55 protein-coding genes and 1 riboswitch (1 of these 56 cut by a window edge) are annotated in these 55,795 nt (G+C 73.5%); of the genes, 15 read left to right on the top strand and 40 right to left on the bottom strand.

From position 1 onward, the window contains the following. The 13 genes from FHS22_RS19675 to FHS22_RS19615 all read right to left on the bottom strand — a co-directional run. Positions 1-335 carry the 5' end (the start) of an MCE family protein gene (locus tag FHS22_RS19675; protein WP_221473845.1) on the bottom strand. 691 nt of this gene lie to the left of the window's left edge, so 335 of the gene's 1,026 nt are visible here — the first part of the coding sequence; its start codon is at positions 333-335; the stop codon falls past the left edge of the window. A 156-nt stretch (positions 336-491) separates the two neighbouring features. Beyond that, the gene (locus tag FHS22_RS19670) at positions 492-1,562 is read right to left on the bottom strand and encodes an MCE family protein (protein WP_184943690.1); all 1,071 of its coding nucleotides are present in this window, start codon (positions 1,560-1,562) and stop codon (positions 492-494) included. Continuing rightward, complete coding sequence (locus tag FHS22_RS19665; protein WP_184943689.1) at positions 1,559-2,584, bottom strand: MlaD family protein; 1,026 nt, start codon at positions 2,582-2,584, stop codon at positions 1,559-1,561. The genes FHS22_RS19670 and FHS22_RS19665 overlap by 4 nt, the downstream gene beginning before the upstream one ends. After that, entirely contained in the window at positions 2,584-3,642 is a 1,059-nt protein-coding gene (locus FHS22_RS19660) for an MCE family protein (RefSeq protein WP_184943688.1), read from the bottom strand. Before FHS22_RS19660 ends, FHS22_RS19665 begins: the two co-directional genes overlap by 1 nt. Positions 3,643-3,646: 4 nt before the next feature. Beyond that, positions 3,647-4,672, bottom strand: a complete 1,026-nt coding sequence (locus FHS22_RS19655) for an MCE family protein (RefSeq protein ID WP_184943687.1) — start codon at positions 4,670-4,672, stop codon at positions 3,647-3,649. A gap of 6 nt (positions 4,673-4,678) precedes the next feature. Beyond that, the gene (locus FHS22_RS19650) at positions 4,679-5,545 is read right to left on the bottom strand and encodes an ABC transporter permease (protein ID WP_184943686.1); all 867 of its coding nucleotides are present in this window, start codon (positions 5,543-5,545) and stop codon (positions 4,679-4,681) included. After that, positions 5,545-6,354, bottom strand: a complete 810-nt coding sequence (locus tag FHS22_RS19645; RefSeq protein WP_184943685.1) for an MlaE family ABC transporter permease — start codon at positions 6,352-6,354, stop codon at positions 5,545-5,547. Before FHS22_RS19645 ends, FHS22_RS19650 begins: the two co-directional genes overlap by 1 nt. Before the next feature lie 188 nt (positions 6,355-6,542). Further along, positions 6,543-7,961 (bottom strand): aminopeptidase P family protein, encoded by a 1,419-nt coding sequence (locus FHS22_RS19640; RefSeq protein ID WP_184943684.1) that lies wholly within the window; start codon positions 7,959-7,961, stop codon positions 6,543-6,545. Between the two features lie 129 nt (positions 7,962-8,090). Then, positions 8,091-9,365, bottom strand: coding sequence for an ABC transporter substrate-binding protein (locus FHS22_RS19635; RefSeq protein ID WP_184943683.1), 1,275 nt, complete (start codon positions 9,363-9,365; stop codon positions 8,091-8,093). A 1-nt stretch (position 9,366) separates the two neighbouring features. Then, positions 9,367-10,485: a branched-chain amino acid ABC transporter permease gene (locus FHS22_RS19630; protein WP_338047832.1), complete on the bottom strand. Its 1,119-nt coding sequence runs from the start codon at positions 10,483-10,485 to the stop codon at positions 9,367-9,369. Further along, complete coding sequence (locus FHS22_RS19625; RefSeq protein WP_184943682.1) at positions 10,478-11,368, bottom strand: branched-chain amino acid ABC transporter permease; 891 nt, start codon at positions 11,366-11,368, stop codon at positions 10,478-10,480. The genes FHS22_RS19630 and FHS22_RS19625 overlap by 8 nt, the downstream gene beginning before the upstream one ends. After that, positions 11,365-12,159, bottom strand: a complete 795-nt coding sequence (locus FHS22_RS19620) for an ABC transporter ATP-binding protein (protein WP_184943681.1) — start codon at positions 12,157-12,159, stop codon at positions 11,365-11,367. The genes FHS22_RS19625 and FHS22_RS19620 overlap by 4 nt, the downstream gene beginning before the upstream one ends. Before the next feature lie 94 nt (positions 12,160-12,253). Continuing rightward, complete coding sequence (locus FHS22_RS19615) at positions 12,254-13,078, bottom strand: ABC transporter ATP-binding protein (RefSeq protein ID WP_184943680.1); 825 nt, start codon at positions 13,076-13,078, stop codon at positions 12,254-12,256. 183 nt (positions 13,079-13,261) lie between these two features. Here FHS22_RS19615 and FHS22_RS19610 point away from each other — a divergent pair, with 183 nt between their 5' ends. Beyond that, on the top strand, positions 13,262-14,461 hold the full coding sequence (locus FHS22_RS19610) for a PucR family transcriptional regulator (RefSeq protein WP_184943679.1): 1,200 nt from the start codon (positions 13,262-13,264) through the stop codon (positions 14,459-14,461). An 85-nt stretch (positions 14,462-14,546) separates the two neighbouring features. Continuing rightward, the gene (locus FHS22_RS19605; protein ID WP_184943678.1) at positions 14,547-14,975 is read left to right on the top strand and encodes a CBS domain-containing protein; all 429 of its coding nucleotides are present in this window, start codon (positions 14,547-14,549) and stop codon (positions 14,973-14,975) included. A 91-nt stretch (positions 14,976-15,066) separates the two neighbouring features. Here the strand turns inward: FHS22_RS19605 and FHS22_RS38980 are convergent, their stop codons facing one another. From FHS22_RS38980 to FHS22_RS19575, 6 genes are all read right to left on the bottom strand, one after another. Continuing rightward, positions 15,067-18,387 carry a S8 family serine peptidase gene (locus tag FHS22_RS38980; protein WP_338047831.1) on the bottom strand — a complete coding sequence of 1,107 codons (3,321 nt, stop codon included), beginning with the start codon at positions 18,385-18,387 and terminating at the stop codon, positions 15,067-15,069. Positions 18,388-18,725: 338 nt separating this feature from the next. Next, positions 18,726-19,367 (bottom strand): ABC transporter ATP-binding protein, encoded by a 642-nt coding sequence (locus tag FHS22_RS19595; protein WP_184943677.1) that lies wholly within the window; start codon positions 19,365-19,367, stop codon positions 18,726-18,728. Beyond that, a complete protein-coding gene (locus FHS22_RS19590) occupies positions 19,360-20,412 on the bottom strand; it encodes an ABC transporter ATP-binding protein (RefSeq protein WP_184943676.1) in 1,053 nt (350 codons plus the stop codon). Before FHS22_RS19590 ends, FHS22_RS19595 begins: the two co-directional genes overlap by 8 nt. Next, entirely contained in the window at positions 20,409-21,302 is an 894-nt protein-coding gene (locus FHS22_RS19585; RefSeq protein WP_260408101.1) for an ABC transporter permease, read from the bottom strand. Before FHS22_RS19585 ends, FHS22_RS19590 begins: the two co-directional genes overlap by 4 nt. Before the next feature lie 54 nt (positions 21,303-21,356). After that, on the bottom strand, positions 21,357-22,319 hold the full coding sequence (locus tag FHS22_RS19580) for an ABC transporter permease (protein WP_184943675.1): 963 nt from the start codon (positions 22,317-22,319) through the stop codon (positions 21,357-21,359). 143 nt (positions 22,320-22,462) lie between these two features. Then, on the bottom strand, positions 22,463-24,022 hold the full coding sequence (locus FHS22_RS19575) for an ABC transporter substrate-binding protein (RefSeq protein WP_184943674.1): 1,560 nt from the start codon (positions 24,020-24,022) through the stop codon (positions 22,463-22,465). A gap of 135 nt (positions 24,023-24,157) precedes the next feature. Then, a riboswitch (SAM riboswitch) is annotated at positions 24,158-24,247 on the top strand. 6 nt (positions 24,248-24,253) lie between these two features. Here FHS22_RS19575 and FHS22_RS19570 point away from each other — a divergent pair. From FHS22_RS19570 to FHS22_RS19560, 3 genes are read left to right on the top strand one after another with little or no spacing between them, the layout of a single operon-like run. Next, positions 24,254-24,574 carry a GNAT family N-acetyltransferase gene (locus FHS22_RS19570; protein WP_184943673.1) on the top strand — a complete coding sequence of 107 codons (321 nt, stop codon included), beginning with the start codon at positions 24,254-24,256 and terminating at the stop codon, positions 24,572-24,574. Between the two features lie 39 nt (positions 24,575-24,613). After that, a complete protein-coding gene (locus tag FHS22_RS19565) occupies positions 24,614-24,868 on the top strand; it encodes a Smr/MutS family protein (protein ID WP_184943672.1) in 255 nt (84 codons plus the stop codon). Between the two features lie 30 nt (positions 24,869-24,898). Next, a complete protein-coding gene (locus FHS22_RS19560; RefSeq protein WP_184943671.1) occupies positions 24,899-25,315 on the top strand; it encodes a VOC family protein in 417 nt (138 codons plus the stop codon). Positions 25,316-25,396: 81 nt separating this feature from the next. Here FHS22_RS19560 and FHS22_RS19555 read toward each other — a convergent pair whose 3' ends face one another. From FHS22_RS19555 to FHS22_RS19540, 4 genes are read right to left on the bottom strand one after another with little or no spacing between them, the layout of a single operon-like run. Next, on the bottom strand, positions 25,397-25,816 hold the full coding sequence (locus tag FHS22_RS19555; protein ID WP_338047830.1) for a PTS sugar transporter subunit IIA domain-containing protein: 420 nt from the start codon (positions 25,814-25,816) through the stop codon (positions 25,397-25,399). Then, positions 25,813-26,502, bottom strand: coding sequence for a dihydroxyacetone kinase subunit DhaL (dhaL, locus tag FHS22_RS19550; RefSeq protein ID WP_184943670.1), 690 nt, complete (start codon positions 26,500-26,502; stop codon positions 25,813-25,815). Before dhaL ends, FHS22_RS19555 begins: the two co-directional genes overlap by 4 nt. 1 nt (position 26,503) lies before the next feature. Further along, positions 26,504-27,496: a dihydroxyacetone kinase subunit DhaK gene (gene dhaK, locus FHS22_RS19545; protein WP_184943669.1), complete on the bottom strand. Its 993-nt coding sequence runs from the start codon at positions 27,494-27,496 to the stop codon at positions 26,504-26,506. After that, positions 27,493-27,942 carry an STAS domain-containing protein gene (locus tag FHS22_RS19540; RefSeq protein WP_260408100.1) on the bottom strand — a complete coding sequence of 150 codons (450 nt, stop codon included), beginning with the start codon at positions 27,940-27,942 and terminating at the stop codon, positions 27,493-27,495. The genes dhaK and FHS22_RS19540 overlap by 4 nt, the downstream gene beginning before the upstream one ends. 816 nt (positions 27,943-28,758) lie before the next feature. On the opposite strand from FHS22_RS19540, the gene FHS22_RS19535 reads away from it, so the two are divergent. The 4 genes from FHS22_RS19535 to FHS22_RS19520 all read left to right on the top strand — a co-directional run bounded on the left by FHS22_RS19535 (position 28,759) and on the right by FHS22_RS19520 (position 31,597). Continuing rightward, positions 28,759-29,508, top strand: coding sequence for a GAF and ANTAR domain-containing protein (locus FHS22_RS19535; RefSeq protein ID WP_184943667.1), 750 nt, complete (start codon positions 28,759-28,761; stop codon positions 29,506-29,508). A 98-nt stretch (positions 29,509-29,606) separates the two neighbouring features. After that, the gene (locus tag FHS22_RS19530; protein WP_184943666.1) at positions 29,607-30,188 is read left to right on the top strand and encodes an STAS domain-containing protein; all 582 of its coding nucleotides are present in this window, start codon (positions 29,607-29,609) and stop codon (positions 30,186-30,188) included. 14 nt (positions 30,189-30,202) lie between these two features. Then, positions 30,203-30,946 (top strand): lysophospholipid acyltransferase family protein, encoded by a 744-nt coding sequence (locus tag FHS22_RS19525; RefSeq protein ID WP_184943665.1) that lies wholly within the window; start codon positions 30,203-30,205, stop codon positions 30,944-30,946. A 99-nt stretch (positions 30,947-31,045) separates the two neighbouring features. Beyond that, positions 31,046-31,597, top strand: coding sequence for a hypothetical protein (locus FHS22_RS19520; RefSeq protein WP_184943664.1), 552 nt, complete (start codon positions 31,046-31,048; stop codon positions 31,595-31,597). 3 nt (positions 31,598-31,600) lie between these two features. Here FHS22_RS19520 and FHS22_RS19515 read toward each other — a convergent pair whose 3' ends face one another. From FHS22_RS19515 to FHS22_RS19485, 7 genes are all read right to left on the bottom strand, one after another. Next, positions 31,601-32,539, bottom strand: a complete 939-nt coding sequence (locus FHS22_RS19515) for a glutamate ABC transporter substrate-binding protein (protein WP_260408099.1) — start codon at positions 32,537-32,539, stop codon at positions 31,601-31,603. An 11-nt stretch (positions 32,540-32,550) separates the two neighbouring features. After that, a complete protein-coding gene (locus FHS22_RS19510; RefSeq protein WP_260408098.1) occupies positions 32,551-34,086 on the bottom strand; it encodes a hypothetical protein in 1,536 nt (511 codons plus the stop codon). Next, entirely contained in the window at positions 34,083-34,442 is a 360-nt protein-coding gene (locus FHS22_RS37380) for an FHA domain-containing protein (protein WP_221473844.1), read from the bottom strand. Before FHS22_RS37380 ends, FHS22_RS19510 begins: the two co-directional genes overlap by 4 nt. 592 nt (positions 34,443-35,034) lie before the next feature. Then, entirely contained in the window at positions 35,035-36,354 is a 1,320-nt protein-coding gene (locus FHS22_RS19500; protein WP_184943663.1) for a vWA domain-containing protein, read from the bottom strand. A 31-nt stretch (positions 36,355-36,385) separates the two neighbouring features. Beyond that, positions 36,386-37,504 (bottom strand): PP2C family protein-serine/threonine phosphatase, encoded by a 1,119-nt coding sequence (locus tag FHS22_RS19495; RefSeq protein WP_184943661.1) that lies wholly within the window; start codon positions 37,502-37,504, stop codon positions 36,386-36,388. After that, positions 37,501-39,885, bottom strand: a complete 2,385-nt coding sequence (locus tag FHS22_RS19490; protein ID WP_184943660.1) for a serine/threonine-protein kinase — start codon at positions 39,883-39,885, stop codon at positions 37,501-37,503. Before FHS22_RS19490 ends, FHS22_RS19495 begins: the two co-directional genes overlap by 4 nt. Further along, complete coding sequence (locus FHS22_RS19485) at positions 39,882-41,087, bottom strand: hypothetical protein (RefSeq protein ID WP_184943658.1); 1,206 nt, start codon at positions 41,085-41,087, stop codon at positions 39,882-39,884. Before FHS22_RS19485 ends, FHS22_RS19490 begins: the two co-directional genes overlap by 4 nt. Positions 41,088-41,350: 263 nt before the next feature. On the opposite strand from FHS22_RS19485, the gene FHS22_RS19480 reads away from it, so the two are divergent. Continuing rightward, positions 41,351-42,346, top strand: a complete 996-nt coding sequence (locus FHS22_RS19480) for a serine hydrolase domain-containing protein (protein WP_184943656.1) — start codon at positions 41,351-41,353, stop codon at positions 42,344-42,346. 57 nt (positions 42,347-42,403) lie between these two features. On the opposite strand, the gene FHS22_RS19475 is transcribed toward FHS22_RS19480, so the two are convergent. The 4 genes from FHS22_RS19475 to FHS22_RS37370 form a co-directional block, all read right to left on the bottom strand. Further along, the gene (locus tag FHS22_RS19475) at positions 42,404-43,000 is read right to left on the bottom strand and encodes a DinB family protein (RefSeq protein ID WP_184943654.1); all 597 of its coding nucleotides are present in this window, start codon (positions 42,998-43,000) and stop codon (positions 42,404-42,406) included. Positions 43,001-43,208: 208 nt separating this feature from the next. Beyond that, positions 43,209-43,463, bottom strand: coding sequence for a hypothetical protein (locus FHS22_RS19470; RefSeq protein WP_184943652.1), 255 nt, complete (start codon positions 43,461-43,463; stop codon positions 43,209-43,211). A 194-nt stretch (positions 43,464-43,657) separates the two neighbouring features. Then, complete coding sequence (locus tag FHS22_RS37375) at positions 43,658-44,326, bottom strand: response regulator (protein WP_338047829.1); 669 nt, start codon at positions 44,324-44,326, stop codon at positions 43,658-43,660. Then, on the bottom strand, positions 44,323-45,567 hold the full coding sequence (locus tag FHS22_RS37370; RefSeq protein WP_221473843.1) for a sensor histidine kinase: 1,245 nt from the start codon (positions 45,565-45,567) through the stop codon (positions 44,323-44,325). The genes FHS22_RS37375 and FHS22_RS37370 overlap by 4 nt, the downstream gene beginning before the upstream one ends. 159 nt (positions 45,568-45,726) lie before the next feature. On the opposite strand from FHS22_RS37370, the gene FHS22_RS19460 reads away from it, so the two are divergent. Next, on the top strand, positions 45,727-46,431 hold the full coding sequence (locus FHS22_RS19460; RefSeq protein ID WP_184943651.1) for a DUF4386 domain-containing protein: 705 nt from the start codon (positions 45,727-45,729) through the stop codon (positions 46,429-46,431). A 97-nt stretch (positions 46,432-46,528) separates the two neighbouring features. Here the strand turns inward: FHS22_RS19460 and FHS22_RS19455 are convergent, their stop codons facing one another. The 4 genes from FHS22_RS19455 to FHS22_RS19440 form a co-directional block, all read right to left on the bottom strand. Further along, entirely contained in the window at positions 46,529-47,233 is a 705-nt protein-coding gene (locus tag FHS22_RS19455; protein WP_184943648.1) for a Clp protease N-terminal domain-containing protein, read from the bottom strand. Then, positions 47,233-47,445, bottom strand: a complete 213-nt coding sequence (locus FHS22_RS19450; RefSeq protein WP_184943647.1) for a helix-turn-helix domain-containing protein — start codon at positions 47,443-47,445, stop codon at positions 47,233-47,235. Before FHS22_RS19450 ends, FHS22_RS19455 begins: the two co-directional genes overlap by 1 nt. 192 nt (positions 47,446-47,637) lie before the next feature. Beyond that, entirely contained in the window at positions 47,638-49,263 is a 1,626-nt protein-coding gene (pruA, locus tag FHS22_RS19445) for an L-glutamate gamma-semialdehyde dehydrogenase (protein ID WP_184943645.1), read from the bottom strand. A gap of 2 nt (positions 49,264-49,265) precedes the next feature. Further along, positions 49,266-50,210, bottom strand: a complete 945-nt coding sequence (locus FHS22_RS19440; RefSeq protein ID WP_184943643.1) for a proline dehydrogenase family protein — start codon at positions 50,208-50,210, stop codon at positions 49,266-49,268. Positions 50,211-50,287: 77 nt separating this feature from the next. Between FHS22_RS19440 and FHS22_RS19435 the strand changes: the two genes are divergently transcribed. Beyond that, positions 50,288-51,400 carry a PucR family transcriptional regulator gene (locus FHS22_RS19435; RefSeq protein WP_184943641.1) on the top strand — a complete coding sequence of 371 codons (1,113 nt, stop codon included), beginning with the start codon at positions 50,288-50,290 and terminating at the stop codon, positions 51,398-51,400. Here FHS22_RS19435 and FHS22_RS19430 read toward each other — a convergent pair. After that, positions 51,381-52,370: a LacI family DNA-binding transcriptional regulator gene (locus tag FHS22_RS19430; protein ID WP_184943639.1), complete on the bottom strand. Its 990-nt coding sequence runs from the start codon at positions 52,368-52,370 to the stop codon at positions 51,381-51,383. The two genes, FHS22_RS19435 and FHS22_RS19430, sit on opposite strands and share 20 nt — an antisense overlap. A 511-nt stretch (positions 52,371-52,881) precedes the next feature. Here FHS22_RS19430 and FHS22_RS19425 point away from each other — a divergent pair. Both FHS22_RS19425 and FHS22_RS19420 read left to right on the top strand, forming a co-directional pair. Beyond that, a complete protein-coding gene (locus FHS22_RS19425) occupies positions 52,882-53,199 on the top strand; it encodes an L-rhamnose mutarotase (protein WP_184943637.1) in 318 nt (105 codons plus the stop codon). 277 nt (positions 53,200-53,476) lie between these two features. After that, on the top strand, positions 53,477-54,379 hold the full coding sequence (locus FHS22_RS19420; protein ID WP_184943635.1) for a DMT family transporter: 903 nt from the start codon (positions 53,477-53,479) through the stop codon (positions 54,377-54,379). 77 nt (positions 54,380-54,456) lie between these two features. Here FHS22_RS19420 and FHS22_RS19415 read toward each other — a convergent pair whose 3' ends face one another. Next, positions 54,457-55,404 (bottom strand): glycoside hydrolase family 16 protein, encoded by a 948-nt coding sequence (locus FHS22_RS19415; RefSeq protein WP_184943633.1) that lies wholly within the window; start codon positions 55,402-55,404, stop codon positions 54,457-54,459. Positions 55,405-55,643: 239 nt separating this feature from the next. Here FHS22_RS19415 and FHS22_RS19410 point away from each other — a divergent pair. Then, positions 55,644-55,795, top strand: a 152-nt coding sequence (locus FHS22_RS19410) for a helix-turn-helix domain-containing protein (protein WP_184943631.1), incomplete at its 3' end; no start/stop codon positions are given.

Below are 55,795 nucleotides of genomic sequence, written 5' to 3'. Positions count from 1 at the left end.
CTGCCCTCCGGCAGGTCCAGCTCGACGTAGTTCTCACCCAGGATCGAGGTCTTGGCGATGACCGCGGTGGTGCCCTCGGGCACCCGGTGCCCGTCCTCGATGGACATGGTGACCCTGGCCCGGTAGCCCTCCAGCCGGATGCCGGTCACGCTGCCGATCCGCACGTCGGAGACCTGGACGCTGTGCCCGGTCACCAGACTCTGCACGTCGTCGAAGGTCGCGTGGAGGGTGAGCTCGCCCGACGGCGCACCGGCGGTCTGCAGGGTGCACGCCGCCGCCACCGAGAGCACCGCCAGCCCCGCGGTCACCCTCCCCCACCGCGCCACCGCATCCATGCCGCTCACCTCCTTCCCGGCCCATGGGTCATCCGGCGAGCTCCGTCCGCTCCGCGGGCGGCTTGCTGCGCTGCGCCGACCACTCCGCGCACTCCGCTCACCTCCTTCCCGGCCCATGGGTCATCCGGCGAGCTCCGTCCGCTCCGCGCACTCCGCTCACCTCCTTCCCTGCCACGGGCAGTTGCTCAGCTCGCCCGGGAGGCAGGGCACCTTGCCCAGGCCGAGCGCGTCGAAGAGCGGGGTGAGCCAGGCGCGGGTCATCGCGTTGAGCACGAGGCGGAACTTGAGCACGTGGTGCTCCTTGTCCCAGGACATGACCATGTTGTCGACGAACCTGCGGGTCCCCGAGATCGCCTTGGCCGCCGACTCGCTGTTCACCTTCAGGGTGATCACCAGTTCGGCGAGGTTGGTCACCCCGCGGGGCAGTCTCACCTGGTAGGCCTCGACCAGCGCGTCGCCCCGCTGCACGAACTCGGCCAGGCCGGTGACGAAGCGCCGCATGCGCTCGCGCTCGTCGGCCAGGGTGGCGCTGGCCTCGGCGAAGGCGTCGATGGTCGTCTTCACCTGGCCCTCCCGCCTGTTGAGGCTGGCGGCGAGCTCGTTCAGGCCGTCGGCCAGCTCGATCAGCTGCTCGTCCTGCCCTGCGAGGGTACGGGTCAGCGCGGCCGCGTCGTCCAGGGCCCGGTTGATCTGCTCGCCCCGGCCCCGGACGCTGTCGGCCAGATTCCCGGCGACGTCGCCCATCTTGTCGGTGTCGAGGGCGTCGGTGAGCTTGGTGAACGCCTCCAGAGCGTCGTCGATCTCCACCGGCAGGTCGGTGCGCTCCAGGGGGATCACCGAGCCCGGCGCGAGCCGCGGCATGCCCGGCTTCCACGGCGGGTGGAGCACCACGTTCCGCTCGCCCAGCGTGTTCTGCGGGGCGACTACCGCCATGACGTCGGCGGGCAGCGGGATCCGCCCGTCGACGAGCAGGTCCGCGCGGACCCTGTTCCCCTCGACGGTGAGCTTCTCCACCGTGCCCGCGTCCAGGCCCATCACCTTCACCTTGGCCTGCTCGTACAGGGAGGGCGCCGCGCTGAAATAGGCGGTCAGCCGGTACGGCCCCGCCCCGCCGGGCAGCAGCGAGCAGCCTCCCGCCGAGACCAGCAGCACCGCGGCGAGCAGGGCCGCGAGCAGCCCGCGCCGCCCGCGCCGGATCAGGCGGGCCAGGTCCGTCAGGCGTGTCACCGGTCACTCCTGTCCTTGCGGATGGCGCCGAGCACCTCGGGGTTGATCGGGCCGAGGCCGACGGCGATGGCGTCCACCCACGGGTTGCGCCCGCCGGTGGTGGCCAGCCCCGAGAAGGTGGGCCCGACCCAGGCGAGGACCGAGTTGAGGTTCTTGCCGCTGGTGGAGTCGAGGCGGTTGCTGATCGCGGTCACGTCGTCCATGATCTTGATCAGGTTCTTCTCGTGCCGGCTGACCAGGTCGCTGATGCTGTTGACCAGGTCGCTGCCCTCACCGAGGAAGGACTTCAGCTCGTCGCGGCGGAGCCGCAGCTCGTCGAGCATGATCTCGATCGAGTCGATCAGGCGGCCGAGCTGCTCGTCCTTGGACTCCAGGACCTCCATGATCTTGTTCCCGTTGTCCAGCAGCTTCTGCAGCTCGGGCTCGCTCTCGCTGATGATCTCCGACAGCTCGCCGATGTTGTCCAGCAGCTTGCTGACCCGGCCCTGGGGAGCGGGCTCCAGCTCCGCCAGCTCCGACAGGAGCTTGTCGACCGAGTCGGTGTCGAGCCTGTCCAGCAGCCGGGTGGCGTCCTTGAGCGCGTCGGTGATCAGCGTCGGGGTGCTGGTCCGCTCCATCGGGATCAGCCGTCTCTCCTCGGGCAGCTCGTCCATGTAGGGGCGGGTGACCGGTCCGGTGAGCTTGACGTAGCGCCCGCCCAGCAGGTTGGAGAGGGTGATCTCGGCACGGGTCTGCGGGCCGAGCCGGATGCCGTCGTCCACCTTCCAGGTCACCACCACGTGGCCCTTGCCGTAGTCGGCCCGCACGTCGGTGACCTTGCCGACGGGCACGCCGGCCACCCGCACGTCGTTGCCCGAGCGCAGCCCGGCGGAGTCCGGCAGGATCGCCGACATCGTGTAGCCGCCCTCCAGCAGGCCCAGGTTGCCGACGAGGAAGGTGACGAGCAGCACGGCGCCGAGGACCGCCAGCGAGACCACACCGACGACCGTCTTGTTGCGGTCACGGAACGACTTGATCGCCATCAGGGCCCCACCAGCACTCGCCGCAGGTTCCCCGTGCTGGTGAGCTTGAGACCGCCGCGCAGCGGTGGGGGACTGTTCATCGGATAGGGACAGGGCAGCGGGCCGAGCGCCAGGCAGGGCACCGCCGTGGTGACGAAGTGGCCCCGGCCGGTCACCTGGAACGAGCGCTGCAGCGGCGGGGTGAGTGTGGCCAGCACCCTCTCGATGCTGCTGATGTTGCGCCGGACGCCGCCGGTGAGCCGGGTCATGCTGTCCACCACCCGGCCGAACTCCCGGGAGTTCTCGCCGAGTACCCGGTCGTTGACCCTGACCGTGGTGGACAGCTCCACCAGGGCCTCGTCGATCAGCTTGCGGTTGCGGGCGAACGCGTCGGTGAGCGTGACCAGGTTGTCCACCAGCCGGGAGATCTGCTCGTCCCTGCGGGCGACCACGCCCGTCACCGTGGCGTAGTCCTCCAGCAGTCCTTGGATGATCTTCTTGCGCTCGGCGACGGTGGTGGTCAGGTCGTCCAGGTTCTCCACCAGCTTCGGGATGTTCTTCTGGTTGCCGTCCAGAGCCTGCCCGGCCGCGGTGAGCAGCTGGTTGATCTGCTCGGGGTCGAGACTGCGGGTGAGCGGGCCCAGGTCGCTGACCAGCGCGCCGATGTCCACCACCGAGCTGGTCCGCCTGACCCGCGCGCCGTCGCCCAGCATGTCCTTCGCCGTGCCGGGCTCCAGGTAGACGACCCGCTGGCCGATCGTGTTGCGCCAGCGCACCGCGGCGGAGCTGTCGGAGGGCACCCGCACCGAGGTCTGCACGCTCATGGTGACCTCGGCCCGGCCGTTCACCACCTCGATCGAGTCGACCTGCCCGACCGGCGCGCCGGCGATCTTCACCTGGTCGCCCACGTGGAGTCCGGCGACATCGTCGAAGGTGCCGACGAGACTGTAGGTGTCGCCCACGCCCACCCGGGCGATCTGCGCGCCGATCAGGACGATCAGCGTCACCGTCACGGCGAGGAACAGGGCGAACTTGCCCAGCGTCCAGCGCCGCTGGATCTGCTCTCTGGACCCGGCCATCGGCTCACCTGCCGTTCGTGGAGCCGCAGGCGCCGACGAAGAGCTCGCAGACGTCGGTCGCGACGAAGGCCGCCATCTTGAGCTGGTTGGCGCCGCCCGGCCCCTGGCCCGCGGCCAGGTCGTTCAGCGCGACGAGGACCTGGTTCAGCCCCCGCACGCCGTCGCCCGCCAGGCCGAGCTGCGCGTAGATCAGGGCGGCCGCCCGCTCCCCGGCGTTCACCGCGGCCTTCAGGTCGCCGCGGTGCTTGCGCAGGCCGTACGCGGTCAGGCTGGAGAGCTCGTCGAACTCCCGCAGCAGCGCGCGGATCTTGTCGGCCCGCTCCAGCAGGCCCGGGGTGAGCACGTTGACGTCGGCGGAGATCCCCGTGATCTCGTCGCCCTTGTCGGAGAGGCTGCCGCTCAGCGCCGCGGCGTCGCCGATGAAGCGCCGGAACTCGTCGCGCCGCCGGTGCGCGACCCCGACGACCTCGCCCGCGCCGTCGACGATCTCGCGGAGCTGCGGGCCCTTGCCGTCCAGGCCGCGGCCGAGGGTGTGCACGATGGCGGTGATGTCCTTGGGGTCCACCGCGCCGAGGCCCTCGTAGGCGTCGGCCAGGGAGTCCGAGAGGTCCACCGGAGCCTGGGTCCTGGTGATGACGGCCCCGTCGCCCAGGTAGGGGCCGCCGGTCTCGCCCGCGCCGAGGATCAGGTTGACGAACTTCGGGCCGAAGACCGAGGTCGGCTCGATCGCGGCGGTGACGGTCTCGGGCACCCTGACGCCGGGGTCGACGTGCATCGTGACCACGGCGCGGCCCCCGCCGTCCAGGGTCACCGCGCTGACCCCGCCGATCGTGATGCCGCGGATCTTGACGGGGGAGTTGGGGTCCAGCCCCTGGCCGGCGCGGGTGAACGCGGCCGTCAGCCGCATCCCGCTCCGGTTCGCCGTGCTCTGCACGACGACCACGAGCGTCGCGACGACGGCGACGATCACGACGACCGAGATCGCCAGCCGGACCGGGAGCGGGGTCTCACCACGGGTCGCCGGAGCCATCGCCGCTCACCCCGTCAGCTTCACGCCGCTGCCCTCGCCCCAGAAGAGGTAGGACAGCAGCAGGTTGAGGATGACCACGGTGACGATCGACTGGCGGATCGCCCGCCCGGCCGCGACGCCCACGCCGACCGGGCCGCCGGTGGCGTTGAACCCGTAGTGGCAGTGGATGCTGATCACGGCGAACGCGAAGACGACCACCTTGATCACGCTGAAGACGATGTCCATCACCGGCAGGCCGAGGTAGAAGTAGTAGTCGTAGACGCCCGGCGCCATGCCGAACAGCGCCGTGCACATCAGCCGGGTGGCGAAGAAACTGGCGAACAGCGCGATCATGTAGACCGGGATCAGCGCGATGAGGGCGGCCACCACCCGGGTGCAGATCAGGTAGGTGAAGGCGTTGATGCCCATCACCTCCAGCGCGTCGATCTCCTCCGAGATCCGCATCGCGCCGAGCTCCGCGGTGAAGGACGAGCCGACCTGGGCGGCCAGTGCGACCGCCGCGATGATCGGGGTGATCTCCCGGACGTTGGCGAAACTGCCCACCAGGCCGATGAACGACTCGGCTCCGATCGCCTGCAGGCCCTGGTAGCCCTGGAGACCGACCGTGGCGCCGACCGCGAAGGCCATCGTGAACGCCACGAAGACCATGCCGCCGCCGATGACGGTCGCGCCGACGCCCACCACGACGTCGCTGACCTGGCGGAGCACGACCTTGGTGAACTTGGCCCGCAGGACGATGTCCCGGACCGAGTAGAAGACGACCTTCCACAGGAAGATCGGCCAGTCCGAGAGCGAGGCCAGCCGCTCGGTCCCGTCGCGGAGGGCGCCGTACGCGCGGTGGCCGACGGTGCGGGCTCCCGGGACCGCCGCCATCACAGAGCCCTCGGCGGGTAGGCGAGGAAGTAGATCATCGTGATCACGTAGTTGACGGCGAAGACCAGGATGAAGGTGACGACCGTGGACTGGTTCACCGCGCGGCCCACCCCGACCGGGCTGGTCTGGCAGGTCATCCCGTAGTAGCAGGACATGATCGCCGCGATGAAGCCGAAGATCCACGCCTTCAGCAGGGTGACCAGCAGGTCGCTGGTGACCAGCAGGGAGACCGCCCCGTCGAAGTAGGCGCCGGGGGTGACGCCCTGGATGATGACGTTGAAGAAGTAGCCGCCGGCGGCCCCCGCCACGATGACCAGCGGGACCAGCAGCACCGCCACCGTGCTCGCCGCCCAGAGCCGGGGGGTGACCAGGCGGTGGACGGGGTTGACCGCCATGACCTCCATGGCGGCCAGTTCGTCGCGGATGTTGCGGGCGCCGATGTCGGAGGTCATGGCCGAGCCGCCGGCCCCGGCGATGAGCAGGGCCGAGGCCATCGGGGCGACCTCGCGGACCAGGCCGACGACGACCGCGCCGCCGGTGGCCGAGGAGGCGCCGAGCTGCCAGGCCAGCTCGCCCACCTGGAGCGCGACGGTGGCGCCCAGGGGCAGCGAGACGAGCAGCACGGGGACGCTGGTGACGCGGGCGAGGAACCAGCACTGCTGGACGAACTCCCAGAACCAGGTCCTGACGTCCCAGGTACGGCGGAAGCCCTCCAGGGCGATCACCGACATGTCGCCTACCCGGCCGAGCGCGTCGGTCGTCCGGCGGATGACGTACCCGCTGACCGCGTCACGCCTGCCGTACGCCATCAACCCGCCGTCCGCTGCGCCATGACCACCCCGGAATCCGCGTCTCCGACCATGGATCAGTCACCTTACTGACGGGTAGTCCAGTAAGTCGATGCTTCCTCCGGAATTTGATGAAAAGGTATGAGGCCCAGATCACAACTTGTCAGGGCCTCACACCTTTAGCCGGGAGCCGGGCGCGGGAACCGAGGTCAGGCCCGCAGGGAGGCCATCCAGACCTCGATCTCGTCGGGGCGGCGGGGCAGCCCGGAGGACATCAGGCGGGCCCCGTCCGCGGTGATCACCAGGTCGTCCTCGATCCGCACGCCGATGCCGCGCAGCTCCGGCGGGAGGGTCAGGTCGTCGGGCTGCAGGTAGAGGCCGGGCTCGACGGTGAGCACCTGGCCCTCCTCCAGCACTCCGTCCAGGTAGACCTCCGAGCGGGCCTTCGCGCAGTCGTGCACGTCCATGCCGAGCATGTGGCCGCTGCTGCACAGGGTGTACCGGCGGTACAGGCCGCTGCCGGGCTCCATCGCCTCGTCCGCGCTGATCTTCAGCACGCCCCAGTCGTGCAGGCCCTCGGCGATGACCCGCATGGCGGCCCGGTGGAAGTCGCGGAAGCGCGCCCCGGGCCGCAGGGCGGCGATCGCCGCCTCCTGGGCGTCGAGCACGAGCTGGTAGACCTGGCGCTGGACCGGGCTGAAGCGGCCGGAGAGCGGGAGGGTCCGGGTGACGTCGGCGGTGTAGAGGCCGTCGGTCTCCACGCCCGCGTCGAGCAGGAGCAGGTCCTCCTCGTGGAGGCGGCCGTCGTTGCGGATCCAGTGCAGCACGCACGCGTTGGCGCCGGAGGCCACGATGCTGTCGTAGCCGCCCCCGTTGCCCTCCAGCCGGGCGCGCAGGCCGAAGACCCCCTCCAGGTAGCGCTCGCCGCGCGGGTGGGCCAGGGCCTGCGGCAGGGCGCGCACCACGTCCTCGAACCCGCGGACGGTGGCGTCCACCGAGAACTGCAGCTCGGCGACCTCCCACTCGTCCTTGACCAGCCGCATCTCCGACAGGAACGTCTCCAGCTCGGCGTCGCCGTCGTGCGGGGCGACCCGGCCGTCCACCGAGGCGTCCACCCCGCGCAGCACCCGCGCGGGGCCACCCAGGGCCTCGCCGAGCCGGTCGATCGGCGCGCAGTCGATCTGGTAGAGCGTCTCGGCCTCGGCGAGGTCGGGGCGGCGGCCCACCCAGAACTCGCCGTAGCGGCGGTCGCGGTAGAACTCCTGCCCGGCCGAGCCCGGCGCCGACCGGGGCGAGCGCGGGCGCAGGAACAGCGTGGCCGCGCCGGAGGGCTCGACGACCAGGACGTCGTCCGGCTCCTGGTCGCCGGTGAGGTAGGCGAAGGCGCTGTGCGCCCGGAAGCGGTAGTCGCTGTCGTTGCTGCGGGCCTTGAGGGTGCCCGACGGGATCACCAGCCGCTCGCCGGGGAAGCGTGCGGCCAGCGCCGCGCGGCGCTTGGCGGTGTAGGCCGCGAGCGGCAGGGCGGCCAGGTCGCCGCGGTGGGTGTCGGCCCACCCGGTCTGCATGAAGGCGGCCAGGGCCTCGGAGACCGGCAGGTCGTGGCTGCCGGTGTTCAGCTTCTCGGTCATCGTGTCCCCGGGGAGCGAAGGTCTGTGGTATTTCACACATTACTCCGGCCCGGAGGTGCGCCCCGTCCCGCGGGGCCGTACGGCCCGCACCCACTGTAGGGGGTGCGGGCCGCAGGAGGAGAGCGGTGATCAGCCGCTCGCGGGGATCTGGTACTCGCCGACGATGTCGGCCGTGAAGGGCTCCTTGACGATGACCGCGCCGCCCAGCGCGTCCTTGTCCGGCTTGACGACGTAGGACCGCAGGGAGGCGGGCTTGTCGAAGGCGGTGAAGTCCATGGTCCCGCCGTACTGCTCGCCCCAGGCGTTCTGGCCGCGGTGCGCGGCGACCACGCCGGCCCGGGTGAGGTCCTTGCTCTCACAGGCCTTCTTGAGCGCGTCGACCACGATGCCGGCGGCCGTGTAGCCGGCGGAGACGCCGCTGTCGACGGCGTCACCGGGGTACTTCGCCTTGTAGTCCTCGCCCAGCTTCTTGATGGCGGGCAGGTCCGAGCTCATCGGGGCGCCCGCCGTCACGTACTCGAAGCTCGCCAGCAGCGCCGGGCCCGCCGGGGTGGGCAGCAGCTGCGGGGAGTAGGCCGAGTTGCTGCCGAGGAACGGCACCTTCATGCCGCCGGCCAGGGCGACGCCGACGAGGGAGGCGGTCTGCCGGGGGCCGACGGAGACGAGGATGGCCTTGACCCCGGCCTTCTTGAAGGCGGCGACCTGGGCGGTCATGTCCTGGTCGGTCGCCTTGATCTTCTGCTCCACGAGCTTCAGGCCGTTCTTCTCGGCGGCGAACTTGGAGCCGTTGAGCGCGGTCTCGCCGTAGTCGCCCTCGAAGTACAGGTGCCCGATGCTGTCGCCGGTCTTGATGCCCTTCTCCTTGACCAGGTAGTCGACACCGTTGATCATGTCGATGTCGTAGGTGGTCCCGGTGACCTGGATCGGCTTGCTGCCGAGCAGGTGCGTGGCCCAGGCCTGCGGGATGGTGAGCATCTGGTCGGCCTCGATGCGCTGCTTGACCGCGTTGACCATGGGGGAGCCGACGACGTGGGCGAGCGCGACCGACTTCGGCCCGATCTCGGTGTAGGCGGCGACGGCCTTCTGCACGTCGTAGCCGTGGTCGCGGACGACAGCCTCCAACTGCCTGCCGCAGATGCCGCCGGCCTGGTTGACCTGCTCGAAGTAGAGCTGCTGCGCGTTGGTCAGGCTCTTGCCGAACGAGGCGTAGGGCCCGGTCAGGTCGGTGATCATGCCGATTGTGATCTTGTCGGCGGTGACGCCGGGGCCGGTCTTCACCCCGTCGCCGCTGGCGGCGGTGCCGGTCGCGCCGCCGGTGGCCTTCTCACTGGCGCAGGCGGTGACGGCCAGTGCCAGGACCGCGACGGCGGCCAGCCCCCGGGCGGAGGTCCGTGAAATCCTCATGTCAGTTCCTTGTTTCGGGAGTGGGGATGAGAGCGTGCTTCGCCGGCGAGGCGGGCGCCGTCCGGCGGGTGAGACGGAGACGTAGGCGGGTGAAGAGCCCGAACAGCCCGCCGGGCAGGAAGAGGACGACGACGACGACGGCCAGGCCGTACAGGATCTGGGCGGCCTCTGCGGCCCCGACCCCCTCCTGCCCCGTGGGGGCGACCAGGGGCAGGGCGTCGCTGTAGCGGGTGAACAGCGAGGGCAGCATCGACACGAAGAACGCGCCGACCACCGCTCCCGCGACCGAGCCGAGCCCGCCGATGATGATCATCGCGAGGTAGGACAGGGCCAGGATGAGGCCGAAGTAGTCCGGCACGGTCTGCCGGAAGACCAGGGCGATCAGCACGCCGGCGAGCCCGCCGTACATCGACGAGAGCACGAACACGCCGGCGCGGTAGCGGGTGACCGGGACGCCCATCACGCCCGCCGCGATCTCGTGGTCGCGGATGGTGTTCATGGCCCGTCCCGGGCGGCCCCGTAGCACGCCGCGGGCGAACAGCCCCGCGCCGACCAGGAGGGCGACGCCGAGGAACCAGAGCCGCTCCAGCGCGCCGAACGGCACCCCGGCGATCACCAGGGGCTCCGGGGTGTCGGTGAAGGCGAACCCGAACAGCTCCATGGGCGGCACCGGGCGGCCGTTGTGGCCGCCCGTCACCGGGGTCGCGTTGGACATCACGAAGTGGCCGATGAAGATCAGCGCCAGCGTGGCGATGCCGAGGTAGGCGCCCTTCAGCCGGCCGGCGATGGGGCTGAAGACGCCTCCCGCCACGCCGGACAGGAGCACCGCCAGGACGGCCGCCAGGGGAGTGGGCAGGCCGAGGCCGCCGAGCCCGTGGCCGCCGTCCTCGGGCACGGAGGCGAAGTAGACGTAGCCGAAGGCGCCGACCGCGAGGAAGAACGCGTGCCCCATGGAGAGCTGGCCGGTGGCGCCGGTCAGCAGGTTGAGTCCGATGGCCCCGATCGCCGCCGCCATCGCGAAGAGCCCGTCCTGCAGCCAGATGCCGTCCAGGTAGAACGGGGCGATGACCACCCCCGCGGCCACCAGGACCCACCAGAGGACGGTGATGATCTTAGACACGGGCCAGCTCCTTTGTCCCGAACAGCCCCGCGGGGCGGATGAGCAGGACGATGACCATCACCAGGAACGGCGCGACGTCGCCGAGCCCCCGGCCGAGGAAGGACAGCTCCTCCTGGTAGCCGCCGACCAGCGCCTCGGTGATCCCGATGATGAACCCGCCGGCGAGCGCCCCGCCGGTGGAGTCGAGGCCGCCGAGGATCGCCGCGGGGAAGGCCTTCATCGCGACGGCCGTCACGTTGCGGTCCAGGCCGGGCGTCGGGAAGACGCACATGAACAGGGCCGCGACGGCGGCGAGCGCCCCGGCGACCGCCCAGGCCCCCATCGAGACCCGGCCGCGCCGCACGCCCATCAGGGCGGCGGTCTCGGAGTCCTCCGCGCTGGCGCGCATGGCCACGCCCCAGCTGGTGTACTTGAACGCCAGCAGGAACGCGGTGATCACGATGGTCGCCGCGATGAGCGCGGCGATCCGGGTCACCGGGATGTTGACCGAGCCGAGCTGCAGGACGTCGCTGCCCCACGGGTCGCCGAGGGCGAGCACCTCGGTGCCGAGCTGCCGGGTCAGCTCGGTGACCAGGATGAGGTCGACGCCGATCGTCACGATCGCCAGCACGCTGTGCACGGCCACGTTCGCCCGGCGGATGACCACGAACTCGATCAGGGCGCCCAGGGCGGCCGCCCCGGCGACGCCGAGGAGCAGGGCGGCCCAGAAGCCGACCACGGGATGCATCTTGGCGATGACGAAGCCGCCGACCAGCAGCAGCGAGGCGTGGGCGAAGTTCACCACCTCGGTCGCCTTGAAGATGACGACGAACCCGAGGGCGACCAGCGCGTACACCGCTCCCGCGGAGATCCCGCCCACCAGTAGTTCGATGAAGGTGTTCACGAAGCGGCCTCCTCGGTCTCGCTCGTCGCGCCCAGGTACGCCCGGATGACCTCGGGGTCGTTCTGGACCTCTTGCGGGGGGCCGTCGGCGATGAGCCTGCCGAAGTCCAGGACCGTCACGGCGTCGGCGAGGCGCATCACCATGCCCATGTCGTGCTCGACGAGCAGGATCGAGATCCCGAGGCTCTCCCGGACGGCCATGATCAGTTCGGCCATGTCGCGCCGCTCGCCGCCGTTCATGCCGGCCACCGGCTCGTCGAGCATCAGCAGCCTGGGCTCCATGCACAGGGCCCGCGCCAGCTCGACCCGCTTCTGCACGCCGTACGGCAGCAGCCCCACGGGCACGTCCAGGCGCTCGGTGAGGCCGACGAACGCGGCGATCTCCTCCGCCCGCGCGTTGTGCCGGGCGGCCTCCCTGCGGGCGGACGGGAGCCGCAGCCCGGCCGCGACGAAGCCGGCGCGGGTCAGGCGGTGCCGGCCGAGCATCATGTTGTCGCGCACCGACAGCAGCGGTGAGAGCGCGATGTTCTGGAAGGTGCGGGCCAGTCCCAGGCCGGCGATGCGGTGGGGCGGCATGGTGGTCAGCTCCGCGTCGCCGAACCGCACGCTGCCCGAGGTGGCCCGGTAGACGCCGGACAGGACGTTGAAGCAGGTGGACTTGCCGGCGCCGTTGGGGCCGATGACCGCGTGGACGCTGCCCGGCTCGATGGTGAAGCTCACCGCGTCGAGCGCGGTGAGGCCGGCGAAGCGCACGGTGACGTCGCGGACCTCCAGCCGGGGGATGGACGTCATACCGTCCGGTTGGTATGTATCGCTCACACGGACCGTCCGAAGGATGCGGAGGAGAGGGGCAGCGGGAAGGAGGGCGGCGGGAAGGAGGGCGGGGTCATGCCGACCACCTGCTCAGGGCGGGGCGCCGGACGGTCACGCCGCCCAGCAGGTCCTCGGTGTCGTCGCCGATCCCCAGGTAGCGGCGGCGCACCTCGTCGCTCGCGGCGAGTTCGTCGGCCGGGCCGGAGAGGGCGATCTCGCCGACCTCCAGCACGTACGCGTGGGAGGCGAGGGAGAGGGCCATGGCCGCGTTCTGCTCCACCAAGAGCACCGTGGTGCCCTGGGCGTTGATCTCGCGGACGGTGTCGGCGATCCGGGCGGCCATCAGCGGCGCCAGGCCGAGGGTCGGCTCGTCGAGCAGGAGCACCCGCGGGCAGGCCATCATCGCGCGGCCCATGGCGAGCATCTGCTGCTCGCCGCCGGACAGCAGGCCCGCGCGCTGCCGGGCCCGCTCGGCGAGGACCGGGAAGAGCTCCAGCACCCGCTCCCTTGCCTCGGCGGCGGACCTGCGGTCCCGCGCTCCGAGCGCGCCGGCCTTGAGGTTCTCCTCCACGGTCATCCGTGTGAAGACCTTGCGGCCCTCGGGCACCTGGACGACGCCGTGCGCGACGACGGCGGAGGTGCTCGCGCCGGACAGCCTCATCCCGTCGAAGCTCACCTCGCCCGAGGTGATCCCGCCCCGCTGGAATCGGAGCGTTCCCGAGATGGCGCGCAGCAGCGTGGACTTGCCGGCGCCGTTCCCGCCGAGCACCGTCACCACGGCTCCGCGCGGCACGTCCAGCGAGATCCCGCGCAGGGCCGTCACGGGACCGTAGTTCACCGCCAGATCCCTGACCGTGAGCCCGGAGGCTCCGGGCGGCCTGGGGTCGTGGACGTTCATGTATGCCTCCTGACAACCGATGAACGCACCCAACCCAGACGGTTCACGTCAGTCCAGAGGCTCGGGTGAAGTCGGGACTGGTGCCCACGGGGGGCCGGTGCCTGTTGTGCGTCAGCACAACCGAGGGTCACGAAAGAGAACAGAACCTTGTTCCGCTCGGGTCGTTCCTGACACCATTGGCCGATGGGGATCCGGACCACCACCGATGACGAGGTGCGCAGGATCATGCGCCTGGCCGCCGGCCGGCTGCTGCAGAGGCTCCCCGAGCTCACCGATGAGCTGGTGGCCAGGACCCGCGACACCGACGAGGCCTACCGCCGGATGGTGCCCACCGACGACCACTGGCAGAGCGTCTACGAGGCCATGCGGGACGGCATCGGCGCGATCCTGGTGCCCCTGGCGGAGCGGCGGGACCTGCAGCAGGCCGAGAAGACCGCGCTGCGCCGCGCCGAGCAGGGGCTGCCGATGGACTCCCTGCTGCGCAGCTACCGCGTCTCCGCCCAGGTGATGTGGGACGGGCTGGTCGGCGTCATCGCCGAGGAGGAGCCGGACAGCCTGCCGGTGCTCATCCGCAGCGCCACCAAGGTCTGGAGCGCCGTCGACCGGCAGGCGGTCGCCGCGGCCGAGGCCTACCGCAGGAGGGAGGCGGAGATGTTCGGCCGCACCGCCGAACGGGTCCAGGCGCTGCTCGACGCGCTCCTGGAGGACCGGGCCGACGCCACCCTGGTCCGCAGCGCCGCGGCCGCCCTGGACCTGCCGGAGCTCGGCCGCTACGCGGTCGTCATCACCCGGCTGCCCGGCCGCGACGGCCACACCGCCGACGGGGCCCGCCCGGCGAGCCTGGGCGCGATGCGGCTGCTGTGGCGGATGCGCCCCGACTACGAGGTGGCGGTCGTCCTGCTGCACGAGGAGGAGATGGACGGGCTGGCCCATGCCCTGCGCCCGCACGTCACCGGGTCCGCCGGGATCAGCCCGGCCGTCGAGGGGCTGGCCGAGCTGGGCCGCGCCCGCAGGCTCGCCGAACTGGCGCTGCGGACCTGCGCCGGGGAGGGGCCCGAGATCGCCCGCCTGGAGGACCGGCTCCCCGCCGCCCTGGTAGTGAGCCAGCCCGAGCTCGCCGGCCACCTCAGCGCCGCCGTGCTCCGGCCGATCCTGGCCCTGGACGCGGCCGACCGCGAGGTGCTGCTGGGCACCCTGGAGGCGTGGCTGCGCTGCGAGGGCTCGGCGATGCGCGCCGCCGGGCAGCTCTACTGCCACCGCAACACCGTCTTCAACCGCATCCGCAGGATCGAGCAGCTGACCGGGCGCTCCCTGGCCCGCCCGCTGGACATCGTGGAACTCTCCCTCGCTCTTGACGCGGTACGGCTGCTCCCGGTCAACTGAGGTTTGCCGCCGAAGGCGCTTAGGCGGAGGCACGGCAGGGCAATGTAGGAATACACCTGAGCCTGGTTGAACCGAGGTGATGTCGATGCTTATCGGGACGATTCTGCAGGGCAAGGGATCGCACGTCGCGACCGTCCGCCCCGATGCGACCGTCACCGAGCTGCTGGCGGTGCTGGCGGAGAACAACATCGGCGCCGTGGTGGTGTCCGAGGACGGCTCGTCGATCGCGGGGATCGTCTCCGAGCGCGACGTGGTGCGGCGCCTGCACGACCGCGGCGCGGACGTGCTGGGCGCCCCGGTCTCCTCCATCATGACGGCCGAGGTCCGGACCTGCCCGCCGGAGGCGAACGTCGACCACCTGCGCCAGGCCATGACCACCCACCGCATCCGGCACGTCCCGGTCGTGTCCGACGGCCGCCTGGTGGGGATCGTCAGCATCGGCGACGTGGTCAAGAGCTCCATCGAGCTCCTGGAGACCGAGAAGGCCTCCCTGGTCGACTACCTGCACCGCTGACCCGGCGGGCGGCCCGGGGTCCGGCGGGTGCCGGGCCCCGGGTGTACGGCGGTGCTCCGGGGGCCGGGACCGTCCCCGGCCCCCGGAGGCACTACTGCACCGTGATCCGGTCGACCTCGATGGTGACGCCCTTGACCTGCGGCGTCGACGTGCTCGTCGTCACCGTCCCGGTCCCCGGGGAGACGCCCCTGACCTTCATCGTGTAGGTCAGGGTGCCGCCGGGCGCGCCGGGCGTGCTGGTCACCCGCAGATCCTGGGTGGGCGGGCCGCCGATCTGCCCGCCGGCGGTGCCCTCGTCGTTCTCGGCGCCGACCGTCAGGCCGTACCCGGACGGCGGCTCACCGGGCAGGTCGCCCGGGTCGTAGGTGTAGGTGATGTCCTCGGTCCCGTTCAGCCCGATCCACTGCTGGAAGACCTTCAGGTCGGTGGTCCCGTAGACGTGGAGCCGCCACTCGACCACCAGCCAGTCGCTGACGCCGTCGGTCAGGGTCGCGACGAACACACCCGGGGCGGCGGTGCCGTCCAGGTCGGTCCAGTAGGGGGCGAGCACCCCGTTCGGCCGGGCCGGGTCGGGCAGGGTCTGCGGCGTGACCTCGATGTCGGCCGAGCCCGTGGTGCCTCCGGCGACCGTGTAGCCGTTGGAGACGATGCCGATCCTCGTGTACGTCTTCCCGGCGAACCTGAACTCGGGAACGGTGAAGTTCAGCGCCTGCTCGTCGCCGATCGGCGTCGGGGCGACCCCGAAGCCGTCGAGCGGGAGGTACGGCGCGGGCCCGGTGCCCGGCGCGATGCCCGGCCGGTCCGGCTGCCTGGCCGCCAGCGTCGTCTTCACGGTGGCGATCTGGGAGCCGATCTGCGTCGCCCCGGTCACGCCGTTCAGCCGCAGCCGCGCGTCGAGCGTGCTGAGCGCCGTCACCTCGGCGTCCTGAAGTGTGGTGTTGTCCACCTTGACCGTGCAGGTCGACTCACCGGTCGTGCGGGCGATGACGGCCGGCTCGCAGGTCTGCTCGACCGGGACCGCGCCCTCCTTGCGGAAGAACGCCACCGGCAGGTGCAGGTGCCGCTTGCCGCCGACCTGCTTGAGGTTCACCCGACCGAAGTACTGCCCGTCGGGCAGCCCGGGGGCGGTGATCGCCACGGTGAGCTTGACGCTCTTGCCCGGCTTCACGGTGAACACCGGCGGCAGCACCGCGATCTTCGCACCGTCCACGGTCGTGCCGGAGGCGGTGTAGGTGAGCGTTCTGTCCGTGACGTTGGTGACCGTCCGCTTGGCGGTGATGAGCCCCGGCATGACGGGGGCGTTCACCGACGGCAGGTTCAGGTCGATGCGGTTCATCGGGTCGGCCGCCGAGGCGGCGAAGTTCGCCGCGGTCTCGTCCAGGGTCAGGCCGGGGTCGCCCGCCTTGGTGAGGTCGATCCGGCCGCCGCCGGTGTCGAACGGGTCGGCGGGGGTCGTCCGGTCCTGCTTGGTGACCGCGGTCTTGGCGGTCGTCTCCAGCGCGGACTTCACCTGGCCCGGCGTCCAGTCCGGATGCAGCGCGAACACCAGCGCCGCGGCGCCCGCGACGTGCGGCGCCGCCATCGAGGTGCCCGCGATGGCCTGGTACAGGTTGCCCGGGGGGCCGCCCGCCGCGTCCTCCAGCGTCGGCGTGTGACCGGCCAGGATGTGCAGGCCGGGCGCGGAGACGTCCGGCTTGAGGAAGTCCCCGCCGGGCCCGCGCGAGGAGAAGGTGGTGATCGCGTCGCCCTGCCAGGTGGTCGTGGCGCCCTGGGTGAACGAGGCCGTCGCCCCCGGGTTCGCGGACAGGAAGGCGAGCAGGGCGTCGGTCTCCGGCTTGTCGATGTGGACGGTCGGGAGCCAGTGGTTGTCGGTCATCACGTCCAGCGGCGTGGTGTTGTAGAGGATCATCCCGGCCGCGCCGCCCTGCCGCACGTTGAAGCTCTTGAGCACCCGGCCGGGCCCGCGCTCGCAGGCGACGATCTTCCCGGTGAACAGGCCGGCGGGCGCGGGGGCCGTGCACAGCGCGTTGGAGTACGGCGGCGCCGAGGCGAGCACCACCGGGAGCGGGGAGGCGACGCCCGGCGTGATGGAGGCGCCCTTCAGCGTGGCCGCGGCGCCGCCGGACCCGGCCAGCGTGATCGTGGACTGGAAGGTCCTGGCCTGCGTGGAGGCCGCCACGGTGGTCACCCACGGGCTGACGTGGTCGACGGTGTCCGCGCCGGGGCCGGCGTTGCCCGCCGAGGCCGAGACCAGCACGCCCGCCGCGTAGGCGTCGAGGAAGGCCAGCTCGACCGGGTCGCTGTACGGCGAGGAGCCGCCTGAGATCGAATAGTTGATCACCTGCACGCCGTCGAGGATGGCCCGGCCGACCGCCTGGACCGAGTCGGAGTTGTAGCAGCCCGCGAGGCCGCAGACCTTGTAGACCGAGACGTGCGCGGCCGGGGCGATGCCGTGGATCGGCCCCCGGCTGATGCCCAGCGGGTCGGCGTCGGCCACCGGGCCGCCCGCCGAGGTGGTCGCGGTGTGCGTGCCGTGCCCGTTGGAGTCGCGGGCGCTGTCGGGGTAGACCTCGCCGCCGACGACGGCGTTGTAGGTCTCCAGGAACGGTCCTCCGCCGATCAGCTTGTCGTTGCAGACGAAGGGGTCGGCGGCCGGGGTCAGCGGGTTGTCGCCGAAGTCGCAGAGGCGGGGGCCGCCGTCGCGGGTCGGCGGCGCGTCGGGCAGGGTGCCGGGGTCGGCGAACTGGGGGTGCTCGGGCCAGACGCCGGAGTCCAGGATGCCCACGACGACGCCCTTGCCCGAGGAGGCGCTGCCGCCGAGCTTGTCGTAGATCGCGGGAGCCCCGATGAAGGCGGGGCTGGAGTCGGTGAGCAGCTGCTCGCGCCGGTCGTCCTGGACCGCCGCCACGCCGGGCAGCTTCAGCAGCTCGGCGGCCTTGTCGGCGGGGATGCTCAGCGCCATGCCGCCGTAGACGGTGCGCAGCCGCTGCCCGGCCCTGGCCCCGGGAACGTTCCGCTCCAGTTCGGCGAGGAAGGTGTTCTCGATCTTCTCGATGTGCTCGCCGTACTTCCTGGCGTCGGCGCTGCCGACGTCGAGGGGCCTGCCGGTCTTGGCCGGGCTCGTCGCGGGGAGGCCCTTCAGCCCGCCCCGGTAGGCGGCGAGGGAGTCGTAGTCGAGCTTGACCATCACGTTGACCGTCTCACCGGAGGTGGACCTCAGCAGCTTCTCGTCGCTGCGGGCCAGCTTGCCCGTGGGCGACTTCGCGCCCTGGACGGGTTCGCCCCCGGTGAGCGGGGTCGCCGTCCACTTCGCGGACGGAGAGGGCGGTGGGGGAGTGGGGGTGGCGCCCGCCGGCGGCGCCGCCGCCACGACGAGCCCGATGCCCGCGGCGAGCATCGCCACGCGTTTCACACCGGATAAACCGGGCTTCCTTGACACGAGACCTCCCTGTGGGGATCCGTCCAGGAAGGCGCAGAGGCCACCCGCCCGCCCCGGTGGAGGCAGGCTGGGGAGGCCCTCGGCCCTCCCCGCTGGGTGACGAAGCGACCGGCCGCCCGGCGGGGAAGCCGATCATGACAGGGACTCTAACTTCGGGTGATCCCCCCGGCTAGATCAAGAAGTTGACACAAATGCCAGGGGAATCCGGGGGCGTCCTGTGACTCTTTGCCGTAGCGGAGACGTGCCGTAGCGGAGACGGGACGGACGGACACCTCGCACGGCGGAGGAGGCCGTGACGGGCCCCTGCCGGGTCACGGCCGGTCGAACCGCACGGTGCGGTGCGCCCAGCGGGACAGGAGCACGTCGTCGTGGCTGACGGCGAGCACGCCCGCCCCGCTCCGCTCCCGGTAGGCCTCGACGACCGCGACCAGATGGGCCTGGGTGGAGGCGTCCAGCATGGTGGTCATCTCATCGCAGATCAGGTAGCGCGGCTCCAGGGAGAGCGCCCGGGCCACGCACGCCCGCTGCAGCTGCCCGTCGGACACCTCGTGCGGGCGGCGGGTGAGCAGGTCGCGGGTCAGGCCCGTCTCCGCGGCCAGCGCGGCCGCCCGGTCCGGGTCGGCCCGGCCCGCGGCGGCCGACGGCTCGGCGATGATCTCGGCCAGGGTGAGCCGCGGATCGACCGCCAGGCGCGGCTGCTGGTAGACCAGGGCCACCCGGGTGCGCAGCTCGCGCGGGGCGCGCTGACGCCACCCCCGCACCGTCCGGCCGTCCACGGTCACCGTGCCGGACGCGGGCCGCAGCATCAGCGAGAGCACCCGGGCCAGCGTCGACTTGCCGCAGCCGCTCGGTCCGCCCAGACCGGTCGTCCGGCCCGGTTCCAGGGTGAACGAGAGGCGGTCCAGCGCGGCCTGCCGGCCGTACCGGACGGTGATCTCGCGGGCCTCAAGCACGGCGGCTCTCCAGGGGGTCGCGGTCCGGGGAGCCCCCGCCGCCGCGGGCGTCCTGCTCCGGAAGGGGATGGTGGCAGGCCACACCGCCGGTCGTCGGCGGCGGGACCGCGCAGGCGGCGCCCGCCGCCGAGCAGCGCGGGGCGAAGGCGCAGCCGTCCGGGAGCCGGGTCAGCTCCGGCGGCATGCCCGGGATCGGGACGAACGCCCGGTCGGGCCGGGCGGCGGCCAGCCCGGCGGCGTAGGGGTGGCGCGGGCGGTGCAGGACCTTCCCGGCGGGGCCGGCCTCGACCAGGCGGCCGGCGTACATCACCGCGACGTCGTCGGCGACCCGTTCCGCCGCCCGCAGGTCGTGCGTGATCAGCAGGACGGCCCGGCCCTCGTCGCACAGCTCCCGCAGCGCGGCCATGGCCCGGTCCACCAGCGGCCTGTCCAGCCCGCTGGTCGGCTCGTCGGCCAGGAGCAGCCACGGGTCCCCCGCCAGCGCCATCGCGTTGGCCACCCGCTGCGCCATGCCGCCCGACAGCTCGTGCGGGTAGCGGTCGAGGTCGGCCGGGTGCAGGCCGTGCCGCTCGGCGAGCTCGTCCGCCCTCTCCCGGGGCCGGGCCGCGCCCAGCTCGCGCAGCGCCTCCTCCAGCTGCGCCCGCGCGGTCCGCACCGGGGTCAGGTGGGTGGCGGGGCTCTGCGGGATCAGCCCGATCGAGCGCCCCCGCACCCGCCGGGCCAGTACGGCCTGCGGTGCGCCGACGAGCTCCAGCTCCTGCCCGTCCTGCTCCAGCAGGACCCGCCCGGAGACCTCGGCGTTGCCGGGCAGCAGCCCGAGCAGCGCGTGGGCCAGCACGGACTTGCCGCAGCCGGACTCGCCGACCAGGGCCAGGCAGCGGCCGGGCCGTACCTCGAAGTCCGCGCCGGAGACCGCCCGCACCGTCGCGTCCGGGAGCCGGAAGGAGACCGTCAGCCCCTCGGCCCGCAGCCGTCTCGTCTGCGCGGCGGGCGGTTCCGCGCGGGCGGGATGCACGGCGGACCCTGCGGTGATGGGCTCGGTCACAGGGACAGCTCCGATCGCAGGCGGGGGTTGAGCCGGTCGCGCCAGTGCTGCCCGAGCACGGCCACGGCCAGCGTGGGGACCAGGATGAACAGGCCGGGCACCAGGCTCGACCACCAGTCCCCGGCCAGCAGGGAGCGCTGGCCGTCGTTGATCATGTTGCCGAGCGAGGCCAGGTGGGCGGGGAGCCCCAGGCCGAGGAAGCTCAGCGCGGTCTCGTGCCAGATCGCGTGCGGCACCATCAGCACCGTGGCCAGCAGCAGGTGCGGCGCCAGGTGCGGTGCCAGGTGGCGGCGGACCACCCGCAGCCGGCCCGCGCCCCCGGAGATCGCGGCCTCCACGAAGGGCCGCGACCGCAGCGACAGCACCTCCGAGCGCACGATCCGCGCCGCCGTCGTCCAGTGCGTCACGCCCACCGAGACGACCACCGCGACCGGGCTGGGCGAGAACATCGCCACGATGAAGATGCCGAACAGCAGGTGCGGCACGGAGGTGAAGCCGTCGACCACCCGCATGATCAGCCGGTCGGGCACGCCCCCCAGGCTGCCGGCCGCCAGGCCCACCAGGCCGCCGATGACCATGCTGACCAGCGCGGCCACCAGTCCGACGAGGAACGACACGCGCAGGCCGTAGACCGACCGGAGCAGCACGTCCCGGCCGACCTGGTCGGTGCCCAGCGGGTGCTCGAAGGAGGGCGGCAGTCCCGCCGAGCGCAGGTCCACCAGTTGCTGGTCGAGCTGGACCAGCGGCGGGACCAGCAGGACGGCCAGCCCGAGCGCGGCCAGGACGGCGGCGGCGAGCCGTACCGGCCACCGGGGGCCGGTGCGGGGGCGGCGGGAGGGCGCGGCGCCGGGCTCCGGCACCGGTGCGGGGGCGGTCGCGGGGGCGGTCATCGAATCTCCTCGGAGCACGGAGACCCCGTCGCCGGACGCGGGGAGGGGCTCACGTCAGCCCACTCCCAGGACGCGCACGCGCGGGTCGGCGACGGTGTAGGCGGCGTCGGCCAGCAGGTTGCCGCCGACGACGGCGAGGGTGCCGAGCAGGGTGAGCGCGGCCAGCAGCGGGAAGTCCGCGGAGAGCGCGGCGTGCACCGAGGCGGAGGCGACGCCGGGCCAGGAGAAGACGGTCTCCACCAGGATCGCCCCGGTGACCAGCTCCGGGACGCGCGCGCCCAGCAGGGTCAGGAAGGGCAGCAGCGCCGAGCGGAGCGCGTGCCGGACCAGCACGGTCCGCTCGCGCAGGCCGCGGGCGCGCGCGCCGGTCACGAAGTCCTCCCGCAGGGTGCCGACGACCGACTCGCGGACGTACAGGACCAGCCACGACGACTGGGAGACCGCCAGCACCGTCACCGGCAGCACCATGTGCGCGGCCACGTCCCCGACCTCCACGGCGGTGGAGGCGGCGTCGGTCAGACCGCCCGCGGGCAGCCAGGCCAGCTTCACCGCGAACACCCAGATCGCCAGCAGCCCGAGCCAGAACACCGGGGCCGCCTCGTTGGCGAACGCGCCCCCGACGATCACCCGGTCCAGCCAGGAGCCGCGCCGCCATGCCGCCAGGGCGCCGGCCACCAGGCTGCCGGCCAGCATCAGCACGATCGCCGCGGAGGTGGCGAGCAGGGTCCACGGCAGCCGCTCGGCGATGACCTGCGCCACCGGCAGGTGCAGCGAGCGGGAGTCGCCGAGGTCGCCCCGCAGGAGGTTGCCCAGCCAGGTGGCGTACTGCTCCAGGACCGGCCGGTCGATGCCCCAGTTGGCCCGGATCCGCTCGACGACGGCCGGGTCGGTGACCACGGCGCGGTCCCCCAGGTACTGGCGGACCGGGTCGAAGGGGGACGCCTGGGCCAGGGCGAACATGCCGGCCGTCACCGCGAGCAGGAGCGGTACGGCGAAGGCCAGCCGCCAGGCCGCCATGCGGGCGAGTGACGCCCCCAGCCCGGAGGACCGCCGCGCCGGGCGGCCCGGAAGGGCTTGCGGAGCCTTGGACGCGGAGGATCCGCCCGTGGAGGGCGGGGCCGCGGGCGGGACCGGGCCGGGCGGGGATTCGGGCGGGTTCTTCACGGGGCGGGCTTCCAGGTGTGGATGTCGCGGAACAGCCCGCCGGTGGCGTGCTCGTGGGCGTCCACGCCGGGCCGCACGCCCCGGTAGTCCCCGCGGATCACGTAGACGTGCTTGAGGAAGACCAGGTAGGTCCAGACCTCGTCGTCGCGCACGATCTTCTGGAAGTCGCGGTAGGCCTTCCTCCGGACGGCCTCGTCGCCGGACTCGCGCCCGGTCTCCAGGAGGTCGTCCACCTCGGGGTCGCCGTAGCGGCCCGGGTTGAAGAAGCCCTTGCCCGCGTAGGAGCTGTGGAACAGCTCGTAGTTGACGTAGTCGGGGTCGTACGGGCTGCCCCAGCCCATGATCAGGGCGTCCTGGGACATGCGCGGTTCGATCGCGTCCCAGTCGAGGCCGGCGAGCCGGACGTCCACCCCGATCTTCCTGGCGTCGGAGGCCACGGCCAGCGCGAGCTCCTTGCGGAGCGAGTCCCCGGCCGGGTACATGAGTGTGAAGGAGGCCCGCACGCCGTCCTTGACGTGGATCCCGTCCTCGCCGGGCGCCCAGCCGCCCTCCTCGAGCGCCTTGCGCGCCGCCTCGGGGTCGGCGGCGGGGGAGCCGGTCACCTCGGGGTTGTGCCAGGAGGTGGCGGGGGAGACCGGGCCGAAGGCGGGTTCTCCCGCCCCGGCCAGGACGGTGTCCACCATCGCCTTGCGGTCGATGGCCAGGCTGAAGGCCCTGCGGATCGCGCGGTCCCCGGTGACCGGCCGGCCGAGCGGGAACATGATGCCCCGGTAGTCGGCGCTGGGCACCTTGTGCACCGTGAGACCCGGCTGCCCCTCGAAGCGCGCGGCGGCCCTGGGCGGCAGGATCGCGGCGTCGAACTCCCCGGCCGACATGCGCGTGGCCCGCACGTTGTCGTCCTCGGCGAAGGCCAGCACCAGCCTGCCGATGGCGGGCGCGCCGTCCCGGTGGTCCTTGCTGCCCTCCAGGACGATCTTGTCGCCGGGGATCCTGGACACGAACCGGTACGGCCCGGAACCGACCGGCCGATCACCCGTCAGCGGGGCGCCGGCGGGCACGATGCCGAGTGTGGTGCGCTGGACCAGCGGCGCGTAGGGGTGGGCGAGCCGGAACACCACGGTCCTGGCGTCGGGCGCGTCCACCTCCTCGATCGCGGCGTAGTCGCCCCGGATCGGGGAGTTGTTGGACTCCTCCAGCACCGCCTCATAGGTGTACTCGACGTCGGCACTGGTCAGCGGCCTGCCGTCGTGGAACCTCACACCGTCGCGGAGGGTGAAGGTGACGGTCCTGCCGTCGCCGGAGGTGACCGGCGGTGCGGCGGCGAGCACGGGCTTCACCGACAGGTCGGGTTCCCGGGCCATCAGGCCCTCGTAGATCAGGGACCCGCCGTCGGGGGCGTAGCCCATCACGGGGCTGAGCGTCTCGAACTCGGAGCCGAGGCCGATGACGAACGCGTCGCCGGCGGGCGCCGCGGGACCGGTCGCGGGAGCGGAGCACGCGGTGGCCAGCAGGCCGGACGTCACGGTCAGGGCGGCCAGGCGCCGGGCCAGCCTCATGGAGGTCCTCTCGCAGATCGACGAAGCGCCCCGAGGCTAGCCTTATTGCAAATCACTTGCAAGTAATAGTCGGGTGCTTTACGCCGGCCGGGAGGCGTTGACATGCGGTTCCGCGCCTGGCGATGATCTGTGCCGAGATCATCGAGAGGACCCGAGGGACCCGGCCCGGCGACGGTCCGGCAACCTGCCCCGAGGGAAAGGCGCCAAGGCCGGGAGCGATGAGGAGAGCCGATGAGCCTGCGCTTCGACGTCCCCGTGCTCCACGGGTCGCTCGTACGGCTGGAGCCGCTCGCGATGGGCCACGCGCCGGATCTGGCGCGGGCCGCGGAGGAGGACCGCTCGTCCTACCGCTTCACCGCGGTTCCCCGCGCCGCCGAGGTGGACAGGTACCTGGAGGACCGGCTCTCCCACGATGCGGCGGTCCTCTTCGCGCAGGTCCGGGTGCGGGACGGGGCGGCGGTGGGGTGCACCGGACGGCGGGCCCGGGTCCGCGGCGCCGTGACCGGGCCGGAGGCCGTACCGTGGAGCGTGCCGGCTCCGCGCCGAGCCTGACATGATCGAACAGCCGGACCGCCGGGCGGAGGAGACGCTGTGAAGCTCAAGCTGGACCTGCACCCCATCTACAACCGGGGCGGGGAGATCGACAAGGCGCTGCGGGGGATCATCGACGAGGCCATCAGGAAGCGGGCCTCGGAGGTCGAGATCATTCCGGGGAAGGGCTCGGGCCAGCTCAAGAAGAAGGTCCTGCGTTTCCTCGACCAGAAAGAGATCAAGGCCCTCTACCACCGCATCGACAAGGACGCCAAGAACCACGGCCGCCTGTTCGTCTACTTCCGGCACAAGTAGGGCCGCGGGACGGCTTGGTAGCCTCGGCCGATGACGACGGTTGCGCAGATCTCACTGGGTGTCACGGACGATGCGCGGGCGGGGGAGTTCTGGCGCCGGGCGCTCGGATACGTACGGCGGCCACCGCGTTTCGAGGGCGACGAGTGGATCGTCCTGGAGCCTCCGCCGGGAACGGCCGGGGTCGCGATCGCGATGGACGTGAGCGAGAGCCCCGCCGAGGAGCTGCCCCGGATCCACCTCGACCTCGACGCGGGGGAGCGCGACCTCGACGAGGAGGTCGACCGGCTGGTGGCGCTGGGCGCGCAGCGCGTCGACTGGCCGTACTACCCGGAGAACCCCCGGCCCGAGGAGCCGCCGTACGTCGTGCTCGCCGATCCCGAGGGCAACCGGTTCTGCGTCGGAGGGCGGCGCACCGGTGTCCGGGCCGGGGAGGACCGGCCGGCGTGAGGAGCGGCGGCCCGGCACGCGGACTCCGCGCCGGTTCCTGACGGGCTGACGTGCACTGACGGGCTGACGGGTCCCGGCGGGTCAGAGTTTGCGGAAGTGCCGGGCCTCCTCGGCCGCGGCGAGCACGGCCTCCAGCGACCCGCCCGCGTTCGCCGCGACGGCGGCGGCGATCGCGCCCTCCACGAACGGCACGTCGGCGACCACGACTCCCGGCCCCTCGAAGAGCCGGGCGGCCAGCACCGAGCCGCCCAGATCGGGGATGAGGACCACCCCGAGGCCCCGGTCCGCCCGGGCGATCGCGGCCGCGATCAGGTCGGCGCCGGTCCCGAGCCCGCCGTCCCCGGTGCCTCCGGCCGCCTCCGGAGGGACGCCCGTCCCGCAGATCCCCGCCGCCAGCGCCGCGGTCTCGACGGCGAGCGGGCCGCTGTGGGAGACCAGGACGACGCCCACCACCGGGCGGCCCCCGTCGCCGCGGTCCGCCCGGGACGCCGGGGCGCTCACCGGGACGCCACCGTGTGGAGTGCCCGGAGGATGAGCGCGGCCGAGGCGGCACCGGGGTCAAGGTGGCCGACGCTGCGCGGGCCGAGGTAGCTGGCCCGGCCCTTGCGCGCCTGCATCGGGACCGTCGCCTCCGCGCCGGCCTCCGCCGCCGCGGCCGCCGCCTCCAGGGCGCGGGCGAGCCCGCCGTCTCCCCGCCCGGTCTCCGACGGGTCCCGGCCGGCGCCCGCCCGCGTCTCCGCGGCCGCCCGCCCGTCCTGTACGGCCTCCGCCAGCGCCCGGGCCGCCGGGGCGAGCGCGTCCACCATGGTCTTGTCGCCCTCGGCGGCCGACCCCAGTCTCCGGACGCCGGCCACCCCGGCCTCCAGCGCCGCCGCGAACCCGGCCGGGGACACCTCCGGAGTCTCGCCGAGGGCCTTGCCCGCCTCGCGGAACGCCGTGCCGTACAGCGGCCCGGAGGCCCCGCCGACCTTGCGGATGAGCGTGCCGCCCACCAGGGCCAGAACCGCCCCCGGGGTGGCGGGGCGCCGCTCGGCGAGCGCTCGCACCGCCTCGGTGAAGCCCCGGTCGAGGTTGCTCCCGTGGTCGGCGTCGCCGATCGCGGCGTCGAGCCGGGTGAGCTCGTCCCTGCCGTCCCGGAGGGACCGGGCGGCCTCCTCGATCCAGGCGGTGAAGAACCGCGCGTCCACCTCAGCGCCCCCAGCGCAGGGCCGGAGTCTGCACGGGCGCGTCCCACAGGCGGGTGAGCTCGCCGGTCAGACGGCAGACCGTGACGGAGAACCCCTGCATGTCGAGACTGGTGACGTAGTTGCCGACGAGGCTGCGCGCGACCCGGGCGCCCCGGTCGGCCAGGAGGCCGGCGACCTCGGCGAAGGCGACATAGAGCTCGATCAGCGGTGTGCCGCCCATGCCGTTCAGCATGACGAGGACGTCACCGGAGACCGGCAGGTCCTCGTCGACCGCCTCCACCGCGGTGCGCACCAGCTCGCGGGCCCCGGCCATGGCCGAGCGGGCGCGGCCGGGCTCGCCGTGGATGCCGATGCCGAGCTCCACCTCGGCCTCGCCCAGCTCGAAGGTGGGCTCGCCCGCGGCCGGTGTGGTGCAGGCGCTCAGCGCGATCCCGAAGGATCGGCTCCGGGCGTTGACCTCCCGCGCCACCCGCGCCACCTCGGCCAGCGGCGCCCCCTCCTCGGCCAGCGCTCCGGCGACCTTCTCCACGAAGACCGCGGCGCCGGTGCCCCGGCGGCCCGCGGTGTGGAGCGAGTCGCGGACCGCCACGTCGTCGTCCACGAGCACGCTCGCCACCTCCAGCCCCTCCTCGGCGCAGAGCTCGGCGGCGAGCTGGAAGTTGAGGACGTCACCGGTGTAGTTCTTCACCACGTGCAGCACGCCGGCGCCGCCGTGCACGGCCGTGCTGGCCTCGATCACCTGGTCGGGGACCGGGGAGGTGAAGACCTCGCCGGGGCAGGCGGCGTCGAGCATGCCGTACCCGACGAACCCGCCGTGCAGCGGCTCGTGCCCGGACCCTCCGCCGGAGACGAGGCCGACCTTGCCGGGGCGGGGCCCGGAGGCGCGCAGCACGATCCGGTTCTCCGGGTCCACCCGGAGCTCCGGATGCGCGGCGGCGATCCCGCGCAATGCGTCGGTGACGACCGAATCGGCGGCGTTGATGAGCTTCTTCACAGATCCAACCTGTGCCCGCCGGCCGCCGGTGGCAAGCCCGGCGGGGCGAACCCGCCGGCGGAGGCGTCCGCCGGGGCCGCGCTCACGGACGCGCTCACGGACGCGCTCACGGACGCGCTCACGGACGCGGCCTCCGCCGACACGGTGAAGGCATCGCTCAGACCGGTCATCACGAGGACCGAGCGGACGGCGGGCGAGACATGGGACAGCAGCAGCCTCGTGTCCAGCTCCGCCGCGTGCCGCCGCAGCAGGAGGAGGGCGCCCAGGCCCCGGGCGTCGATGAAGGTGACGCCGCCGAGATCGAGCACGAGCGTGTCGGGGCGGGTGCCCAGCACCCGCTCCACGCACGAGCAGAGTTCCGGCCGGGTGGCGATGTCGAGCTCACCGGCCACCGCGACCAGTGCGTGGCCGTTCACGTGCCGGACCGTCGTTCGGAATATGTCCATTACCTTGTCCCCGCGGCGTCGTCGGTGGAGACGCAGGGGAGACGGATTCAGGGCGGTGTCCCGCCCCGGGTGTGGTCTCGCCTCCGCCCGTGTCACTGGGGCCGCGGGGTCTGGACGGCTCAGGGATCGTGGCTGCCGAGTGCACCGGGCGATGCAGATGATCGCACTGTGTGGTCGGGCAACTTCATAACGAAGTATAGAAAACCAAGCCGGGACCGGCCACCGATTCGCGAGAGTGCGGCCGGGGAGAGGGGTTCGCGAGGCCGTGCGGACCGCGAGGTCCGCGACCGCCCCGTTCAGGGCCGGAGGTCTCCGGTCCGGAAGCGTCCGGCGGCCCGGTCGCCGGAGCGGAAGGCGAAGGAGGGCGCGCGCAGCGGTGCGGGGGGCGCGGGCGACGGGAGGCCGGCGGGGGGTTCCACGGGGGGAGCCGGAGACGCGGGCGGGCGTCTGCGGAGACGGTCCGGGCTCCGGACGGCCGAGCTGCTGGTCATGGAAGCACCACTCCTCACCGGCGCCGTACGGGACTCGTGCCGGTCATGGAGGGCTGCCGAGCGGCGGCTCCCGCGGGGGCCTTCCATGGCGGCATCGATGCCGCGAGGTCTGGACGGTCCGAAAGTCACGATGTGCGATTTAAAATCGTACAAATCATGCTTCATGTTACAAATTAGCATTTAAGGTGCAGTGTAAGTGTCAACTCTGACATTTACCAGAGCGGCGGCGCGGATCTGACCATGATTTTTCCGGTGAAGCCGCTATATCCGCTCCCGCGGGGTAAGGGGAACGCACTTTCACGCTCCTACGCCTTGTGGAGAAGGGATGGGCTCCTCTGAACGGCGGTTCGGCCAGGTTCTCGTGGAGCTGGCCGACACACTGGTGGACGACTTCGACGTCATCGACTTCCTGGACGGCCTCTCCTGCCACGCCGTGGACCTGCTCGGCGTCACCGCCTGCGCGGTCCTGCTGGCGGACCCCGCCGGCCCGCTCGGCATGGTGGCGGCCTCCTGTGAGGAGGCCAGGATCCTGGCGCTGTCCCAGCTCCACCACCAGGAGGGCCCCTGCCTGGAGGCCTACCGGGGCGGGGCGCCGGTGCGCTGCCCCGACCTGGCCGCGGCCGCCGGCCGCTGGCCGTTCTTCGCCCCCGCCGCCGCGGCCGCCGGGTACGGCGCGGTGCACGTCCTGCCGCTGAGCCGGCGCGACCGGCACATCGGTGCGATGAGCCTGTTCGGAGCGGTCGCGGGCGGGCTCGGCGAGGAGACCGCCGCACTCGGCCGGGTCCTGGCCGACATGGCCGCCATCGGCATCCTGAACCGGCGCACCGTCCTCCACCACGAGACCGTCAGCGAGCAGCTCCAGCTTGCGCTCGACAGCCGCATCCTCATCGAGCAGGCCAAGGGCCTGCTGGCCGGGCGCCTGCACCTGGCGCCCGAGCAGGCGTTCACCCTGCTGCGGGGCTACGCCCGCGCGCGCAACCTCAAACTCACGGCGGTCAGTCGCGCCCTCATCCAGGGGGAGATGCCCGTCGCGCTGTTCGAGGGCCTTTCCGCCGAATCGCCCCCGCCCGGCTGAACGCCCTGTCCGCTGGTTCCACGAAGAAAGTCGTGAGACATTTGGTAAATGACGGCGGTCCGCTGCGCGGCGAGGTATCCATGAGCATGGAGCTGACGGTGAGTGTGGTTCACCGGGACGCCGCCACGGCCACGGCGGTCATATCGGTGACGGGCGAGATGGACGCCTTCAACCACGGGCATGTGGAGGCGGAACTGTCGCTGCTGGCCGCCGAGGGGGCGCTGCACGTCCTGGTGGACTGCGGAATGCTGGAGTTCTGCGACGTCGCCGCGCTGAGGATGCTGGGGCGGGCGCATCGGGACCTGCGCGGCAGGGGCGGCGGTCTCGTGGTCGTCGCCTCCTCGGCGATGCACAGGCTGTCGCGGCTGGTGTGGTCCGGAGCGCCGCTCGGAGGCTGCCCCGCCGTGTTCCTGTCGCGCCGGGAGGCGGCCGGGGGAACGCCTCCCGCGTCACGGGGGCGGCACGCGCCGGTGCTGCGGCACCTGCTTCCGGGTTCCCGCGCCCGGTCCCGCAGGCGGCGGCCCCTCCCGCCTGGGTCCCTCCGGCCTGAGCCCCTCCCGCCTGAGCCCCTCCCGGACCGCTCCGCCCCCGGCGCGGCCGGTGCCCCTGGCGCGGGAGCCGGGCCCGGCAGAAGCGGGTGCCCGGCCGTCATCCTCCGCGGGGGCGGGCCGGCGCGCTGAGGTACGGTTCAGCCATGGCTGAGATCGTGTACCCCCCGGTCATCGGGGCGGCGTTGACCATGTTCCGCGCGCTGGACATGAAGATCCGCATCGAGGGAACCGAGAACATTCCCAGGACCGGCGGTGCGGTGCTGGTCAGTAACCACATCAGCTACCTCGACTTCATCTTCGCCGGGTTCGCCGCCCGCCCGGCAGGGCGGCTGGTGCGGTTCATGGCCAAGAAGGAGGTCTTCGACCACAGGATCTCCGGCCCGCTGATGCGCGGCATGCACCACATCCCGGTCGACCGGGCGGCGGGCGCCTCGGCGTTCGGCGCGGCGCTGAAGTCGCTCAAGGGCGGTGAGGTCGTCGGCGTCTTCGCCGAGGCGACGATCAGCCGGTCCTTCACCGTCAAGGACATCAAGAACGGCGCCGTCCGGATGGCCGTCGCCGCGGGCGTGCCGATGGTCCCGGTCGCGCTCTGGGGCACCCAGCGCCTGTGGACCAAGGGCCGGCCGCGCCGGCTGCTCCAGCGCCATGTGCCGGTCACCATCCTGGTCGGCGAGGCGATGAACCCCAAGCGCGGCGACGACTACGACGCCGTCACCGCGGACCTGCGTGAGCGCATGGCGGAGCTGCTGGACCGGGCCCAGCGGAGCTATCCGGAGATCCCGCAGGGCGTCTGGTGGCAGCCCCGGCACCTGGGCGGCACCGCCCCCACCCCGGAGGAGGCCGCGGAGCTGGACACCGCCGAGGCCGAGGCCCGGCGCAAGCCGTAGGCGGGCGCCCCGGACGTGCCCGGGCCGGCGGCCCGGGCACGCATCCGGCTGCAAGCCGGACGCAGGTGAGCAGTAAGTGGCGTAGTGCACCATGTGTCCATGAGTGACTCTTTTGGGGAGATCGTGGACGCGATCCAGCCCGGCGTGAAGCCGCAGCCGGGCAACCTGCCGGGCCCCATCGCCCGGGTGGTCCTGGTGCTGTGCTGGCTGGCCGTCTGCCTGATGCCGATCCTGTTCGCGGTGGGCGACATCGAGCTGGCGGCGGGCCGGACCGGCACACCCGGCACGCTCACGGTCGTCTCGTGCGAGGCGCTGGGCCAGGGCCGCTACGACTGCAAGGGCAGCTTCGCCCCCGACGGCGGCGGCGCGGCCGTCCCGGTGGACGCCTCCCCCGACTCCGAGGCGGGCGACGTCACCCGGGCCCAGCTCACCCCCGAGGGGGACCGCGCGGTGAAGGCCGGTACGGCCGGCGTGGTCGCCGCGCTCACCCTGCCCTTCCTCGGCGTCGGCCTGGCGGGCTTCCTGCCCTATGTGATCATGTACTTCCTCGGGGTGCGGCGAGGCCGCCGCACCGCGGTGGCCGCCGGGATCGTGATCACCGTGATCGGCGCGGCGGGGACGCTCGCGGGCATGGTCGCCTCCTACTCCTGACGGTCAGGCGCAGCCCTCGAACTGGGGGACGGTGAAGGTGAGCGCCAGGCCGGAGCCGCCGAACCACTTCTTCAGCAGCTTCTCGGCGGTGCCGTCCTGGTACATGGCGGTGAGCGCCCGGTTGACGGCCTCGCAGCCGTCGAGGTCGCCCTTGCGCAGACCGATGCCCAGCCGCTCGTCGGTGAACGGCGCGTTGACGATGCTGAGCGCGGACCCGGCGCGGGCGGAGAACCCGGCCAGGATCAGATCGTCGGTGGAGACGGCGTCCACGGTGCCGTCGCGCAGCTTGGCCAGGCACTCGCCGTACGTCGCGGCGGGGACGAGTTCGACGGCGATCTGCCGCTCCTCCCTCACCCGCCGCCAGGAGTTCGACCCGGCGGCCTGGCAGAGGCGGCGGCCCTTCAGGTCCCGCACGTTGTCGATCTCCGCCTTGTCCTCCGCGCGGATGAGGGTGTCCTGGTGGGCGACATAGTACGGCCCGGCGAAGGTCACCTTGGACCTGTTGACCGGGGTGATCGAGTAGGTCGCGACGACCATGCCCACCTTCCCGGACTGGAGGAAGTCCTGGCGGTTGGAGGACAGCACGGTGACGAACCTGACGCGGGGTACCCCGATCCGCCGGGCCACCTCGGTGGCGACGTCGACGTCGAAGCCCTCGTAGCGGCCCTCGCCGACCTTCATGCCCAGGCCGGGCTGGTCGGGCTTGACGCCGACCACCAGGGTCGCCTGGTCCAGGATCGAGGCGAAGGGGCGGCCGCTCCCGCACGCCCCGGCCGCCAGGAGCGCCAGCGCCGAGGCCGCCGCGAGCGCCGCCCTGGCGCGCCCCGTCCCGGTCCGCCCCGTCATGGTCCGCCCCGTTCTGGTCTGGGCGGTCCTGGCACGCCCGGCTCCGGTGTGAAGCGCGGTGAGCGCGGTCCTCGCCAGCAGGCCCGGAGATCGCATGGCCCCTCCCGTCAACGGTATTCCGACAGCCGGGGCCAGACCCCGGCGACGATCAGCACAGCGGTGGAGACCATGGCCACGGGCAGCAGGAACCACAGCTCCGCCACCTGCTCCTCGCCGCTGCGCACCGCCCGGTCGAACGCGGTCCGGTGGAGCCCGGCGAGTTCCACCAGCGCGGCGTCGTACGCCCCGAACCTCGTCTCCACCGGTCCCACCAGCTCCTCGACGGCCGCGCGCGGGCTCGCCGCCCTCATCAGCCGGTCGCCCCGCTGGAACTCCCGGTACCGGCGGAGCACCTCGGAGACCGCCGCCTCGCTGCCGGGCAGGCGGGCGCGGGCCGCCTCCTGGCCGATGAGACCGAGGAACACGTCCTCGGCCGGGTAGGCCTCCACCCCCGCGTCCACCGCCTTGTAGTACGCGGTGAGGTTGCCGCTCGGCGCGTAGAGCACCGACTGGGACTTGTCGAGATAGGTCTGCTCGTAGGTGTCGGCACGCTCGGGGTCGAGCAGGTAGCGGCTCTGGTCGCCGTGCATGCTGTTGCCGACGGCCCGGGCGCGGGCGAGGGTGAGGACGGAGTCGAACCCGTCCCTCTTGGCGGTGTCCAGGACGCCGGCCTCGTTGCCGAGGACCGTGAAGCCGGTCAGCGTGTACGTCCCGGCGATCGCCGTCGCCACCAGCAGGGCCGGGTTGAACACCCGGCGGAACCGCCGGGCGAGGAACACCTGGAGCCCGGCCAGGCCGCCGAGGGCGAGGACCCCGGCCCCGGCCACGAGCACCTGTCCCGTCCGCAGGGCGGAACTCTGCTCCTCGTGGGCGCGGCGTACGACGGTGCCGCTCTCCAGGGTGAGGTTGTAGGCCATGGGCAGCAGTTCCAGCCGCATCAGGTCGGTCGCCTGCCGGTAGAGCCCCAGGACCGGCCCGGGCGGCGGGCCCGCGGCGTGCCCCGCCTGCTCGTCCAGGAGCATGGCGCGGGCGGCCAGCCGTTCGTAGCGGCCCAGGCCGTCCAGCACGGCCTGGACGGTCCGCCGCTCGGCCGGGTCGCCGCCGGCCAGCGCCGACGCCTGCAGTACCGCCCGCCCGGCGTCGCTCCTGCGCCGCTCGTACACGTCCAGCGCGCGCTGACGCCCCTTGCCGAGCCCGTGCTCGTCGCCGATCAGCAGGACGGTGGCGACCTGGGTGTCCATGTCGCTGAGCGCGAAGTAGAGGTCGGCCGTGGCCACGACCTGCGGGCCGGCGTCGTGGCCGATGACGTCCAGGCCGTCCCCGACGGTCTGGAAGGACGACGACAGGGCGCCGAACAGCAGGGTGAGGGCGATCACGGTGCCGCCCGTGACGGCCAGGACCCGGCCGGGCACGCTCCGCAGGCGGGACGGCCCTGGGCGCGGGGGAGCGCCCGCGGTCCCGGCGGGCGCCGGAGCGCTGCGGGCCGCCCCCGGAGCCGGCGGGGGCGCGGACGGGACCGGGGCCCGGTGCGGCGGCGGGGCCGTCCCCGGCGCGGAGACCGCGCCCGGGGCCGCGGGAGTCTGGTTCACCGGGACGGGTGTCATGTCTCTCTCCTGCGCCGCAACGTGATGAGGGTCCATGCGCCGAGGTGGATGCGGTCGCCGTCACCCACCGGCACCGGCTCGTTGATCCCGATCTGCCTGCCGTTGACCACGGTGCCGTTGGCCGAGCCGGGATCGACCAGCGTCCATCCGCCGCCGGGACCGGGGAGCAGGACCGCGTGCAGGTGGGAGACGCCGGGGTCCTCGGGCGGGCCGCTCAGGTCGATCTCCGGGACCAGGTTCCTGGACCGGCTCGGCCGTCCGATCCGGATCTCCGGGCCCGCCAGCGGGATGTCGCGCCGGGGGCAGTACGGCGGGAACAGCACCCGTTCGGAGTCCGGCCCGCCCTGGGCGATCATCCGGTCGTAGTGGGCCCGGTCGGCCTGGACCGTCGCCTCCCATCCTGCCGCCGGCCCGCCCCCGGGCCCGCTCCCGGACGCCCGCCCGGAGGGTGCGCTCCCGGCGCCGTTCCCGCCCGGCGGGCCGTCCGCGGGGCCGGTGCCGTACGGCCGTACGGGTGTCGCGCCGGGCGCGCCGACCGGGTCCGGGGCGGCGGTCTGGTCGTGGCCGCAGTCCTCGCAGAATCGCCCGGCGACCGGCGCGCGGCAGGCGAGGCACTCCTGCGGCGGCCCGGATTGCGGTGGCCCGCATTGCGGTGGCCCGGACTGCGGTGGCCCGGACTGCGGTGGCCCTGGTTGCGGTGGCCCGGATTGCGGGGCCCGGCCGGGGCCGCCCGGGACGCCCGCCGGGGCGGGCCCTCCGGAGGCGGGGACCCCGGAAGAGGCCGCCGCCCCGGTTCCGCCCGGCCCGGTTCCGCCCGTGTGGGTTCCGGGCGCACCGGCTCCGGCCGTGCCGGTCAGGCGGCTGCCGCAGACGTCGCAGTACCCGTCGGCGAGCCCGCTCTCACCCGGGGCGTGTCCCGCGGGGCAGGTGACCATGGCGTCCTCCCTCTCAGCCCGCCGCGCCGCGGCCGCCGGAGGGGTCCGGCTCGCCGGGGTCCCTCCGCATGCGCGCCGTACGGACCGAGCCGGTGTCGAGTGCGATCTCGTCGGCCCTGTCGACGGTACGGCGGAGCCGGGCGGTACCGGTTCCCGGATCGATCTCCACGACCCTGTCCAGCAACCGGGCGGTGCCGTCGTTGCCGGACTCCTCGGCCAGCCGCCTGGCCCGGCCGAGGCGCGCGGTCGCGGTGTCCAGGTCGCCCGCGGCGCGCGCGCCCAGCCCCTCCTGGATGAGGCCGAACAGCTCCGCCTGCCCGGTGTAGTGGGCGACGCCGGGACTGACCCGGGTGGACAGCGCCAGGTCGTCGGTCCACTGGGCCAGCACGTTGCCCCGGGCGACGACCTCGCCGCTGTCGGCGCGGACCAGCCGGACCCAGGCGCCCCGGACCTCCTGGCCGATCGCGCCCGCGGGGATCTCGACGCAGAGGTGGTAGACCCGCGCCTCGGCGCCCCACGCCCCCGTCGGGTAGTCGCCGGTCAGCTGGTCGGCCGGGACGCGCAGGCCGGTCAGGTCGGCGAGGGTGGGCGACACCTGCTTGAGGTACTTCACGCGGCCGTGCTGGGGGGTCCAGATCCGCAGCGCGACGTCGGCCACCGCCTTGCCCATGGTGTTCTCGACCATCGCCTCGAAGTCCGCGGTCAGGTCCCTGGCGTCGCGGATGAACCCGGAGGTTCCCAGCAGCGCGTCGGCGACCTTCCGCAGCTCGGCGGGGGCCCAGTCGGTCCCGACGCCCCGGCTGTCGCAGACGAACCGGCCCGCGCAGTGGGCCAGAGCGGCGTCGAACGCCTGCGCGTTCTCGCCGTTCTGCCCGTCGGTGAGCAGGATGGCGTGCCGGACGGCCCCGGGGTGGCCGTCCAGCAGCTCGGCGGCGAGCCGCAGCCACCTGCCGATCGCGGTCCCGCCGTCGGCGCGGAGCCTGCGCAGGGCCTCGGCGGCCTGCTTCCTGGTCTGCGCGTCCGCCCTGGCCAGCCCGGCCCGGGGCGGATAGATCTTGGTCGCCTCGTGGGTCCCGGAGACGACGGCGAAGTGCACCCCGTCGCGCAGTGCCTCCACCGCGGCCTGGGCCGCCTGGCGGGCTTCGGTGATCTTGTATCCCCCCATCGAGCCGGAGGCGTCGACGATGATCACCTCGGCGGCCTCGACGGGGCCGGCCGAGGACTCCGCCGGTCCGGCGGCCTCGACGGTGAGGACGGCGTGGATCTCCCCGCCGCCGGCGGGCAGGTACTTGTTCTGGTCGATGTCCAACGTGAACAGGGGCTGGTCGCTCACACGTTCCTCCCGGGATCGGGTGCGGGCCGGTCTACGGCGGCGGTGGACAGAACGGGATCACCAGGACGGTGATGTTGTCGCGGCCCCCCGCCGCGAGCGCGTGCCGTACCAGTGCGCGGGCCGCCTCCAGCGGGGTGCCCGGCGCGGTGAAGGGGGCGAGGGAGCCGGCGTCCTCCAGGTAGCCCCAGAGGCCGTCGCTGCAGACCAGGACCACTCCCGGCTCCTGGGGGGCGAAGACCCGGACGCGCGGCGCGGCCTCGCCCGCGTCGGCCCCGAGCCAGGCGGACAGCACGCTGGGCGCGACGACGTCGTCCTCGGTGAGGAGGACGGAGTCGCGTAGCGGTACGGGCGCGGAGCGGAAGGCGGGGTCGGGCGGGACCATGGGGCCGGTGGACGCGGAGGCGCCGGCGGACACGGGGCCGGCGGACACGGGGCCGGCGGGGGTGCCGGAGCCGGCGGGCGCGGTGGGTGCGACGGGCGTGGTGGGTGTGGCGGAGTCGTCGCACGGCACCGGCGGGGATCCGGCGCGGAGCCAGTAGGCGCGGCTGTCGCCCGTCCACCCGACGGTGACGGTCTCCGGTCCCACGACGGCGGAGACGTAGGTGCAGGCGGGCGCGTCGTCCACCGAGGAACCGAGCCCGGCCACGGCGGCGGCGGCCCGCACGGCGGCGGCGCGGGTGGCGGCCGCCGGATCCGCGCCCGCGCGGAGCTCCGCCAGCAGCACGGCGGCGCCGGTCTCCGCGCCGGCGGCGGAGGCGCTCTCCGGCCGGGGCGAGGAGGACACGCCGTCGCACACCACGCCGACCGTCACGCCGTCCGCCGAGACCAGCGCCATCGCGTCCTCGTTGCGGGAGTGCCGCAGGCCGCGGTCGCTCACCCCGGCCGCGCCGCCCGCCTCGGTCTCGGCGTGGTCGGCCTCCGAGGGCTGCCGCAGGCCGCAGCGCTCGCAGTACCCCTCCGGATCCACGGGCGCGGGCCCGCACCGCTCGCACCGGGCCGCATCGAGCGGCTGCCCGCAGCACTCGCAGAACAGCTCCCCGGGGTGCACGCCCGAACCGCACCTGGGGCACGCGCCGGAGACCGCGCGCCGCGCGCCGCCCGTCCCGTCCGCACCCGTCTCATCGGGACCCGTCGCGGGCGCCGCCGTCACAGCAGCGTCCTGGGACGGGTGGCGTTGGCCCGGTCGATCAGCTCGTGCCGCTCGGCGGAGGTGGCCGCCGAGCGGGCGAGCCCCCGGTAGAGGCGCTCCAGCTCCCGCCGGAGCCCGCGCTCGGTGAACGGTGCTCCGAGCAGGCGCCCGCTCACCGCGCCCCGGCCGGAGCCGGGGGCGGGAGCGGAACCCGCACCGGAGCCCAGCCAGCCGAGCGCCGTCTCCAGGACCTCGGCCGCCATCTCCGCGCGCCGCCGGGGATCGAGGCCGTCGAGGTCGGCCAGGCGCTCACCCGTCCCGGCCAGCGCGGCGGCGTCCAGCGAGGGCAGGGGCCGCTCCCGTACGGCCACCGCCACGGCCGCCAGCCGCGCCGCCACGAAGTGACTGGAACTCGGTGGCACCTCGTCGAGGGCCGCGACCGCGATGTCCGGCTCGCCGATCGCCAGCAGGGTCCTGGCCAGGCCGAACGCGGCGCTCACGTAGGAGCGGTCGGTGCGCCACACCGTCCGGTACAGCCACATGGCCTCCGCCGGGTTCCCGGCGCGCTCCAGGCAGAACGCGAGCGCCAGCCGGGGCGCGCACTCCCCGGGCATCAGGCCGTAGCAGCGGTCGAAGATCCGTACGGCCTCCGCCAGGTCGCCCGAGACGAGCTCGTGCACCCCCCGGCACCACAGGACCCGCCAGTCGCCAGCCAGCTCCCCGGCGGCCCTGGCCAGCAGTCCGTCCGCCTCCGCCGCGCCCTGCTCGGCGCTCATCCGGGTGAGCGCGAGCAGCGTCTCCGGCGTCTCCGGCGCGGAGCCGAGCATGGCGACCAGCTCGCCGGGGGTGCGGGCGGTGAGACCGGACAGGAACGCGGTGGCCGGGTCCGCCGGGTCGGCCAGCGGCACCGGGAGGGCGGCCGCGACGGCGGCGCCGCCGGGCGGCTGCAGGATCCGCCCGCCGCCGCGCGGGGCCAGAACGGTCCCGGCGGCGATCCGCTCGGGCCCGAACAGGGCGGACGGCGAGGGGTAGGGGACGCCGTCCTCGGCGGCGCGCACCTCCCGCAGGACCCCCAGGAGCTGGTCGGCCATCTCCTCGGCGCTCGAGAACCGGGTGGCGGGCGAGGGGTCCGTCGCGCGGCGCAGGAAGCGGTGGAAGGACTCGTGGGCGACCTGCTCCGGCAGGTCCCCGAGGCCGGGCAGGGGTGCCTCGGCGCCGCCGCGCACCGGACTGAACGGGAAGCTCAGCACCGCCAGAGTCCGTCCCACCGTGTAGAGGTCGGAGGCGACCGACGGCCCGTGGGAGGCGATCTCCGGCGCCTGGTATCCGACGGTTCCGTAGATGGCGCTGTCCTGATCGGAGGCCATCCGGACCGCGCCCAGGTCGATGAGCTTGAGCTCCCGCCCGACCTGGATCACGTTGGCGGGCTTGAGGTCGCAGTAGAGCATGCCCCGCTCGTGCAGGTACGCGAAGGCGCGCAGGATCTCCAGCGCGTACGGGATCGCCTGGCGGAGCGGGAGCGCGTCGCGGCCGCCGCTCTCCCGCAGCCGCCGGCGGAGCTGGTCGTGCAGGGACTCGCCCCCGATGTACTCCATGACGAGGTAGCCGGCCATCCGCCCGGCCTCGGCGCCCGGCTCCCGGTGCCGGACGAAGTTGAAGATCTTGACGATGTTGGCGTGGTCCACGCCGGTCAGGAACCGGCGCTCGGCCTCGGCGATGGCCAGCGCCTCGGCGTCGGCGGTGTTCAGCAGCCCCTTGAGGACCACCCAGCGGCCGTCGAGGTTGCGGTCGGCGGCCAGGTAGACCCAGCCGAGCCCGCCGTGCGCCAGGCAGCCCTTCACCTCGTACTGCCCGGCCACCAGGTCGCCCTCGCGCAGCTTGGGGGTGAAGGAGAACCGGGTGCCGTCGTGCGGGCAGAACCCCTCGGTGCGCCCGGGGCGGCCGTCCCGGCTCCGGCCCACCGGGCGGCCGCAGTCGGACCTGCTGCAGAACCGCTTCTCCTCCGGGACCTGGGGGTCCTTCAGCACCACCGTCACCGGGTCCCGGTAGACGACGGGCGGGACCTCGGCCAGTCCCGTGCCGAGCAGCCCCGGCCGCGAGCCCCCGGTTCCCCGGGTCCCCCGGCTCGGCGTGGAGCCGGGACCCCGGCCGCCGGACGGGATCGTGACGGGCGAGGAGGAGGGCGCGGGCCCGGACGGGGCGCGGGACGGTGCGGGCCCGGACGGGGCGCGGGACGGTGCGGGGTGGGAGCCGGGGGAGGAGAGGGGCGCGGAGCCCGGCGGGGAGGCGCCGCCCGGTGCGGGGGCGTTCGCGGGCGGCGGCTGCTGGGCGGCGTGGCCGCACAGGTCGCAGTAGCCGTCCTCGATGCTCCCCGTGCAGTCCGGCTGCGTGCAGTGGCTCATCGGGCGGCTCCCTCGGTGGCGCGTTGGTATCCGGTGACGGCCACCGTCGCCCTGCGCAGGTCGCACGGGGCCGTCCAGAGCAGGTCGTGTGCGTGCCGGTACAGCCGGGCGGGCTCGGCGTGCTCGGCGAGGCCCAGCCGTACGGCCTTCGCCCGGAAGGCCTCCAGCCGGCCCCTGAGCTCGTCGCGGCGGGCGATGAGCTCGCGCAGGACCGCCGTGGCCCGCTCCGCCCGGCGCAGCGCCTCGTCGGCGGCGCGCTCCAGTCCGGCGAGGAGCTCCGCGCGCTCCGGCCACCGGCCGTCCGTGCCCAGAGCATCCAGTACGGCCAGGCGCTCGCGAAGGAGCGGGGCGCTCTCGCCGAGATCGGGCAGCGCCGGAGAGGCGATCTTCACCAGGACGGCCTCGCGGACCCGCCGGGACTCCTCCTCGGCCGCCGCGACCCGGCTGATCCGCTGTCCGACGGCCGCGCGCCGCTCGCCGTACACCCGCCGCAGCGCCGCGGCCTCCCGCGCCCTGTCGTACAGGCGGCCGGCCTCGGCGGCGATCCGGTCCACGTCCCGGTCCACGTCGCGGCCGCCGCCGAGCGGGTCGTGGCGGAGTTCCTCGCGGATCCGCTCGATCTCCCGCTCGCACGCCGCCGGCCCGCCGTCGCCGCCCCCCTCGTGACCGCCGCCGTCCTCGCCGAGCCCGCGCAGCAGCTCCCGGGCGGCGCCGACCGCGGCCGCGGCGGCGTCGAGCCGGGGCAGCACCGTGTTCCAGACCGCGTCGACGTCCGCGATCGTGCCGGTGACGTCGCGGAAGGCCAGCTCCATGGCGGCCACCGCCTCGTCCAGGGTGAACCGCTGCTCCCCGGTCCCGAGCAGCGACCGCCGCTCCACCGGACCGGCCTCGGGCACCAGCCGTACGGAGGCCTCGGTGAGCAGCCCGGTCAGCTCGGCGAGCTCGGCGGGCCCCGGCCGCCGCCGCAGGCCCCGGACCTCCTCGGCCCGGGCGAACGTGGCGCGGTAGGCGTCCAGCAGAGCCCAGAGCAGGGCCGTCCGCGCCCGGACCAGCTCCCAGCGCCGCGCGGTCTCCCCGCGCAGCGGCGAACTCGCCAGCAGGCGGAAGACGGTGTGCGCCTCCAGGTCCAGGACGTCGTCGGAGATGCGGTCCCGCTCCTCACGGCGGGCGCGGAGGGCGTGCTCGACCCCCTCGGCGCTCATCGGCGGCCCCGCCGCCCCCGGGCTCCCCGTCAACGATCCCCGTACCTCCCCGTGCGCTCCGACCCCCGTGGAGATGTGGCTCTTTATCTGCTCTTTACCCTATGACGACGGGCCGGGACGGAAAGTTTCCGCGGTGATACGCCGATACGGCCGGCGTGCCGAAATCGTGGTGGATGCCATGGAAAGTGAATGAAAGGCTCTGTCACCTGAAAGCCACCTGAAAGGCTCTGTCACCGAGACATTCACGGACCCGGAGGAAACGCATGTGGCAGCAGACCGCTCCCGAGAAGGCGGGATTCGCCCCCGACCTGGCCGACCGGCTCGACGCCCTCATCCGGGAGGGGAGGGCCCCCGGCCTGCACGGCGTCGTGGTGGCCCGCCACGGTGACCTGGTCCTGGAGCACTACGGCAGCGGCCCCGACTTCGCCCTGAACGTGCCGCTCGGCACGGTGGACTTCGGCCCGGAGACGCTGCACGACGTCCGTTCGATCACCAAGAGCGTCGTCGGCCTGCTGTACGGCATCGCGCTCGGCGGCGGGCTGGTGCCCGATCCCGGCGAGCCGATCCTGCGGCACTTCCCCGAGTACGCCGACCTGGCCGCCGACCCCCGGCGGACCCGGCTGACCGTGGAGCACGCGCTCACGATGACGCTCGGTCTGGAGTGGGACGAGAGCGCGCCGTACACCGGCCCGGAGAACAGCGAGATCGCCATGGAGATGGCGGAGGACCGCCACCGGTTCGTACTGGACCGGCCCATCGTCGAGGAGCCGGGCACCCGGTGGAACTACAACGGGGGTGCCGCGGCGCTGGTCGGCGGGCTCATCGCCCGGGGAACCGGGCGCCCGCTGGAGGAGTTCGCGCGCGCCGCCCTCTTCGAGCCGCTCGGCATCACGTCCTTCGCGTGGGCGACGGGCGACGACGGGGCGGCCCTGGCCGCCTCCGGGCTGCGGCTGACCCCGCGCGACCTCGCCGCGACCGGCCAGGCCGTACTGGACCGCCGGGTGGTCCCGGCGGCCTGGATCGAGGAGATGCTCCGGCCGCACGTGCCGACCGGGAAGGACTCCTTCTACGGCTACCTGTGGTACGCCGGCCCGGACGGCCGCGCCGCGGCCACGGGCAACGGCGGGCAGAGGCTCTTCCTCCGGCCCGACCTCGGCCTCGTCGTGGCCGTCACCGCGGGCGGCTACAACAGGCCCGACCAGGACGGGACGCCCAGGGCCGTGCTGGAAGAGGTCGTTGTGCCCGCACTGGCCCCCTGACCTCGGCGCGTCCCGGATTCCGCGACTCCGCGCCCTGCGGGAGCTCCGCCGGAGACGTCAGGGGGAGGCCTCGTCGAAGGCCGGGGACGGCCGCAGGCTGCGGCGGTTGCGGTACAGGTCGCGCAGGAGCAGGATCTCGGCGCCGTGGTGGAGCACCTCGCGGTTGATGTGCAGCACGAGGGCGGCCAGGGGCTCCTCGGCGTACGGGCCCTCCGCGGGACCGCAGGGCCGGGCGAGTCCCTCGGCGCCGAGCGCGCGCGCCCCGTCCCGCCAGGCCGCGTACGTCCCGTCGAGCTGGCGCAGGGCCTCCGCGGCGGTCCCGGCGTAGGCGAACCCCTGGTAGTCCACGGCGGGCGCGCCGAAGTGCGCCGCGGCGCGCGCGCCCAGGACGCCGACGACGAGGTGCCCGAGCCGCCAGGCGATCGTGGTCACCGGCGCCGGGTCCGGTTCGGGGAGCGCGAACTCGATGACGAAGTCACCGCTCCCGGCGGCGACCGGGGCGCTGCTCGCGCCGCGCGGGCGCACGCTCCAGCAGCCGTCCACCGGTTCCCAGAAGTACTCTTCGTCGGTCAGGCCGTCCAGGCGCGGTCGCAGGTGGTGCTCCCAGTGCCAGTCCAGCTGCTCCGTGAGCAGGGAGTTCCAGTTCAGGTCCATGTCTCCGACCGTAGACGCGATAGCGGACAGCACGGGTCCGCATTCTGCGCCGCGGACGGATCCTTGACCCGCGCACCGGCCGCGCACCGGCCGCGCACCGGCCGCCCGTGTCCCGTCGCGGCCCGGACCGGAGCCCGTCCCACGGGGGCTCCGGCCCGGCGGCGGAGGCGGTGCGATCGGCGGTGCGGCGGCGGAGGGCCGCCGGGGGTCAGGCGGTGGGGAAGGGACCGGTGTACTCGGTGTAGTCGGAGACGCCGTCGCCGTTGAGGTCGACGCGGACCTCGTCGGTGTAGCCGTCGCCGTCGTGGTCGAGGTAGACCACGTCGGTCACGCCGTCGCCGTCGGTGTCGTAGCGCTCCTCGTCGGCCACGTAGTCGCCGTCGGTGTCGATGAGCTGCACGTCGGTGCTGCCGTCGCCGTCGGTGTCGTAGTAGTCGGTGGTGGTGACGTCGAAGTCGCTCATCGGGCTTTTCCGTTTCGTTCGGGTGGGTTCGTCATACAAGAGTGATGGTTCGAGGGGATTGTTACAGGAGGATCCGAGATTCTCCAGTCTCCTTCCGGAACCGGCCCTGTGGCGACCGGCTGCCCGGGGGAGCCGGGGCGTCGGCGGACCCGTACTCCCCGGACGGCTTCCGCGAGCGCCGCCCCGGGCGGGGGTCAGGCGGGCGGAGCGCCGAGGCCGGCGTCGTGGACGTAGCGGGCGACCTGGACGCGGTTGGTGACCTCGAGTTTGGCGAACACGTTCCCGATGTGCGTTTTGACCGTCGCGACGCCCATGTGGAGCGAGCCGGCGATCTCGCTGTTCGTGAGCCCCTCGCTCACGGCGACGGCGACATCGCGCTCACGGTCGGTCAGCCGGCCGAGCAGCGCGCGTGCCGTCAGCCGCCGCGAGTCGTCCGCCGGCCTGGTGACGGCCGCGATGAGGCGGTTCGTGACGCCGGGGGAGAGCACGGGCTCGCCGAGGGCGGCACGGTGCACGGCCCGGATGAGGTCCTCCGGAGAGGTGTCCTTGAACAGGAATCCCGCGGCTCCGTCCCGGAGCGCCCTGAAGATCGTTTCGTCGGCGTCGAAGGTGGTCAGAACGATGATCTTCACCGCGGCCGAGCGCTCACGGAGCCTGCGGGTGGCGGTGAGGCCGTCCATGTGCGGCATCCGGACGTCCATCAGGACGACGTCGGGCCGTTCGCGTGCGACGGCGTCGAGTGCCTGCCGGCCGTCCGAGGCCTCGGCCACCACCTCGACGCCGGGCGCGTCGTCGAGGATCATCCGCAGCCCGGCCCGCACCAGGGGGTCGTCGTCGGCGACGACCACCCGCACCCCCGTCACGCCGGCCACGGCAGCCTCGCGAGTACGGCGAACGACCCGTCGGACCGCTCGCCGTACTCGAGCTCGCCGCCCGCCAGGCGGACCCGCTCCGCCAGGCCGGTGAGGCCGAGTCCGGCGGACGGCGGGGCCGTGCCGGGCGCGACGCCGATCCGGTTGCGGACCTCCAGTTCGAGGCGGGTTCCCCGCCGGCCCGCGAGCCGTACGGTGACCGGCTCGGCGGGGGCGTGTTTGCGCGCGTTGGTCAGGGCCTCCTGCACGATGCGCAGCGCGGTGCAGGAGAGCGTCTCGGGCAGTGCCCGCAGATCCTCGTCCCGCACACCGGAGGTGTCGAGCCGTACGGTCGCACCGGCCTCCCGCGCGTCGGCGAGCAGCGCGGGCAGCTCGGCGAGGGTCGGCTGCGGTCCGTCGTGGTCGGCTCTCAGGAGCCCGAGCACCTGCCGGAGCTCGGTGAGCGCGAGCTGGGCGTTCGTCTGGATCGTGCGGGCGGTCGACGCCGCCCGCTCCCGGTCGAGGTCGCCGCGGTGGGCGAGCGCCCCGGCGTGCAGGGCCACCAGGGAGAGCCGGTGCGCCATGACGTCGTGCATGTCCCTGGCTATGCGGTTGCGCTCGGCGTCGCGCGCCACCCGCGCGGCCAGGGCCTGTTCGCGGTCGGCGGTGCGCGCCCGGTCGTGCAGCGAGGCGATCAGCTCGCGGCGTGTCGCGACGTGGTGGCCGGTGAGCACGGCGGCGGCGAAGAACCCCGCGTCGAGCAGGGCGCCGACCACGGCCCTGGACGGCCCCTGCTCCAGAGGCGGGAGAAGCGACTGGTACCGGCCCTCGCACACGGCCCTGGCGGCCACGAACACGACCCCGGCCGCCACCGTCCAGGCGCGCCGCCGCCACGTGGCCATGGACACGATGGCCACGGCCGCCGGGCCGATGCCGGTGACCGACACCGCGCAGAGCGCGGCCGTCAGGCAGGCGGCGACCGGCGGGCGGCGGCGCCGCAGGGGCAGGAGCCCGAGCGCGGCCATGCCGACCAGGAAGTCGACGACGAGTATGGCGCCGACGGCGTCCTCCTGCGCCTCCGTCAGCCCACCTGCCACCTGCTCGGCGGCGGTCGCCGTCCACGCCACGGCCCCGGCCGCCCCGGCCGCGGCATAGCGCCATACCCGTGACCAGGCACGCAGCAGCGGGAACCCCTGCCGTGACGCCGCCGCGACCGGCCGCGGCGGCGCTGACGTGGTCTCGGCCTCAGGCATGAGCAAAGACTACGCAGCCGTTCACGCCCCCGCCTCCCCCCACCGTCTCCTGCGCCTCCACCCGTGGGGGGAGGCGCAGGAGACCATCTACCGATGTATCCGCCGGCCGGGTCCCGCAGGGTGGTCGTCACCGGCTTTCGGGACACCGCAGGAGGATCCGTGACCCACCCCAGAACGATCGCCAGAATCTCGGGACTGCTCTATCTGACGCTCGTCGTCCTCGGCGTCTGGGCGCAGTTCTACAGCAGAGGCCCCGTATACGTCCCCGGCGACGCCGCCGCCACCGCCGCCAACATCGCCGACCGGGAGACCCTGTTCCGCCTGGGTCTGGCCGCCGACATCCTCATGGCGACGACCTTCATCGCGCTCGGGCTCGCCCTCCACCGCCTGCTGCACCCGGCCCATCCCCGCGCGGCCACGGCGCTGCTGACGCTGGTGATCGCCGGGGCCGGCGGCATCCTGGCGCTGCTCACCTTCCACGCGGGGGCGCTGGTCGTCGCCACGGACCCCGTCTACGCTTCAGGAGCCGGCGCGGCGGGCCGCGACTCGCTCGCTCTGCTGATGCTCGACCTGCACCACCACGGCTACGTCCTCGGCGGCGTCCTGTTCGGCCTGTGGCTGCTGCCCATGGGGTACGTCGCCTACCGGTCGAGCATGTTCCCCGACTGGCTCGGCGTGCTGCTCGTCATCGGCTGCCTGACCTGGATCGCCGACCCGCTGATCGCGTTCGCGCTGCCCGACGCGCCCGATCCGGTGCGGGTCGTCGTCTCGCTGCCGACCTCCGCCGCCGAGTTCGGCCTCATGCTGTACCTGATCATCCGCGGTGTACGCACGCCTTCGGCCGCCGCGCACCCCGCGTCGTGAAGGCCCGGCGGCGCGGGGCCGCCGCAGACGGCGCCCGGCGCCGCCGCGTCCCCGCGGGACCCCGCGCCGTCGCCGAGGCGGCGGGGGAGCGGGTGCGTCAGGCGCCGATGAGCGCGGCGAGGGCGGGGCCCGACGTCGCGGTGCGTCCTGTGGTGCGCTGGTAGCGCCGCACGATGTCGCGGTGGCGGATCCGCCGGGCGAGCCGCCGCTCGGCGCGCAGGAGGGGGTTGCGCCGCGGCGGCGGGAACGCGGCGGCCAGGTCGGCCAGGATCGCCCGCCTGTCGGCGCCGGTGGCGGAGAGCGCCCATGCCGCGCCGGGATCGAGCGCGATGAGCGCGAGGGCGAGGTGCTCGGTCCTGTGCTCGCGCTCGCGGCGGGCGAGCGCCAGCCGCAGCGACGCCTCGTAGGCCGCCTGGGCGTCGAGGCCGAGCGGCGGGCTCATCCGGGCGCACCGGCGACGTGCCCCGGCCGCGCCCAGCGGGAGCAGCGGCTCACGTGAGGGCGGGCGGTCCAGCGCCCTCGCTCCCGAAGCGCCGAGCAGGCGGTCGAGGTCGACACCGAGCGCGGCCAGGGTGTCCCGGTCGGCGGCCGCGCCTGCCCCGGCGGGCGCCGACCGGCGGACGGCCTCCCGGAGCGCGGCCTCCGCCGCCCCGTGCTCGGCCAGGGCGGCGGCGACGGCGCCGCCCGCGGCGAGGGAGAGCAGCAGGTGCTCGCTGCCCGTGCGGGGATGGCCGAGACCGCGGGCCAGTTCCACGGCCCGGCCCAGTGCCCGGCCCAGTTCGGGGTGGTCGCCTCGGAACATCAGTCCTCCTGGACGCGGTGGTGCTTGCGGTGGACGGTCTGCTTGGTGACGCCGAGCCGGACGGCGATGTCCCGCCAGGACCAGCCCGCCCGGCGTGCCGCCGCCACGTGCTGGGCCTCCAGTTGCTCCACCAGGCGGCGCAGGCGGGCGACGGCGCGCAGCGCCGTGTCCGGGTCGGTGTCGTGCACGGCCTGTTCGAGATCGGTGCTCATGGACACATCGTCAGCATATGCTGACGAAGCCGAGACGTCAACATATGCTGACGAACGTCGGGGCGCGGACCGCGACGACGGCGACGCCCCGGGACTCGGATCGAGTCCCGGGGCGTCGCGGCCGTCCGGCATCGGCACCGGCATGGCAGGAACCGGGCGATGCGGAGGCGGCCGCACAGTGGGCCGGGTGTCTCAGCCCATGTGCGGATAGCGGTGGTCGGTCGGCGGGACGAAGGTCTCCTTGATCGTGCGGGCGTTCACCCAGCGGATCAGGTTGAAGACCGAACCGGCCTTGTCGTTGGTCCCGGAGGAGCGGGCGCCGCCGAACGGCTGCTGGCCGACGACCGCCCCGGTGGGCTTGTCGTTGACGTAGAAGTTGCCCGCCGCGAAGCGCAGCCGCTCCGAGGCCGAGGTGATCGCGTAGCGGTCCCTGGCGATGACCGAGCCGGTCAGCGCGTACGGCGAGGCGCTCTCCATCTGGTCCAGCACCGCGTCGAAGTCGCCGTCGTCGTAGACGTGCACGCCGAGGATCGGGCCGAAGTACTCCTTGACGAAGATCTCGTCCGCCGGGTCGGCGCACTCCAGGACGGTCGGCTTCACGAAGTAACCGGCGGAGTCGTCGTAGGAGCCGGTCAGCACCTCGATCGAGTCGAGCGAGCGGGCCCGGTCGATGGCGGCCTTGTGCTTGGCGAACGCCCGGTCGTCGATGACCGCGCCCATGAACGTCGACAGGTCGGCGGCCACGTCGCCGACCGTCAGGGACTCGGCGGTGGCCACCAGGTCGTCGCGGATCGCCGTCCAGACCGAGCGCGGCACGTAGGCGCGGGAGGCGGCCGAGCACTTCTGGCCCTGGTACTCGAACGCGCCCCGGACCAGCGCCGTGGTCAGCACCGCGGGATCGGCCGAGGGGTGGGCCAGCACGAAGTCCTTGCCGCCGGTCTCGCCGACCAGGCGCGGGTAGGACCGGTAGGAGGCGATGTTCGAGCCCACGGCCGCCCACAGGTGCTGGAAGGTCGCGGTGGAGCCGGTGAAGTGGATGCCGGCCAGCTCCGGGTGGGTCAGCGCGGCCTCCGAGACCGCCGAGCCGTGGCCGGTGACCATGTTGATCACGCCCGGGGGCAGGCCCGCCTCCTCCAGCAGCCGCATGGTGAAGTGCGCGGCGAACTGCTGGGTGGGGGAGGGCTTCCAGACGACGACGTTGCCCATCAGCGCCGCCGAGGCCGGCAGGTTGCCCGCGATGGCGGTGAAGTTGAACGGCGTGATCGCCAGGACGAAGCCCTCCAGCGGGCGGTACTCCATCCGGTTCCACACGCCCGGAGAGGAGACCGGCTGCTCGGTGAGGAGCCGGCGCGCGTAGGCCACGTTGAAGCGCAGGAAGTCGATCAGCTCGCAGGCCGCGTCGATCTCGGCCTGCTGGGCCGACTTGGACTGGCCGAGGACCGTGGCGCCGTTCAGTGTCTGCCGCCACGGCCCGGCCAGCAGCTCGGCGGCCCGCAGGAAGATCGCGGCCCGCTCGTCGAAGGGCAGCGCCCGCCAGGCGGGGGCCGCCGCCAGCGCGGCGTCGACCGCGGCCCGCACGTCGCCGGCGGTGGCGTCGGCCGTGCGGCCGAGCACGGCGGCGTGGTTGTGCGGCTGCACCACGTCGATGGGGACTCCGCCCGCCATGCGCTGCTCGCCGCCGATCGTCATGGTCAGGTCGAGCTGGGCGCCGGCCAGCTCCTTGACGCGCTTCTCGAGCGCGGCCCGCTCGGCGCTGCCCGGCGCGTAGCCGAGCACCGGCTCGTTGGCGGGGGCGGGGACGTCGGAGATGGCATCCATGGCTACTTGCCTCCAAGGGCACGGAGAAAGAAGGCGACGTTGGCGGGGCGTTCGGCGAGGCGGCGCATGAAGTAGCCGTACCAGTCGTCGCCGTAGGGGACGTAGACGCGCACGGTGTGCCCGGCACCGGCCAGGGCCTGCTGCTTGTCGGTGCGGATGCCGTACAGCATCTGGTACTCGTAGTCGCCCCGGGCGCGCGAGAAGCGGTCGGCGAGGGTCTCGGTGATCGAGATCAGCCGGTCGTCGTGCGTGGCCACCATGGGGTACCCCTTCCCCGCCATGAGGATCCGCAGGCACCGGACGTAGGCCTTGTCCACGTCGTTCTTCTTCTGGTGCGCGACCGAGGCGGGCTCGGCGTAGGCGCCCTTGACCAGGCGGACCCGGGAGCCCTCGTGCGACAGGTCGCGGCAGTCGGCCTCGCTGCGGAACAGGTAGGCCTGGACCGCGACGCCGGTGCCGGGGAAGTCGGCGCGCAGCGCGCGCAGGATGCCGAGGGTGGAGTCGACCGTGGTGTGGTCCTCCATGTCGAGGGTGACGCTCGCCCCGGCGGCATGGGCGGCCTCGCAGATCGTGCGGGCGTGCTCCAGGGCGATCTTGTCGCCGTCGGCGCCCAGCGCCTGGCCGACCGCCGAGAGCTTCACCGAGACCTCGGTGAGGCCGGCCGGCCCGGTGCGGTCGCCGAGCTCCAGCTCGCGCAGGGCGCCGAGCAGGACGGTGTAGGCCTCGGCCGTCTGGGCGGCGGCCCCGGCGTCGCGGGTCTCCTCGCCCAGGTGGTCGATGGTGACGGTGAGACCCGCGCCGGCCAGGCGGCGGACGGCCCCGACGGCGTCCTGGACGGTCTCGCCCGCGACGAAGCGGTCGACGACCTTGCGCGTCAGCGGTACGCCGGAGACCGCGCGGCGCACGAGCGGCGCCCGCGACCCGGCGAGGAGAAGTTGACCGAACATGTCTTCCAGCCTAAAACCGCAGCTCAGGTGAGCCTCATGTGCATCTGCCACGATCGGGGGGAGCGGGCTTCATACAGATGTACGACAATGGCGGGGTGCTCCAGGAGACCGTCGACGAGATCGCCGCCAGGCTGGGCGCCTCCGCGACCCTGGAGGACCGCTCGTTCCAGCTCCTGGCCTACGCCGCGCAGAGCGGCGACATCGACACCGTGCGGCAGGAGTCCATCCTCCGCCGCCGCGCGTCCGACGAGGTCCGGGCCTACTTCGAGGGGTACGGCATCGCCACGGCGCCCGGCCGGGTCCGGATCCCCGCCGACGCCGAGCTGGGCGTGCTCGCCCGCGTCTGCGTCCCGCTCCGGCACCAGGGGGTGACCTACGGATACCTGTGGCTGCTGGACGACGGCACCCTCGGCGAGGAACTCCTCGACTCGGTCGCCGGCCCGGTCGCGCGCGCGGCCACGGTCCTCGCCCAGGAGGCCCGCCGCCGCCAGGACCTGGGCGGGCACCTGCGGGAGCTGTTCTCCGCCGACGCCGAGGAGCGCTCCTGGGCGCTGTCCCGGCTGGGCCTGCGCGGCCCGGTGGCGGCGGTCGCCGTACTCCCCTCGGCCGACCGGGTCGCCGCTCTGTGGACCCTCCCGCGCGACGTGCTCGCCGATCCCGGCCTGCCCGACCCCGGGCTCCCGGAGCGCGGCGGGCCGCTGGTCGGGCTGCTCGCCCCGGCGGCCCAGGCGCGGGAGCTGGCCGGCCGGCTCCAGGCCATGTACGGCACGGCGGCCGGGATCGGCGACGCCAGGACCGAGCCCGGGCAGGCCTGGCGGAGCTGGCGGGAGGCGGTCCACGCGCTGCGGATCGCCGGCAGGGTGCCCGAGCTCGCCCCCGTCGCCGCCTGGTCCGGCCTCGGCGTCTACCGGACGCTCGCCCGGCTGGCCCCCGAGGACCTGCGCGAGCTGGCGGCGGAGAGCGGTGGGCTGAGCGCGGACCCGGAGCTGGCCAGGACCGTGGAGAGCTACCTCGACCGGGCCGGGCACGTGCAGGAGACCGCCGCCGCGCTCGGCGTGCACCGCCAGACGCTGTACTACCGGCTGGGCAAGGCCGAGCGGCTCACCGGCCGCGACCTGGCCGACGGCGAGGACCGCCTCGTCGTCCACCTCGCGCTCAAGGCCGCCCGGCTCACCGGGTCGACTCCCTGACGACCAGCTCGGGCTGGAACATGATCTGCTGGTGCGCGTGGGTGCCGGGGTTGTCGCACTCGTCGAGGAGGAGCTCGGTGGCCACCCTGCCGAGCTGGTAGGTGGGCTGCCGGATCGAGGTGAGCGAGACGGCCGAGGCCGCGGCGAAGTCGATGTCGTCGTAGCCGATCAGCGCCACGTCGTCCGGGACCCGCACCCCCGCGTGCAGGAGACCGCGCAGCATGCCGAGGGCGAGCAGGTCGTTGGCGCAGAAGACGGCGTCGGGCGGGTCCCCCTCGGACAGGAGCTTCTCCGCCGCCTGCTGCCCGGCGCGGGGGGTCATCGCGGGCATCTCCAGGACGCGCAGCGGCCGGCCGCGCAGGGCCCGCTCGGCGCCGGTCCTGCGGTCCAGGCACTGCCGGATGCTCAGCGGTCCCGTCACGTAGGCGAGGCGGGCCGCGCCCCCGGAGAGCAGGTGGGCGACGGCCGTCTGGCCGCCGGTGACGTCGTTGACGGCGACGGAGCACTGGTCGGCCCGGTGCGCGGGGTGGTCGACGAGCACGACGTTGATCCCGCGCTCGCGCAGCCGGTCGAGCGGCTCCGGGTCCTCGTCGGAGGGGGTGATCAGCACGCCGCGGACCCGCTGCTCGGCCAGGACCAGCAGGTTGCGCTCCTCCTTGCTCCGCGAGCCCGCGGAGTTGCTCAGTATCACGGCGTAGCCGCGGTCGCTGGCCACGTCCTCGACCCCGGCGGTGACGTCGGTGAAGAACGGGTTGCCGATGTCGATGACCGACAGGCCGACGGTCTTGCTGTGACCGGCGCGCAGCGTCGAGGCCGAGCCGTGCCGGACGAATCCCAGCTCCCGGATCGACGCCTCGACCCGGGCGCGGGTCGAGGCCGACACCTTCTCGGGCCGGTTCAGCACATTCGACACCGTGCCGGGGGACACGCCGGCGTGTTCGGCGACCTGCCTGATGCCCACAGCGTTCATCAATCGTCTCCAGCGTGGAGGCCCCGGCCTTCAGACCGGGGCCCTCGACCGTGCCTCACTGTTCCCCCGGATCAGGACCTTTTGATTAAAACGTAATAATCAATCCCGGGCAAGAATCTCCATAGAGGTCATCGGCACGATACCACTCTCACGAAACATCGCGGAAACCTCCTATTGACCCGCCTGCGGCTGCTGCCTTACTGTCCAGATCTGCATTGAAACGTTTTAGAACTCCCTCGGAGGGAGCTCGTGCCAGACCGCCCCCGGTTCCCCCGTTCCGGCCCTGCAGCGTGTGAGCAAGTCGTTCGGCGCCGTCCGGGCCGCCGCGCGAGCAGGCCGGGGAACTGTTCGCCCGGCTGTTCGCCCGGCTGGGCCTTCTGGCGGCTCTGACTTCTGGCGGCTCTGACTTCTGGCGGCTCTGACTTCTGGCGGCTCTGACTTCTGACGACGGCATGCCGGTACGGCTCCCGCCCGCCGGGCGGGAGCCGTACCGGGTGCGGAGAGGACACCGATGGAACGGATCTGCTTCCTGCTGAGGGTCCGGCCCGACCGGCTGGCGGAGTACCGCGCCCGGCACGCGGAGGTCTGGCCGGACATGCTGGAGGCCCTGCGCGCCACCGGCTGGCGCAACTACTCCCTCTTCCTGGGCGAGGACGGCCTGCTGGTCGGCTACCTGGAGACCGACGACTTCGGCAAGGCCCGCGAGGGCATGGCCGCCACCGAGGTCAACGCGCGCTGGCAGGCGGAGATGGCGCCGTTCTTCGAGGACCTCGACGGCCGCCCCGACGAGGGCATGCGGCCGCTGGCGGAGGTGTTCCACCTCGACTAGATGTGCTGACCGCAGAGGCCGGGTACGGGGCGACACGAAATAGACGATCCTGTAGTGGGTGGGGCCTCCGGGTTCGGTGTGGATCGCGGCATCTGCACCAGACCCGGGAAGACCGCCGCCGGGCGCGCCCGGCGGCCTGCAGGCCGGAGGAGGCGGCCGCCGTCCTCCGCGGACCCCTCGGTTGGCCCAATCGTTCACCCCGCGATTGGACCTTATGGGCGGCCGATCCGGTTCGTAGGGTGATGGCCCGTAGAGCCCGAGCCGGAGGTGCGATCCCGTGAGCAGGCGTGGCTGGATCCTGTTCGTCCTGATGAGCGTCATCTGGGGCATCCCGTACCTGATGATCAAAGTGGCGGTGGACGGGGTGTCCGTCCCCGTGCTGGTCTTCGCGCGGACCGCGGTGGGCGCCGCCGTGCTGCTCCCGCTGGCGCTGCGCGGCGGCCGGATGCGGGGGGTCCTCCGGCACTGGCGGCCGCTGGCCGCCTTCGCGGCGATCGAGATCATCGTGCCGTGGTGGCTGCTCTCGGACGCGGAACGCCACCTGAGCAGCTCGATGGCCGGCCTGCTCATCGCGGCCTCGCCCATCGTCGCGGTGCTGCTGGGACGGCTGACCGGGGACACCGAGCGGCTGGGCGCCGTCAGGTGGGCGGGCCTGGCCGCGGGGCTGGCCGGAGTGGCGGTGCTGGCCGCGCCGGAACTGCGCGGCGGGGACCCCTGGGCGATCGCCGAGGTGCTGCTGACCGCGGTCTGCTACGCCATCGCCCCGCTGATCGCGGCACGGCGGCTGAAGGACGTCCCGGCGCTGCCGATGACCGCGGCCTGCCTGGGCCTGGCGGCGCTGGTCTACGCGCCGCCGGCCGCCATGACCTGGCCGGACGCGCTGCCCGACGGACGGGTGCTGGCGGCGCTCGCCGGTCTCGCGCTCGTCTGCACGGCGCTGGCGTTCATCGTGTTCTTCGCGCTCATCCGCGAGGTCGGCGCCTCCCGGGCACTGGTGTTCACCTACGTCAACCCGGCGGTCGCCGTCGCGGCGGGCGTGGTCGTGCTCGGGGAGCCGCTCACCGCGCCGATCCTCGCCTCGTTCGCGCTGATCCTCGGCGGCTCCGTACTGGCGACCGCGTCCCGGGAGGGCGGCGCGGGCACGTCCGCGCGCTCCGCCGAGGAGCAGCTCACCGGCTGAGCGCGCGGTGCCGCCGTCGCGTGCCGTCGTCCGCGGGTGCCGTCGCCGCTCGGTGCCGCCGCGGTGCCGAAGGGACGCTACCGGCCCCGGTACGGGTAGACCTTCACCCAGTCGACGTACATGCTCACCGTGGCCGGGGTGGAGGCGTTGCGGCACGGCGACCACTCGTTGCACGTCACGTCGTTCTGCAGGGCCAGGTGCATGGAGTGCCCGCGGGGCACGTTGGGCCCCCGGTAGTCCCACACCTTCTCGCCGTCCAGCCAGAAGGTCAGCCGCCCGGGCGTCCAGTCGACCGCGACGGTGCGCCAGCGGGTGAAGTCGGCCCTGATCGTGCGCTGGGCCTGCCGCCGCTCGCCGCGGTGCACGAAGATCCCGCCGGACCGGCGGCGCGGGTCGATGATCTCGGCGAAGTCGACCTCGGCGTAGTCGGGCCTGCCCTGGCGGTCCGGCCAGAGCAGGGCCAGCGGGGTGTACCCGGCGCCGCGCTCGGCCCGCATGCGCACCACCCAGCGCCCGTACCGCTGGGACAGGTGGCTGGCGATGCCGCCGGAGAGGTCGGCGCCGCCGTACATCCCGCCCCTGAGCCGGAGCACGCCGCCGCGCACGCTGACCGCCCTGCGGGTCCGGGGGTTGGTCTCCGCGCCGGGGGAGTGGTAGACGGCCCACTTCCGGTCGTTGACGCGGGTTCCGCCGAAGTTCTCCTCCAGGACGGGCCTGCCCCACCGGGAGGCGGCGGGCGCCTTCTGCGCGGGGAGGGGCGCGGAGGCCGGGATGGGCGGCCGGCCCGGGCCGGAGACGGCGGCGGGCGCCTCCTGCGCGGGGAGGGGCGCGGAGGCCGGGACGAGCCCGTCCCAGCCGAGGGCGGCGAGCACCTCCTGAGCGGGGAAGAGCACGGACGGCGGGACGGGCCCGCCCGGACCGGAGGCGGCGAGCGCCTCCCGAGCGGGGAGGAGTGCGGAGGCCGGGAGGAGGGCGAGAGACAGGGCCGTTGCGGTGACGCCCAGGGACATCCTGCGAATCGACATGCGTCCATCAAAGCAGCGGTACACCACCGGTAACGGGCTTATCTCGATTTCACATCCGTCCCGCGGCCACCCGGCATACCATGCCCTGGCCCCTTCCCCGTCTCCGTGCGCAGGCTCATCGAATCTCCTTTGAGCGTGGAGACCCCCGCCTTCAGGCGTGGGGAGGAAACGCGGCACGGTGCCGCAGGGATGGGAACACACGCGCGATCCTTAATTGATCGCGCGGTATGATGTGAGGCATGGCGCAGATCGTGAAGCGGGCCTACAAGTACCGCTTCTACCCGACCCCCGAGCAGGCCGACGAGCTTGCCCGGACGTTCGGCTGCGTCCGCTACGTCTACAACAAGGCGCTGGCGATGCGCTCCCGCGCCTACACGGTCGAGGGCCGCAA

It is taken from the genome of Thiemannella venezuelensis, assembly GCF_014203605.1.
Lineage (GTDB): Bacteria > Actinomycetota > Actinomycetes > Streptosporangiales > Streptosporangiaceae > Planomonospora_A > Planomonospora_A venezuelensis.
This window is presented reverse-complemented; position numbering and strand designations above follow the sequence as displayed.

Coding starts and splice junctions, on each gene's coding strand:
- FHS22_RS19665 (WP_184943689.1), bottom strand. CDS start 2,584: ATGGCGATCAAGTCGTTCCGTGACCGCAACAAGACGGTCGTCGGTGTG.
- FHS22_RS19660 (WP_184943688.1), bottom strand. CDS start 3,642: ATGGCCGGGTCCAGAGAGCAGATCCAGCGGCGCTGGACGCTGGGCAAG.
- FHS22_RS19655 (WP_184943687.1), bottom strand. CDS start 4,672: ATGGCTCCGGCGACCCGTGGTGAGACCCCGCTCCCGGTCCGGCTGGCG.
- FHS22_RS19650 (WP_184943686.1), bottom strand. CDS start 5,545: ATGGCGGCGGTCCCGGGAGCCCGCACCGTCGGCCACCGCGCGTACGGC.
- FHS22_RS19645 (WP_184943685.1), bottom strand. CDS start 6,354: ATGGCGTACGGCAGGCGTGACGCGGTCAGCGGGTACGTCATCCGCCGG.
- FHS22_RS19640 (WP_184943684.1), bottom strand. CDS start 7,961: ATGACCGAGAAGCTGAACACCGGCAGCCACGACCTGCCGGTCTCCGAG.
- FHS22_RS19635 (WP_184943683.1), bottom strand. CDS start 9,365: ATGAGGATTTCACGGACCTCCGCCCGGGGGCTGGCCGCCGTCGCGGTC.
- FHS22_RS19620 (WP_184943681.1), bottom strand. CDS start 12,159: ATGACGTCCATCCCCCGGCTGGAGGTCCGCGACGTCACCGTGCGCTTC.
- FHS22_RS19615 (WP_184943680.1), bottom strand. CDS start 13,078: ATGAACGTCCACGACCCCAGGCCGCCCGGAGCCTCCGGGCTCACGGTC.
- FHS22_RS19610 (WP_184943679.1), top strand. CDS start 13,262: ATGGGGATCCGGACCACCACCGATGACGAGGTGCGCAGGATCATGCGC.
- FHS22_RS19605 (WP_184943678.1), top strand. CDS start 14,547: ATGCTTATCGGGACGATTCTGCAGGGCAAGGGATCGCACGTCGCGACC.
- FHS22_RS19585 (WP_260408101.1), bottom strand. CDS start 21,302: ATGACCGCCCCCGCGACCGCCCCCGCACCGGTGCCGGAGCCCGGCGCC.
- FHS22_RS19580 (WP_184943675.1), bottom strand. CDS start 22,319: ATGGCGGCCTGGCGGCTGGCCTTCGCCGTACCGCTCCTGCTCGCGGTG.
- FHS22_RS19575 (WP_184943674.1), bottom strand. CDS start 24,022: ATGAGGCTGGCCCGGCGCCTGGCCGCCCTGACCGTGACGTCCGGCCTG.
- FHS22_RS19570 (WP_184943673.1), top strand. CDS start 24,254: ATGAGCCTGCGCTTCGACGTCCCCGTGCTCCACGGGTCGCTCGTACGG.
- FHS22_RS19560 (WP_184943671.1), top strand. CDS start 24,899: ATGACGACGGTTGCGCAGATCTCACTGGGTGTCACGGACGATGCGCGG.
- FHS22_RS19540 (WP_260408100.1), bottom strand. CDS start 27,942: ATGGACATATTCCGAACGACGGTCCGGCACGTGAACGGCCACGCACTG.
- FHS22_RS19535 (WP_184943667.1), top strand. CDS start 28,759: ATGGGCTCCTCTGAACGGCGGTTCGGCCAGGTTCTCGTGGAGCTGGCC.
- FHS22_RS19525 (WP_184943665.1), top strand. CDS start 30,203: ATGGCTGAGATCGTGTACCCCCCGGTCATCGGGGCGGCGTTGACCATG.
- FHS22_RS19520 (WP_184943664.1), top strand. CDS start 31,046: ATGAGTGACTCTTTTGGGGAGATCGTGGACGCGATCCAGCCCGGCGTG.
- FHS22_RS19515 (WP_260408099.1), bottom strand. CDS start 32,539: ATGCGATCTCCGGGCCTGCTGGCGAGGACCGCGCTCACCGCGCTTCAC.
- FHS22_RS19510 (WP_260408098.1), bottom strand. CDS start 34,086: ATGACACCCGTCCCGGTGAACCAGACTCCCGCGGCCCCGGGCGCGGTC.
- FHS22_RS37380 (WP_221473844.1), bottom strand. CDS start 34,442: ATGATCGCCCAGGGCGGGCCGGACTCCGAACGGGTGCTGTTCCCGCCG.
- FHS22_RS19490 (WP_184943660.1), bottom strand. CDS start 39,885: ATGAGCCACTGCACGCAGCCGGACTGCACGGGGAGCATCGAGGACGGC.
- FHS22_RS19485 (WP_184943658.1), bottom strand. CDS start 41,087: ATGAGCGCCGAGGGGGTCGAGCACGCCCTCCGCGCCCGCCGTGAGGAG.
- FHS22_RS19480 (WP_184943656.1), top strand. CDS start 41,351: ATGTGGCAGCAGACCGCTCCCGAGAAGGCGGGATTCGCCCCCGACCTG.
- FHS22_RS19475 (WP_184943654.1), bottom strand. CDS start 43,000: ATGGACCTGAACTGGAACTCCCTGCTCACGGAGCAGCTGGACTGGCAC.
- FHS22_RS19470 (WP_184943652.1), bottom strand. CDS start 43,463: ATGAGCGACTTCGACGTCACCACCACCGACTACTACGACACCGACGGC.
- FHS22_RS37370 (WP_221473843.1), bottom strand. CDS start 45,567: ATGCCTGAGGCCGAGACCACGTCAGCGCCGCCGCGGCCGGTCGCGGCG.
- FHS22_RS19455 (WP_184943648.1), bottom strand. CDS start 47,233: ATGTTCCGAGGCGACCACCCCGAACTGGGCCGGGCACTGGGCCGGGCC.
- FHS22_RS19450 (WP_184943647.1), bottom strand. CDS start 47,445: ATGAGCACCGATCTCGAACAGGCCGTGCACGACACCGACCCGGACACG.
- pruA (WP_184943645.1), bottom strand. CDS start 49,263: ATGGATGCCATCTCCGACGTCCCCGCCCCCGCCAACGAGCCGGTGCTC.
- FHS22_RS19440 (WP_184943643.1), bottom strand. CDS start 50,210: ATGTTCGGTCAACTTCTCCTCGCCGGGTCGCGGGCGCCGCTCGTGCGC.
- FHS22_RS19435 (WP_184943641.1), top strand. CDS start 50,288: ATGTACGACAATGGCGGGGTGCTCCAGGAGACCGTCGACGAGATCGCC.
- FHS22_RS19430 (WP_184943639.1), bottom strand. CDS start 52,370: ATGAACGCTGTGGGCATCAGGCAGGTCGCCGAACACGCCGGCGTGTCC.
- FHS22_RS19425 (WP_184943637.1), top strand. CDS start 52,882: ATGGAACGGATCTGCTTCCTGCTGAGGGTCCGGCCCGACCGGCTGGCG.
- FHS22_RS19415 (WP_184943633.1), bottom strand. CDS start 55,404: ATGTCGATTCGCAGGATGTCCCTGGGCGTCACCGCAACGGCCCTGTCT.